This window comes from Pseudomonas onubensis (assembly GCF_965653655.1).
GTDB lineage: Bacteria > Pseudomonadota > Gammaproteobacteria > Pseudomonadales > Pseudomonadaceae > Aquipseudomonas.
This window is the reverse complement of record NZ_CBFHAZ010000007.1, coordinates 1-57671: the sequence shown is the minus strand read 5'-3', so window position 1 is coordinate 57671 and position 57671 is coordinate 1. Positions and strand designations below refer to the sequence as shown.

At 59.9% G+C, this 57671-nt stretch carries 42 protein-coding genes (1 of these 42 running past the window's edge); 24 read left to right on the top strand and 18 right to left on the bottom strand.

Going from position 1 to position 57671, the window contains the following annotated elements:
* From ACTD9P_RS04150 to ACTD9P_RS04140, 3 genes are all read left to right on the top strand, one after another.
* Positions 1–2795 carry the 3' portion of a putative bifunctional diguanylate cyclase/phosphodiesterase gene (locus tag ACTD9P_RS04150; protein WP_438866806.1) on the top strand. The gene continues 79 nt to the left of window position 1, outside the view, so the window shows 2795 of its 2874 coding nt (coding positions 80–2874); its start codon lies beyond the left edge, outside the window; it ends in the stop codon at positions 2793–2795.
* Between the two features lie 162 nt (positions 2796–2957).
* Positions 2958–3824 carry a transcriptional regulator HexR gene (hexR, locus tag ACTD9P_RS04145; protein ID WP_003177007.1) on the top strand — a complete coding sequence of 289 codons (867 nt, stop codon included), beginning with the start codon at positions 2958–2960 and terminating at the stop codon, positions 3822–3824.
* A gap of 208 nt (positions 3825–4032) precedes the next feature.
* Entirely contained in the window at positions 4033–4227 is a 195-nt protein-coding gene (locus tag ACTD9P_RS04140; RefSeq protein WP_017135775.1) for a PA3496 family putative envelope integrity protein, read from the top strand.
* Here the strand turns inward: ACTD9P_RS04140 and ACTD9P_RS04135 are convergent.
* On the bottom strand, positions 4157–5131 hold the full coding sequence (locus tag ACTD9P_RS04135; RefSeq protein ID WP_438866805.1) for a LysR family transcriptional regulator: 975 nt from the start codon (positions 5129–5131) through the stop codon (positions 4157–4159). The genes ACTD9P_RS04140 and ACTD9P_RS04135 overlap by 71 nt on opposite strands.
* 196 nt (positions 5132–5327) lie before the next feature.
* Here ACTD9P_RS04135 and ACTD9P_RS04130 point away from each other — a divergent pair, with 196 nt between their 5' ends.
* Together ACTD9P_RS04130 and oadA are read left to right on the top strand one after the other, a co-directional pair.
* Positions 5328–6743, top strand: coding sequence for an acetyl-CoA carboxylase biotin carboxylase subunit (locus ACTD9P_RS04130; RefSeq protein ID WP_003213442.1), 1416 nt, complete (start codon positions 5328–5330; stop codon positions 6741–6743).
* A gap of 101 nt (positions 6744–6844) precedes the next feature.
* Positions 6845–8653 carry a sodium-extruding oxaloacetate decarboxylase subunit alpha gene (oadA, locus tag ACTD9P_RS04125; RefSeq protein WP_438866804.1) on the top strand — a complete coding sequence of 603 codons (1809 nt, stop codon included), beginning with the start codon at positions 6845–6847 and terminating at the stop codon, positions 8651–8653.
* A gap of 83 nt (positions 8654–8736) precedes the next feature.
* Here the strand turns inward: oadA and ACTD9P_RS04120 are convergent, their stop codons facing one another.
* Positions 8737–10008 carry an autotransporter outer membrane beta-barrel domain-containing protein gene (locus ACTD9P_RS04120; protein ID WP_438866803.1) on the bottom strand — a complete coding sequence of 424 codons (1272 nt, stop codon included), beginning with the start codon at positions 10006–10008 and terminating at the stop codon, positions 8737–8739.
* A 109-nt stretch (positions 10009–10117) separates the two neighbouring features.
* Positions 10118–13087 carry an autotransporter outer membrane beta-barrel domain-containing protein gene (locus tag ACTD9P_RS04115; RefSeq protein ID WP_438866802.1) on the bottom strand — a complete coding sequence of 990 codons (2970 nt, stop codon included), beginning with the start codon at positions 13085–13087 and terminating at the stop codon, positions 10118–10120.
* A gap of 223 nt (positions 13088–13310) precedes the next feature.
* Here ACTD9P_RS04115 and ACTD9P_RS04110 point away from each other — a divergent pair, with 223 nt between their 5' ends.
* Positions 13311–14651, top strand: coding sequence for a type II toxin-antitoxin system HipA family toxin (locus ACTD9P_RS04110; RefSeq protein WP_438866801.1), 1341 nt, complete (start codon positions 13311–13313; stop codon positions 14649–14651).
* Positions 14648–14923, top strand: a complete 276-nt coding sequence (locus ACTD9P_RS04105; RefSeq protein ID WP_438866800.1) for a helix-turn-helix domain-containing protein — start codon at positions 14648–14650, stop codon at positions 14921–14923. Before ACTD9P_RS04110 ends, ACTD9P_RS04105 begins: the two co-directional genes overlap by 4 nt.
* Before the next feature lie 136 nt (positions 14924–15059).
* Here the strand turns inward: ACTD9P_RS04105 and ACTD9P_RS04100 are convergent, their stop codons facing one another.
* From ACTD9P_RS04100 to ACTD9P_RS04090, 3 genes are read right to left on the bottom strand one after another with little or no spacing between them, the layout of a single operon-like run.
* Positions 15060–15731 (bottom strand): GNAT family N-acetyltransferase, encoded by a 672-nt coding sequence (locus tag ACTD9P_RS04100; RefSeq protein ID WP_438866799.1) that lies wholly within the window; start codon positions 15729–15731, stop codon positions 15060–15062.
* A gap of 10 nt (positions 15732–15741) precedes the next feature.
* Positions 15742–16188 (bottom strand): GNAT family N-acetyltransferase, encoded by a 447-nt coding sequence (locus ACTD9P_RS04095; RefSeq protein ID WP_438866798.1) that lies wholly within the window; start codon positions 16186–16188, stop codon positions 15742–15744.
* Positions 16185–16823 carry an FMN-binding negative transcriptional regulator gene (locus tag ACTD9P_RS04090; RefSeq protein WP_438866797.1) on the bottom strand — a complete coding sequence of 213 codons (639 nt, stop codon included), beginning with the start codon at positions 16821–16823 and terminating at the stop codon, positions 16185–16187. Before ACTD9P_RS04090 ends, ACTD9P_RS04095 begins: the two co-directional genes overlap by 4 nt.
* An 87-nt stretch (positions 16824–16910) precedes the next feature.
* Between ACTD9P_RS04090 and pdxR the strand changes: the two genes are divergently transcribed.
* Positions 16911–18449 (top strand): MocR-like pyridoxine biosynthesis transcription factor PdxR, encoded by a 1539-nt coding sequence (gene pdxR / locus ACTD9P_RS04085; RefSeq protein ID WP_438866796.1) that lies wholly within the window; start codon positions 16911–16913, stop codon positions 18447–18449.
* Between the two features lie 7 nt (positions 18450–18456).
* On the opposite strand, the gene ACTD9P_RS04080 is transcribed toward pdxR, so the two are convergent.
* From ACTD9P_RS04080 to aspA, 8 genes are all read right to left on the bottom strand, one after another.
* Positions 18457–23067: a dermonecrotic toxin domain-containing protein gene (locus ACTD9P_RS04080; RefSeq protein ID WP_438866795.1), complete on the bottom strand. Its 4611-nt coding sequence runs from the start codon at positions 23065–23067 to the stop codon at positions 18457–18459.
* Between the two features lie 144 nt (positions 23068–23211).
* On the bottom strand, positions 23212–27813 hold the full coding sequence (locus tag ACTD9P_RS04075; RefSeq protein ID WP_438866794.1) for a dermonecrotic toxin domain-containing protein: 4602 nt from the start codon (positions 27811–27813) through the stop codon (positions 23212–23214).
* 126 nt (positions 27814–27939) lie between these two features.
* Positions 27940–29031 (bottom strand): polyamine ABC transporter substrate-binding protein, encoded by a 1092-nt coding sequence (locus ACTD9P_RS04070; protein ID WP_438866793.1) that lies wholly within the window; start codon positions 29029–29031, stop codon positions 27940–27942.
* Positions 29028–30062, bottom strand: a complete 1035-nt coding sequence (locus ACTD9P_RS04065) for a histone deacetylase family protein (protein ID WP_200431059.1) — start codon at positions 30060–30062, stop codon at positions 29028–29030. The genes ACTD9P_RS04070 and ACTD9P_RS04065 overlap by 4 nt, the downstream gene beginning before the upstream one ends.
* A gap of 132 nt (positions 30063–30194) precedes the next feature.
* Complete coding sequence (locus tag ACTD9P_RS04060; RefSeq protein WP_438866792.1) at positions 30195–31181, bottom strand: AraC family transcriptional regulator; 987 nt, start codon at positions 31179–31181, stop codon at positions 30195–30197.
* A 50-nt stretch (positions 31182–31231) separates the two neighbouring features.
* Complete coding sequence (locus ACTD9P_RS04055; RefSeq protein ID WP_438866791.1) at positions 31232–32209, bottom strand: asparaginase; 978 nt, start codon at positions 32207–32209, stop codon at positions 31232–31234.
* A 76-nt stretch (positions 32210–32285) separates the two neighbouring features.
* Entirely contained in the window at positions 32286–33731 is a 1446-nt protein-coding gene (locus tag ACTD9P_RS04050; RefSeq protein ID WP_438866790.1) for an alanine/glycine:cation symporter family protein, read from the bottom strand.
* A 391-nt stretch (positions 33732–34122) separates the two neighbouring features.
* Positions 34123–35547, bottom strand: a complete 1425-nt coding sequence (aspA, locus tag ACTD9P_RS04045) for an aspartate ammonia-lyase (RefSeq protein WP_438866789.1) — start codon at positions 35545–35547, stop codon at positions 34123–34125.
* Between the two features lie 182 nt (positions 35548–35729).
* Here aspA and ACTD9P_RS04040 point away from each other — a divergent pair, with 182 nt between their 5' ends.
* Positions 35730–36638, top strand: coding sequence for a LysR substrate-binding domain-containing protein (locus tag ACTD9P_RS04040; RefSeq protein ID WP_438866788.1), 909 nt, complete (start codon positions 35730–35732; stop codon positions 36636–36638).
* A gap of 60 nt (positions 36639–36698) precedes the next feature.
* Here the strand turns inward: ACTD9P_RS04040 and ACTD9P_RS04035 are convergent, their stop codons facing one another.
* Complete coding sequence (locus tag ACTD9P_RS04035) at positions 36699–38555, bottom strand: zinc metalloprotease (protein ID WP_438866787.1); 1857 nt, start codon at positions 38553–38555, stop codon at positions 36699–36701.
* 384 nt (positions 38556–38939) lie between these two features.
* On the opposite strand from ACTD9P_RS04035, the gene purE reads away from it, so the two are divergent.
* From purE to ACTD9P_RS04015, 4 genes are all read left to right on the top strand, one after another.
* A complete protein-coding gene (gene purE, locus ACTD9P_RS04030) occupies positions 38940–39431 on the top strand; it encodes a 5-(carboxyamino)imidazole ribonucleotide mutase (RefSeq protein WP_003195648.1) in 492 nt (163 codons plus the stop codon).
* Positions 39432–39443: 12 nt separating this feature from the next.
* On the top strand, positions 39444–40529 hold the full coding sequence (locus tag ACTD9P_RS04025) for a 5-(carboxyamino)imidazole ribonucleotide synthase (RefSeq protein ID WP_438866786.1): 1086 nt from the start codon (positions 39444–39446) through the stop codon (positions 40527–40529).
* A 105-nt stretch (positions 40530–40634) separates the two neighbouring features.
* On the top strand, positions 40635–40880 hold the full coding sequence (locus ACTD9P_RS04020) for a GlsB/YeaQ/YmgE family stress response membrane protein (protein WP_058424295.1): 246 nt from the start codon (positions 40635–40637) through the stop codon (positions 40878–40880).
* Positions 40881–40957: 77 nt separating this feature from the next.
* Positions 40958–41494 (top strand): DUF3299 domain-containing protein, encoded by a 537-nt coding sequence (locus ACTD9P_RS04015; RefSeq protein ID WP_200431080.1) that lies wholly within the window; start codon positions 40958–40960, stop codon positions 41492–41494.
* 121 nt (positions 41495–41615) lie between these two features.
* Here the strand turns inward: ACTD9P_RS04015 and ACTD9P_RS04010 are convergent, their stop codons facing one another.
* Together ACTD9P_RS04010 and ACTD9P_RS04005 are read right to left on the bottom strand one after the other, a co-directional pair.
* A complete protein-coding gene (locus ACTD9P_RS04010; protein WP_438866785.1) occupies positions 41616–42515 on the bottom strand; it encodes a D-hexose-6-phosphate mutarotase in 900 nt (299 codons plus the stop codon).
* A 58-nt stretch (positions 42516–42573) separates the two neighbouring features.
* Entirely contained in the window at positions 42574–42978 is a 405-nt protein-coding gene (locus ACTD9P_RS04005) for an acyl-CoA thioesterase (protein ID WP_003176975.1), read from the bottom strand.
* Between the two features lie 384 nt (positions 42979–43362).
* On the opposite strand from ACTD9P_RS04005, the gene ACTD9P_RS04000 reads away from it, so the two are divergent.
* The 11 genes from ACTD9P_RS04000 to ACTD9P_RS03950 all read left to right on the top strand — a co-directional run bounded on the left by ACTD9P_RS04000 (position 43363) and on the right by ACTD9P_RS03950 (position 56100).
* Entirely contained in the window at positions 43363–44652 is a 1290-nt protein-coding gene (locus ACTD9P_RS04000; protein WP_438866784.1) for an MFS transporter, read from the top strand.
* 102 nt (positions 44653–44754) lie between these two features.
* Entirely contained in the window at positions 44755–46044 is a 1290-nt protein-coding gene (locus ACTD9P_RS03995) for an MFS transporter (RefSeq protein WP_017135797.1), read from the top strand.
* Between the two features lie 321 nt (positions 46045–46365).
* A complete protein-coding gene (locus ACTD9P_RS03990) occupies positions 46366–47355 on the top strand; it encodes a phosphate ABC transporter substrate-binding protein PstS (protein WP_003213401.1) in 990 nt (329 codons plus the stop codon).
* 522 nt (positions 47356–47877) lie between these two features.
* Positions 47878–49911, top strand: a complete 2034-nt coding sequence (locus ACTD9P_RS03985; RefSeq protein ID WP_438866834.1) for an ABC transporter permease subunit — start codon at positions 47878–47880, stop codon at positions 49909–49911.
* 15 nt (positions 49912–49926) lie between these two features.
* On the top strand, positions 49927–51597 hold the full coding sequence (gene pstA, locus ACTD9P_RS03980) for a phosphate ABC transporter permease PstA (RefSeq protein ID WP_017135800.1): 1671 nt from the start codon (positions 49927–49929) through the stop codon (positions 51595–51597).
* Positions 51598–51788: 191 nt separating this feature from the next.
* The gene (gene pstB, locus ACTD9P_RS03975; RefSeq protein WP_134659483.1) at positions 51789–52622 is read left to right on the top strand and encodes a phosphate ABC transporter ATP-binding protein PstB; all 834 of its coding nucleotides are present in this window, start codon (positions 51789–51791) and stop codon (positions 52620–52622) included.
* Between the two features lie 111 nt (positions 52623–52733).
* On the top strand, positions 52734–53495 hold the full coding sequence (gene phoU, locus ACTD9P_RS03970) for a phosphate signaling complex protein PhoU (RefSeq protein WP_053258703.1): 762 nt from the start codon (positions 52734–52736) through the stop codon (positions 53493–53495).
* Positions 53496–53663: 168 nt separating this feature from the next.
* Positions 53664–54560, top strand: coding sequence for a response regulator (locus tag ACTD9P_RS03965; RefSeq protein WP_438866783.1), 897 nt, complete (start codon positions 53664–53666; stop codon positions 54558–54560).
* Between the two features lie 187 nt (positions 54561–54747).
* Positions 54748–55071, top strand: coding sequence for a type II toxin-antitoxin system RelE/ParE family toxin (locus ACTD9P_RS03960; RefSeq protein WP_200431084.1), 324 nt, complete (start codon positions 54748–54750; stop codon positions 55069–55071).
* A 4-nt stretch (positions 55072–55075) separates the two neighbouring features.
* Positions 55076–55375 (top strand): helix-turn-helix domain-containing protein, encoded by a 300-nt coding sequence (locus ACTD9P_RS03955; RefSeq protein WP_438866782.1) that lies wholly within the window; start codon positions 55076–55078, stop codon positions 55373–55375.
* A 53-nt stretch (positions 55376–55428) separates the two neighbouring features.
* Complete coding sequence (locus tag ACTD9P_RS03950; protein WP_438866781.1) at positions 55429–56100, top strand: M23 family metallopeptidase; 672 nt, start codon at positions 55429–55431, stop codon at positions 56098–56100.
* A gap of 4 nt (positions 56101–56104) precedes the next feature.
* Here ACTD9P_RS03950 and ACTD9P_RS03945 read toward each other — a convergent pair whose 3' ends face one another.
* Positions 56105–57445: a hemolysin family protein gene (locus ACTD9P_RS03945; RefSeq protein WP_017135804.1), complete on the bottom strand. Its 1341-nt coding sequence runs from the start codon at positions 57443–57445 to the stop codon at positions 56105–56107.
* Positions 57446–57671: the final 226 nt, after the last annotated feature.

Sequence of the window (57671 nt, the reverse complement as noted above, 5' to 3'; positions counted from 1 at the left end):
CGGTCGAGCGCACTCGCCTGTTGTATCAAGGCTCCTTGCTGCCGACGTTATTGATGCTGGTCAACGGCCTGGTCTGCGCCTGGTTGCTGTGGAACCCCAAGCAATACCTGTTGGACAGCATCTGGCTGGTCTGGCTGCTCGCCCTGGTGGCCCTGCGCGTGATCCAGGTGGCGGCGTTCGATTCGGCGATGCCCAGCCGCCAGGCCCTACCGATCTGGCGGCGCATGTTCATGCTCGGCTCGGCGGTCAGTGGCTTGACCCTGGCCACCGCCGCCATCGCCCTGGTGCCGGCGGACAGCTTTATGCAGCAGGCCTGGGTGTTTGGCCTGATCGGCGCCGCGACGCTATCGGCCAGCGTGGCCTATGCCGTGAGTTTGCCGGCGTTCCTGTCCTTTGCCGTGCCGTGTCTGGTGCCGGCGATTGTCTATCTGTTCTGGAACGGCACTGCGCAGCAACAAGGTTGGGGCGTGCTTGGCCTGATCCTGCTGGCCTCATTGAGCCTGGTGGCCTGGCAGGTCAACCGCCTGATCCAGCGCGGTTTGTTGCGGCGCTTTCAGAACCAGGCGCTGATCGAGCATCTTCAGCAGGCGCAGCAACGCAGCGAGCAGTTGAATCAGGAACTGGTGCGCGAAGTCGGCCAACGTCGCCAGGTCGAACAGGAATTACGCGACGCCCAAATCGGCCTGCAAGACCGCGTGACGCAACGCAGCCAGGAACTGGACGCCGCCAGCCTGGCCCTGAATAAAAGTGAAGCGCGCCTGGCCATGGCCCTGCAAGCCAGTGAGTTGGGCCTATGGGACTGGAACCTGCAAACCGACGAGGTGCATCACACCCAGCTCAAAGAGTTGTTTGGCCTGGAGCCCGAGTACGTCACGGCGATGCTCAGCCACCTCAAGCCACGCCTGCACCCCGAAGACTTGCCGCTGCTCAAGCGTGCGCTGGTGGAGCACCTCAAAGGGCGCAGCGAGGATTACCAAGTGGAATACCGCGTGCGCCATGGCGACGGCCATTGGGTGTGGATCGAAGACCGTGGTCGTGCCGTGGAGCGCACGCCCAGCGGTCGCGTCACGCGCATGCTCGGCACCCGCCGTGACATCAGCGCCGACAAGGCCCTGGAGGAACAGCAACGCCTGGCCTCGACGGTGTTCGAAGCGGCCAGCGAAGGCATCGTGATTCTGGACCCTGAGTACGTGCTGATCGCCGTCAACCAGGCCTTCAGCCGCGTCACCGGCTTTGAAATCGACGACATGATCGGCCGCAATGTTGTCGAGCTGCCCAGCAGTCGCGACGCCCGCCGGCACTTCCCGGTGATCCGCCAGGCACTGCTCAGCCATGGCACCTGGCAGGGCGAGTTGGTCGAAACGCGCAAGAACGGCGAGCTGTACCCGCAATGGCTGCAATTGAATGTGGTGCGCGATGCTCGGGGAAAAGTCAGCCATATTGTGGGCTTCTTCGCCGATCTATCCGCGCGGCGTGAATCCGAGGAGCGCATGCGCTACCTCACTCACTACGACGAGCTGACCGGCCTGGCCAACCGTTCGCTGTTTCGCGAACGCCTGCGTGAGGCGCACGCGCGGGTGCGCCAAGGCGGGCGCAGCCTGGCGCTGCTGCATATCAACCTGGACCGCTTCAAGCTGCTCAACGACAGCCTCGGCCATGAAGTCGCCGACCAACTGTTGCAGAAAATGGCCCGTCGTCTGATCAATGCCTTGCCCGAAGCCGACACCATCGCACGCCTGTCCGGTGATGAGTTTGCGGTGCTGTTCGATGCCTACGGCAGCCTGTCGAGCCTGGCACGGGTGGCCACGCGGCTGCTTGCCAAATTGCGGGTGCCGGTGACGGTGGAGGGGCATGAGCTGGTGGTCAGCGCCTCCATGGGTGTCAGCTTGCTGCCGGATAATGCGCGGGAAATTTCTGCGCTGGTCAGCCAATCGAACATGGCCATGCAGCATGCCAAGCATTTGGGCGGCAATAATTTCCAGTTCTACACCGACAGCCTGCAAGCCAGCACGCTGGAGCGTTTGCAGCTGGAAAACCATCTGCGCAAGGCCATCGACGAGCGCCAACTCACGGTGTTCTATCAACCGAAACTGTGCCTGGCCACGGGCAAACTGAACGCCGCCGAGGCGTTGGTGCGTTGGGAGCATCCGCAGTGGGGCATGGTGCCGCCGGGGGACTTTATCGGCTTGGCCGAAGAGACCGGCCTGATCGTGCCGCTGGGCGAATTCGTGCTGCGCCAGGCTTGCTGGCAAGCGTGCGAATGGCAGCGCCAGGGGCTGGCGCCGATCCGGGTGTCGGTGAACCTTTCCGTGCATCAGCTGCGCCAGGGCAAGTTGGTCAGCCTGGTGCGCCAAGTGCTCGAAGAAACCGGCCTGGACCCGCAATACCTGGAGTTGGAGCTGACCGAAAGCCAACTGCTCGACAGCGTTGAGCACATCATCGCCACCTTCCAGCAACTGCGCGATCTGGGCGTGAAGCTGGCCATTGATGACTTCGGCACCGGGTATTCATCCCTGAGCTACCTCAAGCGCATCCCGGTGGATTACGTGAAGATCGACCAGACGTTTATCCGCGGGCTTGGCCAGGGCCGGGAAGATGCGGCCATCACTCGCGCAATCATCGCCATGGCCCACGGGTTGGCGCTCAAGGTGGTGGCCGAGGGTGTGGAAGACCAGCAGCAGCTGGATTTCCTGCGCGGCGAACGCTGCGATGAAGTACAGGGTTACTTGATCAGCCGGCCTATGGCCGCTGAAGGGCTGGCAGATTTATTACGAAAAAATACCGACTTTCCATAAAGACCGCCGCGCCGCCCCTGTGGCTACAAGGCGGCTGCCCGCTGATTCAAAGGGCATCAGGGCGATTTAGTGATGCATCGCGCGGGCAAAACGACAATTCTTGTAGTATAACTACAAGCTTGCTACATCCCTGGCGTCTGCCAATAACAAGAGTCCTGCCCTTTGAACCTGTTGCAACATATCGCCCAGTCGCGCCACCTGTTACGCAAATCGGAACTCAAGGTTGCCGATCACGTGCTGCTTGACCCTGCGGCCGTGATGCACAGTTCCATGGCCGACCTGGCCCACAGCGTGGGCATCAGTGAGCCGACCATCGTGCGCTTTTGCCGTGCCATCGGTTGCTCCGGGTTCCAGGATTTGAAACTCAAGCTGGCGCAGAGCCTGGCGGCCGGTGCGAGCTTCGGGCAGTTTGCTATCCATGAAGACGACTCCGTCGCCGACTACAGCCTGAAAATCTTCGACACCACCTTGCACACGCTGATGGAAGTGCGCGAGAAGCTTGACCCGGTGGAGTTGCAGAAGGCCGTGACCGCCATGTCCCAGGCCCAGCGCGTGGAGTTCTATGGTTTCGGTGCGTCCGGCGCGGTAGCGGCCGATGCCCAGCACAAATTCTTCCGCCTGCTGCTTACCGCAGCGGCCTACAGCGACCCGCACATGCAGGCGATGTCGGCGGTGACCTTGAAGCCGACCGACGTGGCCATCTGCATTTCCCAGTCGGGGCGCTCCAAAGACCTGCTGATCACCGCCAACTTGGTGCGTGAAAGCGGCGCTTCGTTGATCACCCTGTGCCCGAGCCAGACGCCGTTGGCGGAGCTGTCGACGGTCAACCTGGCGATCGACGTGCACGAAGACACCGAGATCTACACGCCGCTGACCTCGCGTATTGCGCATCTGGTGGTGATCGACGTGTTGGCGATGGGCGTGGCCATGGCGCGCGGGCCGAGCCTGGTCAACCACCTCAAGAGCGTGAAGCGCAGCTTGCGCAGCCTGCGGTTGTCGCCCAAGTCGGTCAAAGCCCTCGACGATTAGTGGGGTTTTGATCGCTCCCACGCTCTGCGTGGGAGTGTCTCTTGCGACGCTCTGCGTCGCGGGACGCGGAGCGTCCAAGGCTGCATTCCCACGCAGAGCGTGGGAACGATCAGTTCAGAAGATTCATCGTCCTGTAACCCTCGCGCCGCCAAACCGTCATCCCTTGCGCCCATTCTGTACTCCCCGTACTCGCATTGGGAGACTCGAAATGGCCCGGCACTACGAAGACAGCAGCACCGTCAAAACTCGTCGTCAGCAAGAAGACCAGCGCCGCATGGCGTTCCGTCGCGCAATCGAAGACCGCTGCGAGGAGCGCCAACTGCTCCAGAGCATCAGTGACTACCCGGAACTCCACTGGCAGGCACCCGCGGCTGCCCAGCGAAACGCTCAGCCAGCGCGCTGATCTGTACGCGTTCGCTGCGGATAAAGCCCAGGAACGCATGGGCCACCGGTGACAGGCGCTTGGCCTTGGCTTGCACCAGGCACCAACTGCGGTACAGCGGCAGTTCTTCTACCGGCAGCTCCTTGAGCCCGCCGGTGGCCAGCTCCAGGTTGACTGCGTGGCGCGTCAGCAACGCCACGCCCAACCCTGCATTCACGCACTCGCGCTGCGCCTCGGCCGAGGCCACTTCCACCGTCTGGGTGAAGTGCACGCGTTTTTCCTTGAAGTACTCCTCGCAGGCCAGTCGCGTGCCGGAACCTGGTTCGCGGATGAGCAGCGTATAGGGTTCCAGGTCTTGAAGGCGCAGTGGCCCTTGCAGGCTCAGCGGGTGGTCGAGCGGCGCGACGGCAACAATCGGGTTATTCAGAAACGGCAGGAATTCCAGGCCCATGTCTTGGGGCACCATGGACATGATCACCAAGTCATCGCGGTTGTCCGACAGCCTGCGAATCACTTGGGCGCGGTTGACCACCGTAAGGTGCAACTGCACCTCCGGGTGCTGGCGTTTAAAGGCCGCGAACAGGTGCGGCACGAAGTACTTGGCGCTGGATTCGATCGCCAGCTTCAGCTGGCCTTGCAGCGAGCCCTGCATGTCCGACAGCTGCATATCGAGGTTTTCCAGGCGCCCGAAAATATCCCGGCTGGCCCGCTGCAAGGCTTCTGCCGCTTCAGTCATGTAGAGCTTTTTGCCGACGTAATCGAACAGCGGCTGGCCGATCAGCTCTTCAAGCTGGCGAATTTGCAGGCTGACGGCCGGTTGCGTGAGAGACATTTCCTCGGCTGCGCGGCTGTAGGAGCGTAAATCACACACTTCATTGAAGATCTGAAGTTGACGCAATGTCATACGCATCAATGACTTACGCATTATTTTATTCCTCTCGCCCAAGGCCGTCCGGCCAACTATAAGTCTTTACTTATACACAGCCCAATAATTATTGATTTTTGTTAATCCTCCTGTGCGCATAGTGTGTGTCTCGCGACTGTCATGAAACATTTGGTCACGCGCCGACCCGGATCCAATGGGTCGTAGAACGCAGCAATCGGCTCAAGGGAATTTCCAAGTGATAAAAAAGATCCTGATCGCCAACCGTGGTGAAATTGCCGTACGTATCGTGCGTGCCTGCGCCGAGATGGGCATTCGCTCGGTCGCGGTTTACTCGGACGCCGACCGCCACGCGTTGCACGTTAAACGTGCTGACGAAGCCCACAGCATTGGTGCCGAGCCGCTGGCCGGTTACCTGAACCCGCGCAAGCTGGTGAACCTGGCCGTGGAAACCGGTTGTGACGCCTTGCACCCAGGCTACGGCTTTCTCTCGGAAAACGCTGAACTGGCGGATATTTGCGCCGAACGCGGGATCAAGTTCATCGGTCCGTCCGCCGAAGTGATCCGCCGCATGGGCGACAAGACCGAAGCGCGCCGCAGCATGATCAAGGCTGGCGTACCGGTGACCCCGGGCACCGAAGGCAACGTCGCCGATATCGCCGAAGCCCTCACCGAAGGCGACCGCATTGGTTACCCGGTGATGCTCAAGGCCACCTCCGGTGGTGGCGGTCGCGGTATCCGTCGCTGCAACAGCCGCGAAGAACTTGAACAAGCCTTCCCCCGTGTCATTTCCGAGGCCACCAAGGCGTTCGGTTCGGCGGAAGTGTTCCTGGAAAAATGCATCGTCAATCCCAAGCACATCGAGGCGCAGATCCTCGGTGACAGCTTTGGCAACGTGGTGCACCTGTTCGAGCGCGATTGCTCGATCCAGCGTCGTAACCAGAAGCTCATCGAAATCGCTCCAAGCCCGCAATTGACGCCTGAACAGCGCGCCTATATCGGTGATCTGTCGGTGCGCGCGGCCAAGGCCGTGGGTTACGAGAACGCCGGCACCGTGGAGTTCCTGCTCGCCGAGGGCGAGGTGTACTTCATGGAAATGAACACACGGGTGCAGGTGGAACACACCATCACCGAAGAAATCACCGGCATCGATATCGTGCGTGAACAGATCCGCATCGCCTCGGGCCTGCCGCTGTCGGTGAAACAGGAAGACATTCAGCACCGTGGTTTCGCGTTGCAGTTCCGTATCAACGCCGAAGACCCAAAGAACAACTTCCTGCCAAGTTTCGGCAAGATCACCCGTTACTACGCGCCCGGCGGCCCCGGCGTGCGCACCGACACGGCGATCTACACCGGCTACACCATCCCGCCGTTCTACGACTCCATGTGCCTGAAACTGGTGGTGTGGGCGTTGACCTGGGAAGAAGCCATGGACCGCGGCCTGCGTGCCCTGGATGACATGCGCCTGCAAGGCGTGAAGACCACCGCCGCCTACTACCAGGAAATCCTGCGCAACCCGGAATTCCGCAGCGGCCAGTTCAACACCAGCTTTGTGGAAAGCCACCCTGAGCTGACCAACTACTCGATCAAGCGCAAACCCGAAGAGCTGGCCCTGGCCATCGCCGCCGCCATCGCCGCCCACGCAGGCCTATGAATGAAACAGCTGCGAGCTTTTAGCTACAAGCGGCAAGTAAAAGCAGATTGGCTTTTTCTTGCAGCTTATAGCTTGAGACTTGCCGCTATGAGGAGATACCAATGACTAAGAAGATCTTCGTTACAGACACCATCCTGCGCGACGCCCACCAATCGCTGCTGGCGACCCGCATGCGCACCGACGACATGCTGCCGATCTGCGACAAGCTCGACAAAGTCGGCTACTGGTCCCTGGAAGTCTGGGGCGGCGCGACCTTTGACGCCTGCGTGCGCTTCCTCAAGGAAGACCCGTGGGAGCGCCTGCGCAAACTGCGCGCCGCGTTGCCGAACACACGCCTGCAAATGCTGCTGCGTGGCCAGAACCTGCTGGGCTACCGCCACTACAGCGACGACGTGGTTAAAGCCTTCGTCGCCAAGGCTGCTGTGAATGGCATCGATGTGTTCCGCATCTTCGACGCCATGAATGACGTGCGTAACCTGCGCGTGGCCATCGAAGCGGTCAAGGCCGCCGGCAAACACGCCCAAGGCACCATCGCCTACACCACCAGCCCGGTGCACACCATCGAGGCATTTGTGGCCCAGGCCAAGCAAATGGAAGCCATGGGTTGCGACTCGGTGGCGATCAAGGACATGGCTGGCCTGCTGACGCCGTATGCCACCGGCGAGCTGGTCAAGGCGCTGAAGGCTGAGCAAAGCCTGCCGATCTTCATCCACTCCCACGACACCGCCGGCCTGGCTGCGATGTGCCAACTCAAGGCGATCGAAAACGGTGCCGACCATATCGACACCGCCATTTCCAGCTTCGCCTGGGGCACCAGCCACCCAGGCACCGAGTCGATGGTCGCCGCCCTCAAAGGCAGCGAATTCGACACCGGCCTCAGTCTGGAACTGCTGCAGGAGATTGGCCTGTACTTCTACGCCGTGCGCAAGAAGTACCACCAGTTCGAAAGCGAATTCACTGCCGTCGACACCCGCGTGCAAGTCAACCAGGTGCCTGGCGGGATGATTTCCAACCTGGCCAACCAATTGAAAGAGCAGGGCGCACTCAACCGCATGAGCGAAGTGCTGGCCGAAATCCCGCGTGTGCGTGAAGACCTCGGCTTCCCGCCGCTGGTCACGCCGACCTCGCAGATCGTCGGCACCCAGGCGTTCTTCAACGTGCTGGCCGGCGAGCGCTACAAAACCATCACCAACGAAGTGAAGCTCTACCTGCAAGGCGGCTACGGCAAGGCGCCGGGCACCGTGAACGAGAAGCTGCGTCGCCAGGCCATTGGCAGCGAAGAGGTGATCGACCATCGCCCTGCCGACCTGCTCAAGCCGGAGATGACCAAGCTGCGCGGCGAAATCGGCGCATTGGCCAAGTCCGAAGAAGACGTGCTGACCTACGCCATGTTCCCGGACATCGGGCGCAAGTTCCTCGAAGAGCGCGACGCCGGCACCCTGGCGCCTGAAGTGCTGTTGCCGATCCCTGAAGCCGGCGGCGTGGCACGTGCCGGTGGTGAAGGCGTGCCGACCGAGTTTGTCATCGACGTACACGGCGAAAGCTACCGCGTGGACATCACCGGTGTCGGCGTCAAGGCCGAAGGCAAGCGGCACTTCTACCTGTCCATCGACGGCATGCCCGAAGAAGTGGTGTTCGAACCGCTCAACGAGTTTGTCAGCAGCGGCGGCAGCAAGCGCAAGCATGCAACCGAGCCGGGCCATGTCAGCACGGCGATGCCGGGCAACATCGTCGACGTATTGGTCAAGGAAGGCGATGTGGTCAAAGCTGGCCAGGCCGTGCTGATTACCGAAGCCATGAAGATGGAAACCGAAGTGCAGGCAGCGATTGCCGGCAAGGTCAGCGCCGTTCATGTGGCCAAGGGCGACCGGGTCAACCCTGGCGAAATCCTGATTGAAATCGAAGGCTGATCCAGCCTTCGACACTACCGCTTAATCCTCGGGGGGGCAGGTGCCCTCCTTTTTTTTGCCTGAAATTTACCGATCAGCGCGGTTTAAAAATTCATCTTCCATTCGCCCATAAGGCCATGGTTTCGGCTGTTGGTACCGGCTTGGGCGCTGTAGGTCAGGCCGACACTGTGTTCGGTGGACAAGGCGAGGTCCAGGCCGGCTTGCATGTCGAGGCTATTGCGGTCCAGCGAAGTGCCGGTGATGGTAAAGCTGTCGATGATCCCCGGTGCGGCGCGCGAGGATTGACGCACTTGGCTGTCGACTTCGCCATAGAGGTGCTTCCAGCCGGTACTCAGGTGGGGTGTGATGCTCATCCGATTGTCGAGCCGGTACACCGTGGCCAGCCGCAGGCCAAAGGTGCTGCTCAGGTTTTGCTGGGTCTGTGAGCCGACGTTGAGCGCGGTGAAACCGCCCTTTTCTTTTAAGCTGTCACGGTGGTAGCGCTGATAGCCCAGGCCTGCGAAAGGCTCTACGTGTATGTCAGCATTGCCCAGTTGGTAACCCAGCTCGGAAAACACCGTTTGGCTTTGGGCGTCGTATTTGCCCTGGAGTTGCTCCTTGAAACCGAGCAGGTTGACGTCACGTTTGTTCTTGCCCGCGTGATTGCTGTAGAACGCGCCCAGGCGCAGGGCCAACGGGCCGTCCTGGCGCACGGCATAGCCGCCCAGGTGCAAGCTGTCGAGTTCGCCTTTGAAACGTTGAGCTTGAAGCTCGCTGGTGGACTTGGCGCCCATTACACCGACTCGCCATGCATGGTCCACGGCCCAGTCGGCGCCCAGCATCAGGCCTTTAGTGCTGTGCTTGAGGCCGTCGCTGCCGCCTTGTTTATCGAGCTTGCCGCCGTTGCCCAGGCCTTGCATCCAAAAGTGACCGTTGCCATCGTTGGGCAGCGTGCGCAGGGTTGAGAGCAATGAGTTGCTGATGTGTGCGGTGGTGTTCTGGGTCGCGCCAGCCAAGTTGGCATTCTGGCTGCCTGCCAACTGTTCGAACGCCGCACCCAGGCCGCCCGGTTGTTGGGACAGTGCGTCACCGGCTTTTTGCAGGCCTTTGATTTCTTCCGAGGTCAGGTCGCCGGCTTGCAGTGCACGTTGCAAAGCAGGTTTAAGCACCGCAGCCAGTTGCTGGCCGTTGTGAGTCGTCGCCTGGTTGAAGTAGCTGTCGATGGGTACGATTGGGGCCGGTGGCTGGTAAGCCAGGGTGTCGTTGGAAAAGTCCAGTTCGTACTGAAAAGGTGTGCCTGCCAGGGCAAACGGGGTACTGGCTACGCCAACAGCCAGGCTGATAGCGCGTGCAAGGTTTAGGACGGAGAAGGGCATGAAGTCATAGCCTCTGGTGATTGAGGCCGGGAATTTAGCGAGATGGCGGGGCGATAACTGTCAGGCTATCGACCCCTGATTCGCGGGAGTTTTCTCTACTGCGGTGCGATTAAAATCGCATTTGCCATTGGCCCGTCAGCGCGTGGTTGTGGCTGTTGTTGCCCAGCTCGCCGGTATACCCAAGGCCCAGGCTGTGGCGGGCCGACAAGCCCACGTCCAGGCCTGCTTCCAGCAACAGGCTGTCGCGGTCCAGAGCGCTGCCCTCAACATTGAACGCCGTGCCGCCGGCCACGAAAGCCTGGCGCGTGTTGCTGTCGACATCGCCGTAGGTGTGCTTCCAGCCTGCGCTGACGCGCGGCGTGAGGCTGATGCCATTGTCCAGTTGGCTCAGGTGCGCCAGGCGCAGGCCGAAGGTGCTGCTGAAATTGTCCTGGGTCTGGCCGTCCACATGCAGCGCGGCAGCCCCGCCTTTTTCGCTGTAGCTGTCACGCTGGTAGCGCTGGTAGCCAAGGTTGGCGAACGGCTCGGCACTCAGGCGCCCATTGCCCAGGGCGTAGCCGAGTTCGGCAAAGGCCTGCTGGCTGTTGGCGTCATAGTCGCCCTTGGGGCGGTCGCTGAAGCCGTTGAAGGCCACCGTGCGTTTGCTGTCGCCTTGGTGCCCGCTGTACGCAGCGCCCAGGCGCAGGGCCAATGGGCCGCTTTGGCGCAGGGCATAGACGCCTGCGTGCCAGCTGTCGACGCTGCCGTCGACGCCGGTGGTGTCCAGGTCGGTCTTCGAATAGCCGCCCAGCACGCCCACGCGCCAGTCGCTGTCGAGCGCCCAGTCGGCGCCCAGCAGCGTGCCCTTGGTGCGTTGAGTCAGGCCGTTGCTGCCGTGCTCGCTGTCGAGCTTGCCGTAGCTGCCGATACCTTGCAGCCACAGGCGGCCGCGTGCGTTCGGGTCGTTGAGGTTGCGTGCATCGCTGGGCACGCCCGTGGCGGCGAGCGCAGGTGTGTCTTTTTGATCCAGCCCAAGCAGCAGTCCGGCACCACCGCCCATTTGCTGCATGGCGGCCAGCATGCTGTTGCCCACTTGGGCGCTGGCGCCCAGGGTGGCGCTGGTGAGATTGGCGGTGCTGCTGCCTGCCAATTGCTCAATCGCCCCACCTGCCGTGGCATTGGTGGTGTTAAGCAAGGCGGTATACAGCGGGCTGTTCTTGCCCAGGCCCGCCAGGCTGTTGGCCGCGTTGGCGCCGTTGCGGGTCGTGGCGAACTGGTTGAAGGCGATGTCATTGCGGCTGTACGTCAGGCCAACCTGGGTGGGGCTGTAATCCAGGGTCGGGGTCAAGAAGGCGTAGTCGCTGGTGACGTTGCCAAAGGTGCCGTTGATGCTGCCGGCTTGCAACACGGTGTAGTGGCTTTGCCACGGGTACGTACCTTCGCCGGGGTTGACCGCCAGGGTCGCGCCATTGAGATAAGCCGTGCCGCCGACTTTGATCGGCGCACTGCTGCCATCGGCGTTCACGCCGTAGGCCAGGTTAGAACCGCTGCCCATGTTCAAGTCGCGGGTGATGGTCGCGTTGCCCAGAGCCGTGTTGGTCTGCAAGGTGCCGTTGACCACCAGGCTGCCCACCGAACCGCCACCGGCATAAATACCGCCGGCGTCGACCGTCACGTTACCGGCAATACCGCCTTGGTTGATCAGCTTGGCGCCGCTGAAAATCTCACCACCATCGCTGAAGTCGCCATTGCTGGTGAGCGTCCAAATGCCTTGTTTGACGTCCAGCCACTCGAAGTTACGGCTGTTGCCGAAACTGCCGCCCGCCGCATCGTCCATGCTCACACGGTCGTAACCAGCACCACCGTCCACCAGGCCGACAAAGCGGCTGCCACCGAGCAGCACCAACTTGTCGTCGCCGCCGCCCAGGTCGAGGGCCAGGCCGTTACTGGCGCTGATCGTGCCGCCGTTGATCACGGTGTCGGCGAAGTTGCCGACGAACTTCACCCCAAAACCCTCCAGGCCTTGAATAACGCCGTGGTTCTCCAGGGTGGTTGCAGCCACGCCCGGGCCGTCGCTGCCATCGTCCACCAGCACCGCATTGTTGGCGCCGCTGACCAGCGCGCCCTTGGCGTTGTACACATAGCCGCCGCCCAGGGCGATGCCTTCACTGCCGTTGGCAAAGCCGTTCTTGTCGACACCCCCGGCGCCGACGCCCTGGATGATCCCGTAGTTTTCGATATGGGCGATTTTGTCGATGTCCACGCCATCGCCGTCGCCATCCGGTTGCAGCCCGGAGAACGCGCCGGTGATGGTGCCGTGGTTGATCACCGTGCCGTCGCCATCGGAGCCAAAACCCGAACCGTTGCGACCGATCACCGTGCCGTAGTTGGTCAGCGTGGCGCCCAGATCAGTGGTGATGCCGTGACGGCCACCGGAAATCAGCCCGTAGTTGGTCACGGTCACGCCGGTGGCGGAGTCGATGTCCACGCCGTCGAACTTCTCATCGCGGTTATGGGTGTCGCCGCTGGAGATCTCGCCGTAGTTGGTGATGCTGGCGTTGGCGCCGGTCTTCATGCCGTCGTTGGCATCGCCACGAATCAAGCCCCCGGCGCGGTTGATGATAGTGGTGGTGACGTTGGCGCTGCGCAGTGCATCCAGGTTCAAACCCCGGCCGGTGGCGGAACGCAGGGTACCGCTGTTATCAATCAACACGCTGCCACTGGCGAAGTTGCTGTTGATGCGCAAGGCATCGTTGCTGCCCTGGATCACACCACCGGTGCGGTTATAAAGGCTGTAGTAGCGTGTGGTGTTGGCGTCCCCCGTGACGTCGATGGCCCGGCCGCCTGTGGACAGGATCTTGCCCGCGTTATCCACCACCACGCCTGCGCCGCTGGTGCCATCCTTGAGACCGACCGCCACCCCGGAGGTGGTGATGCTGCCTGGCGCCGAAACCTTCAACGAATCACTGCCACCCAGGGTCTGCCCGGTGGTGGTGGGAGTGTCGATTTGCAGGTTCTTGGTAGGGGCAGGCGCAGCTTCTGCGAGGCCGCTGGCCAATAAGGCAATGGCAAGAGCGAGGCGATGGGGCGACGGTGGCATGGCGGACGACCTTGTTATGGAAAACGAGGCGACCTGTATAGCGGAGGGGGATTGCAGGAATGTGTCAGAGCGGTGACGGCTTACTCGTTTGCATTAAATTGCGTTCTTTGAGCGGTCTAACCCCGATATATGCATTATAGTGCATAAAAAGAACCGCTCGGCTCAGCCAAAATGCACTATATTGCAAGAGTCACTCGCGTAACTGCTTAACAGGTGCACTAAAATGCAGATGGAAGCCCCCTACTCTTTGATGTTGCAGATTTTCGCCGATGGGCAATGGCGTGATGCTATGCGGCTGGAGTTTGCTGAGCCTCAGAAGGGCTTCAATGGGGCTTGCAGGTTCCATTACCGTCAGGATTATCTCGTCGATAACCTAGAGGACATCCAGCGACCTTTTTCTAACGCTGTCAGTGCGCGGTTCCCTCTAGAGTGGGATGTTGTCTTGCTTAAGTCGGCGCCTGCCTTCTTGCACGATATTGCGCCCGCTGGTGCGGCCAAGCGGTTTTTGATGAAGCGTATTGGGCGTGAGAAACCGCAGGACGTCGATGCTGATTTGTTTTTATTGGCGCGCAGTACCCCGGCACCCATTGGGAATATGCGCATCAGGGAATCCGTGCAAGCCCTTGAGGGGGAAGCACCGATTGGTTTCCCACGACAGGATGTAATCAGTCGCGATAACCGCTTTCTGGAGTATGCCTACGAGCAAGGTGCCGCAATAGGAGGGGCTACTGGCGCGGGCGGCGAGGCGCCTAAGCTGTTGATGACACAGAGTACCGACGGCTTGTTGTATCCAGACGCCGTCCTGAATGACGAGGACGTTGCTCAGCACTGGTTCATCAAGTTCGCCCGCAACCAGGCCACGCAGAATGATCAAGACATTCTGAGAAGCGAGTACCACTACTACAGAGCACTTCAGACGCTTGGAATCGACACAGTCGCCACCGAAGGGTTGGCTTTGGAGGAGGCCACAAAGCCGAGTCTGTGGATGCACCGTTTTGATCGCAGGCTCAGTGAAAGCGGTGTTGAAAGGTTGGCAGTCGAGTCGATCTACTCGTTAGCGGGTGTGACGAACCCTGGTAGTTACATGGATCATTCAGAGGTCGTGAGACTGTTGGTGGAGCAATGGCGAGCGGTGGGGCAAGAGACGCAAGTTGTTGATCTGGTCGCTGAGTACTTGCGCCGGGATTTGCTGAATAAGGTGTTGGGCAACTCAGATAACCACGGGCGCAATACATCGATCATCCGAGAGCGTGATGCTTTGCGGCTGGCCCCTGTTTATGACCTGGCCCCCATGGTCATGGACGCTGAAGCTGTGACTCGAACCACCAAGTGGCCAAAAGCACTGGAGATTGCGGGTGATATCAATTGGAGAGCGGTATGCGAGGCGATAGCCGATATTGTCGACCCCGAACAAAGCTTTGAACGGTTACGACAAGACGCAGAGCACCTGCGTGCGTTGCCGGATCTTCTAGTTACCAGTGGTTTGCCCGCTGTGACCTTGAATCATCCCAGCATTCCTTTGGGGAAACTGGACTTGCGCCTGAAGCAATGGGGGCTGAGATGACTATCACTTTGGACGCCCGTGCCCTGCTGATCGAGAGCGTCGAACAAGGTTTGGCCGACGGCTCGCTGGAGATAGGCGATGCTGTTCGTCGCCTGCGCACCGAAGTTACCGGTCTGCATCAAGGTCAGTTCGCCAAGATGTGCAAAATTTCCGTACGTACCTTGGTGCATATCGAGCATGGTGAAGGGAATCAGACGCTGAAGTCGTTGAATGCGGTGTTCAGGCCGTTTGGGTTGAAGATGGGTGTGGTGAAAGTTCGCAGGAGCGCATAACTGGAAAACGCTGAAGATCCCATGTGGAAGCGGGCTTGCTCGCGAATGCGGTGTGCCAGTCACAGCATTTGGTGACTGATCTAGCGCTATCGCGGGCAAGCCCGCTCCCACATTTATTTTGTGTTGTACCTGAGATTCAGGCCCGGCACTCGGCCAGTGTTTTCACTTGGCCATCACCGCGCTGGTTGGCTTCTGACAACCACGCTTCAAAGCCTGCGCCCACGGTTGGCCATTCCGAATCCAGGATCGAATACCACGCCGTATCGCGGTTCTGCCCCTTCACCACCATATGCTGGCGGAACACGCCTTCAAAGCTGAAACCCAAGCGCTCGGCGGCGTATTTTGAGCGGGCGTTGCCGTTGTTGCACTTCCACTCCAGCCGACGGTAGCCCTGCTCGAACGCGTATTTGGCCAACAAGTACACCGCCTCGGTGCTTTTCGGCGAGCGTTGCATCGGCGCGCCGAAGGTGACGTGGCCGATTTCGATACGGCCCTGCGCCGGCACGATGGACATCAAGCTGAGGATGCCCTGCACGTCGCCGGTGGCGCGATCGATCACGCTGAAGAAGTACGGGTCGCTATTGGCGGCGTGATTATTCAGCCAGGTATCAAAGGCGCCGCGCTCGGGGAAGGGGCCGTAAGGTAAATAGTCCCAGAGTTTCGGGTCGGCACCGGGGCCTTCAAGGGCGCCGAAAAGGCCGTCGGCATGCCGCGCCGGGTCGAGTTTTTCCAGGCGGATAAACCGCCCCTCCAGCAGTTGAACGGTGGGCGCCGGGACGCCTTTCCAGTCGGCGGGTGAGATAGGCATGCTGCGCTCCTTAAAGACCTTTGCGAAATTGAATAAAACCTGGGCGTTCGGCAATGCGTTCGTACAGCTGGATCGCAGTGGCGTTGGTTTCGTGGGTCAGCCAGTGCACCTTCGCACAGTTATCGACCTTGGCGGTGGCGTAGACAAACTCGATCAACTTGCGGCCCACGCCGGTGCCGCGCTGGGACGGGTCCACCAGCAGGTCCTGAAGGTAGCAGGAATTCTCGATGCTCCAGTTGGAGCGATGGTAGATAAAGTTGACCATGCCCACCGCCTTGCCGTCCTGCCAGGCAAGCGCTGAATGGGTCGGCTCGTTGGCATCGATCAGGCGTTGCCAGGTGTTTTGGCTGACGGCGTCCGGCAGTTCGGTTTCGTAGAACTTCAAATACGCCTGCCACAGCGGTAGCCACGCGGCGTGGTCGACGGCAGTCACCTGGCGGATGTCGATCTGACTCATTCTGAAACTCCTTGGGGAATAAAGCGCGCGAGGGTCTGGTCGCGCACATCAATACTGGCAGCCAGGCCTTCGCGCACGCCGGCGATATCGGCAGCGCTGCGGTTCTGGCTGAGTTTGCGTTTGCCGATCAGGCGCTCGACGGGCAGGGCGAAGCCGACGATGGCCTTGAGCATGCCGTCAATGTAGTCGGCCGGCGCGTCGCTGACTTTCCATGGCTGGGCGCGGTTGCCTTCATGGCGATCGGTAAGTGCCGTGACCACTGCGAGCAGACGCTCGGCATCGGTAAATACCTCAGCCTTGCCGTAGGCATGCACGGCGAGGTAATTCCAGGTCGGCACCACTTTGCCGTGCTCGGCCTTCGCCGGGTAAAATGCCGGGCTGACATAAGCGTCGGCACCGGCAAAGATCACCAATGTTTCGCTGCCATTTTGCAGGTCACGCCACTGCGGGTTGGCCTTGGCCAGGTGCCCGTACAGCGTGCCATTGGGGCCTTCATCGGGGTTGAGCAGCAGCGGCAAGTGGCTGGCCTGCAGGCCTTGCTCGCCAAAGGTTACCAACTGCGCCAGGCGGGTGTGCTGGATCAGTTGCTGCAGTTCAGGCAAATCATCGAGGGCAAAGGCGCGCGGTGTGTACATGGAAATTTTCCTTGGCGAATGCCTGCATCCTAGGCAGGCTAATGGTTCGTTGTAAGAGCCATCTGGCACCAATTTCATAGGTCCAATATGTCGCCCATCACGCCGCCGCTGTCGTTCAACCCCGCAGGTATCGAACTGGATCGCCGCCTGGGCCTGACGCGCCAGCTGTATGAAGCCTTGCGCCAGCGGGTGCTGGACGGGCGGTTGGTCAGTGGCACGCGGTTGCCCGCCACGCGTGATTTGGCGGCGGCGCTGGCGATTTCGCGCAACAGCGTGGTGCGCGCCTACGATCAGTTGTATGCAGAAGGGTTTATCGAAAGCCGGGTGGGTGATGGCACCTACGTCGCCCAACTGCCCACGGTCAAAAAACTATCCACAAAAGTATCCACAGGGTTTTCAACAGGGTTATCCCCAGCCTTATCCACAAAATGGGCGGATTTGCCGCAAGATCTGGACAGTGAAGTTATCCACAGCGCGGGACTGACGCGGGTCAAAAACAACCACCTGGCCCACCCTCCAGTGGGGCCGCCTCGGGCATTTCGCGTGGGTGTGCCAGCCTTTGATCTGTTTCCGTTTGAGATATGGGCCAAGCTGAATGGGGCGTTCTGGCGTAAGCCGAACCTGGAACTGCTGTGCTACGGCGACCCGGCAGGTGACGATCGCCTACGCGGTTTGATCGCCGCGTATTTGCGCAGTTCGCGTGGCATGCAGTGCACGGCTGAACAAATTGTGATCACCAGTGGCGCACAGCAGGCAATCAGCCTTTGTGCACAGTTGCTGGTAGAGCCCGGGGACGATGTGGCGGTGGAAAACCCGGGCTACCGCGCGGCTGGTCATGCATTTGCCCTGGCTGGTGGGCGATTGCATGGCGTGCCGGTCGACAGCGAGGGCATGGATTGCCAAGCGCTCAACAGCCTTGAGGGTTGCCGTGTGGCCTATGTCACGCCTTCCCACCAATACCCGCTGGGTGTGGTGATGAGCCTGGCGCGGCGTCTGGAGTTGCTGGCCTGGGCCGAGCGTAGCGGCGGGTGGATCATTGAGGATGATTATGACGGCGAGTATCGCTACAGCGGCGCGCCCCTGTCGCCCTTGGCGGCGCTGGATCGCAGTGGTCGCGTACTGTACGTCGGCACCTTCGGCAAGGTGGCATTCCCGGCGTTGCGCCTGGGTTACCTGGTACTGCCACCGGACCTGGTGCAAGCCTTCACCCGGCGCCGCGCCGTGGACATGCGTCATTCCGAGGTCAGTACCCAGGCGGTGATGGCGGAATTCATGGCGGCGGGGCATTTCCAGCGGCACATTCGCCGGATGCGTCGCGCTGCACTGAGTCGCCGCAATGCCTTCTTGGCGGGTTGGCCCGACGGGTTGCCTGGCGTCGGTGCACTACCCAGCGTTGCAGCTGGGCTGCACCTGACAGTACGGGTGGACAGCCTGGCACGCGAGCAGGCGCTGCTCGCTCAGGCCCATGCTGTGGATGTCGAGATCAACGGTTTAAGTAGCTATTGGCTGGCTGGCTCACGCCCACCACTGGACCAGCACGCTGGCCTGGTGATGGGGTTTGCCGCTGTGCCCGAGGCGGCCATCGCACAGGCGCTGGCACGCTTGCGTCAGGCATGGCTGTCATAAAGCGCGATCAGCTTTCAAAGAACAGTGATTGGGCCAGTTGAGCACCGATTGTGCGACGGTGAATTTCAATCATGTCCCAGTCACTGGGCCCGGTGCGTTGGTGGGAACCACCGAGCCGTTGTTGCTCGCGGGTCTTGAGATGGTCCTTGGTGAAGTTCTCCCGTGCGGCATCCTTCGTCGCATAGTGAAAGTGCGCGTACCACAGCACAGTGCCGCTCTCTTTATCGCGAATCTCGTACTCGTCCAGATAGTCCTTTCTGGGCCCTTTGAGGGGGCGGCGGGTGATGGTCTTGACGATGGTGATCAGCCCTTGGCTGTGCAGCCATTCCACCCGTTCAGCGGTGGGCGCTTGTTGCTTGATCATCTCGATATAGGTTTTCTTTCCCTGCCGATGGAAGCGTTGTGCTGCGTCGCTGAGGTTGCGGTTGGTCAAGGCGGCGGAAGCATGGTCGCTTTCTGTGAGGTTGCGTTGGGTCAGGGCTTCTTCGATGTTGCTCGATGCGTTTTCGAGGACCCTTGCATAGCCATCGAACATGTCTTGAATGTCTTGGGGGGCATGCCACGCTTTCCTGGAAAACCCCTGATATTTGCGGATTTCAGCCTGTTCGCCATCCAGCAACGTTTGCCCGGTATTGATGCAAGTGTCCAAATCCAAGGCGACAGGTGCGGGAAGCTGCGACGGAGTTTTCTGCCGTTTGACCCAGACTCCCGGCGCCTTTTCATGGAACGTGGCGATCACTTTGCCGGTCAGGCCTGCCTTGACGTCGACCAGGGTATTGTCGGTTTCACGCGGTTCACCCATCACCATGCCGTGTTGACGTGTCTTGATCACTTTGTGCCGTGGCGTCGGCTCTGCCTTTGAACTGCCGGGCTTGGGCTCCAGCGCTTTTTTCTCGCGCAACAGGGAGGCCAGGTCGCGTATGGCCCGCTGGCTGAACTCGCTGATCTGCTGGCGAAAACTCTCCAAGGGGGCCTTCAGCAAGTGCTGCGAGTACTCGGCGTGCAGGTCCAGCAGGCGTTGATCGGCGCTGGAAAACTGGTCCACCAGGCTGTTGAGCACATTAATACGGTCATCCAGCGCCGCGCCGTTGCTCCGTTCCACAATCTCCCTGAAGCTCTCGATGTTGAGTTCGGCGGCATCGACGATCTGGCCCATTCGCTCACGCAGCGTGGCCGGGATCTGGCTCTGCGTTTCATCGATACACAGGTATCGGGCCAAGATGATCTCCAAAGATTTTAGTTCCAGGAGGCTGAACTGCGGCAATTCCTCCATGGCTTTGCGAATGACTTTTGCGCCGTCATCCCCCAGCGCCTTGAGATCGCTGAAGCGGTCCTTGATGAACGCCATGCGCTGGATGATCCCCTGGTTCAGAGTCGACAGGGTTTGTGCGCTTTGTGCCTGGTTTTTGTAGTCGACGTCTACCTCTGCGTCGAGGACGGGTAACGATGACTTCAACGCCTCCTTATAGGCCAGGATTTGTTGTTGCAGGGCGAGCTGTGTCAGTTGCACTTGTTGTTGCAGGTAACCGCTCATGTTGCTCTGGTAAGTCGGCACGGTGTCGATGATGCTCAAGGACTTAAGCTGGCTGATTGCTTCGTCGTACTGTGCCAGCCGACTATCGACCTTACCGACGAACGCTGTACGTCGCAGGTCGGTAGACGGGCCGGGCGTTGCGTCCTGCGCAGGCTTTGACTCAAGCACGTCCAGTTGTTTGCTGGCGGCGACTGCGTCGAAGGCATTGAGCTGGGTCTTCAATGCCGCGATACGCGCAGGTTGATCAACCTTGACTGCCCGCCTGCGATTTCGAAGACCACCGCCGCGCAGTCGCAAACGGTTATCGACAAACCATTGGCCGTCCAGGTTGCCGATCAGCGGTGGGCCGGTACGCAAGGGGGCCTTCGGATCAATGATGATGACGCTGTCGTTGTCATCCACCATCACCTCGAACCAACGCTTACCGACCGGCGCATACCACTTGTCTGCCAGCGGGTAGAGATTGAGGTGGCGACCGGGGGTTTTGTTTTGTACGCCCAGCTCATCGGGCTTGGCGACATTGAAACTGTCGAGTGCTTTGGCCAGGCCCAGTCGGCTATGACTCAGCGCTCCGCGGGTGTGTACGGCGCCTTGATGCGAAGCAAGCAATTGGCTGTCGGAAATATTAGCGTGTTGCATTGCAGTGTATTTTTTCTCGGCCACTGGCGGTTTATCCACTGTTTTAATCGCCGTTGGCTCTAATCCAGTCTCGATCCTGGGGGCGTCGAACGGCTTCAGCGGGCGGGGGTGGCGTAGCGCGATATGGAGGGTCAGTGCCATGCCAAGATTGAGGAATACATCCACCAACGCTGTCCAGGAAGCGGGCTGGTCACCCCTGTTCACTGCCTCCTCGGCAGATTGCAGATCGTCCATGATTTGCCAGATCCAGGCGGCGATCCCAACGGTCCTGCCCATGAAGGGCAGCGCGGCATTGAATATTTGCCAGCCGGCATGTCGCAACGTCGCCCAACGCTTCTGCACGTTGGACACCGACTGGCGTGTAGCCAGTTCGACCATTGCGTTGGCGTTGGCCTTGAATAGCGTCGCCAAGGTGTCATTCCCCACTTCTTCATCGCTCAGCGTTATCGGGCCGCTCATGTACAGTACGGTCAGCGGTTCGACCAGCGCACGCACCACGGTCCAAGGCGAGGGCAGGGTGTCGGGAAAAACGTATTGGGCATAGTTGAACCGCTGCGCTTCGGGCAGCCAAGCCAACACCGACTCGCGCAATGAGCGCTCATGTTTGATGGCGTACAGCAGGTTTTGTCGAGACGCAAATTGCATCAGGGCGGGTTCCATCAGGGGCCTATAAAGTACGCATGGGCCAGCCTCGGAACGCCTCGGGCCGATCACGAACATATTGGTGACCACATCTTGCTCATGGCCGGGGCGCAAGGTAGGCACCAAGGCCAGAGTGCGGAAAACGATGGGCTGTCCATCGACTTTGCGTTCATGTTCATCGGCATGCACCGCTGCGGCGACGTAGCGGTAACCGAGCTCATCAATGCCGTTCTGGTTGCGGATTTTCATCTGCAGGGCCAGCAGCGGCAGTTGCATCTGCAGGTGGCTGGTGTAGAGCAGCTGTCGGTGGCTGGATTGCGGCGGGTCGTCGAGTAGTTTCTGTTTGACCAGGGCGGGGTAGAACTGGCCTATATCGATGTCTTCGATCACGTCTTTCAAATAGCCGTAGGTCAGCCAGCCGGGAACGCCATTGTCCTTGCCGTTGTAATGCACCGTCGTGTTGCCGGTGGGCAGGCCGGTGAGGTTTTCCAAGGCCAGGTCGATCAGGCTGCGACGGGTTATGTCCATGGCCCCCGGAACGATAAACGTGCCCCAAAGAACCGGGCTCTGGATCACGATTTCGATTTTGTCCATGTTCAGGCTCACGCCCCTGTCGGGAGAGCGGACACGGCTTTGCAACTGTGTGCGGGCGTAGTCACGGATGGAGGGGATGCCGTCCTGAAACGTTTCGCCGTTGTGATGGGTGTGCAGTTGGGCCAGGTCGATCATGTAACGGCTGTAGGCAGCAATATCGGAGTCTGTCGCCGAAGCCAGCCAGTCCGGGAGTCGTTGATGAATGTCGCGGATATTCGACAGTTGGTGATCGCTCATCTCTTCGATGCTGGGCACGATGCGGGCGACGGCAGGCGCGCGCGGCTGTTCACGCACACCGGGTCCGCCGAAACTGCCGATCATTTGGATTTGCAGCGCGATCAAGGTGCAGGCCTGCGCATCGAAGAAGTTGCCGTCGGGCTCATACAAGCGCCATTGCAAGGTGGTGTCCTGTTTCGGCGCGCTCATTCGCGAAGGCAGCGAGGCGCCGAGCCGGGCCAGTGACTCGAACGTCTCGTACCCGTTGACCAGTGAGTGTGTCAGGACGATCTGGCGGTTATCGTACTCACCCACCAATACGGTCATGTCCAGGAAGCTGACATGGGTGGGCTCGCCGTCCTTTAGGACATCCACGTCAACCAAGTAGGCATGGCTCTTGTAAGGATCTTTGAGCGAACGCCTGGCCAGGTCGGGTTCCTGGAAAACCGTGCGAGCCATGGCGCATTCCTGTTCACTCAAGCCTTGCTCTTCGGTGATGTTCCAGACCTTCCTCAGAGAGTTGGAAAAGGTCTGCCAACGCGGACCGATGCTGGCGTTGGAGGCGTTCCAGTAGTCCAGCTCCTGTTCCTGGAAGGCGGTGAACAGCAGGTCGGATAATTCGTTGATCAGCCGTGCGATGGCATCAATTTTCACCGCAAGGTGTACAGGAACCGCAGCGTAAGGTTGCAGGGTGAGGAAGTGCAGTCCGTCGATGTAGGTCACTTTATCGCTGGACAGTGCCTGGCGAGCCAGCACCGAGGTAAGCGATTCGATAATGTCCTGCGCACGCTTGACGGTATTGCCGGCCACCTCCCATTGAGGGCTGACTACCACAGCCAGGTCGGGGTCGATATTCAGCGTGGGGTACAGCTCTGTGAGTGCTGATCGCAGTGTAGTGGCGGCGACTTCCCGGGTGGTGGGCCCGGTGGTCAATTGGGTGAGCAGTTCATAGGGCGTGGGTGGGCGGTGGTTATTCGCGACGTTATTGGGCATGTGCAGCTCCTTCGCATTCAATGGCCTGGATGGGCGTCAGGAATGGGCAAGGTAGCGGGCACTGTGGCGGCGGGGGCGGTGGATACGTCTAGGCCCCGCACTTTGTTTAAACAGAACGGGGCTGCTGCGTAGACCAGCGAGTGATCATTTCACGTTGAAAAACAACCGTCGTGCCTGCTCCAGATTGATTTCGCTGAGATAGACCGTGGTTTTTTGCTTCTCGCTAAGACCGTTGAGGGTATCGGACTGAGTGCCCCTGGCATGCTCTTGCGGGGTTTTCAAGCGCGCCCGTAGAAACGTCTTGGCGCGTACCCAGTTGGTTGAGTAATGAAAATGCGCATACCACAGCACGCTATTGTCGTTGCGATTACTGATGGTGTACTCGTCCAGATAATCGTTATCAGGGCCTTTGAGTCGGCGCCGCTTGACGGTTTTTTTGATGACGATTTCGTTGTTCTGCATCAACCACTCCACACCCGCCATCGTGGGTGGGCGTTTTCTGATCAAAAGTGATTTGTAGTGCCGCGCCTCTGCGTAGAGTACTTGCGTCGCGTCGCTGAGCTGTTTGTCGACGACGGCCGCCGAGGCCAGGTGGCTGTCGGTGACATTGCTTACGGTCAAGGCCTCTTCGATATTGGCAGAAGCCTGTTCCAGTTTCTGCGCGTGCTGGTGATACAGCCATTCGATGCCAATGGCACTACGCTCCGGCTTGGCGGCTTGTTCGGTAGCCCGTTGCTTGAAGGCCTCCAGCCCGTCGAGCAAATCCTGGGCCTGGTTGATACACATGTCGATATGGACGGCGACGGGGGGAGGCGTTTCGATAGGGCTTACGTGCTGTACCCAGACGCCTGGGAGTTTTTCATGGAATGTCGCCATGACCTGCTGGTTGAGTGGCGAGCGAATATCCACGAACCCGGTTTCATCGCCGGTGGCGGACAGGCGTGGCTCACCGATCAGCACACCGTTGTAACGCGTGTAAATGACTTTTTTCTTGGTCTTCGGAGGTGTCGGCGGCGGTGTGGGTCGGTTTCGCAGGGCTTCCCGATCATTGTGCAGCAGTTCCAGGTGGCCGACGGTTTCGTTGTAAAACCCGCGGATTTTTTCACGCAGGCGAGAAAGTGGGCCGGCGAGCGCGACGTCGGTAAACTCCTGGGGGAAATCCTGCAGGCGCTCATCGAGGATATTGAACTGTTCCACCAGGCTGCCGAGAGTCTCGATGCGTTCGTCCAGCTGCGACTCGCCGCGCTCAAGCAGGGTTTCGCGCAAGGTCTGGATCGACAGGTCGGCGCTGTCGACAATACCGTCGATGGCATTCCAGGCATTCGGTGCAGTGGTGATACTGCTGTCGTCCACGCACAGGTTGCGCGCCATCGTCACCTGCAGGGCCCTGAGGTCTCGGGCGGTGTAGATCGGCAAGCGCTTGCGGTGTTCGCGGATGATCTTGAAGCCGGTTTCGCCCATCGTCCTGAGTTGAGCGAAGCGCGATTCAACGTAGTTGAGGCGCTCGATCATGTCCTGGCTCATGTCGGTCATTGTCTGGGCATCGTCGATGTGACGGTCCCGGGGGTGGCTGATCTGGTGCTCGATCTGGTCCAGCACAGTCTTGAGCCTGGGCGTGAAGGGGACCTGGGCTTCACGTATCCCGGTTTCGGTCAGGTCCAGTTGGGCGCCTACGTAGCGCACGGCTTGCTCCTGATAATTGGCGGTGGGGGCGAAGACATTCAATACCTTGAGCTGTTGCAGCGCCGTTTCGTAACTTTTGCTCTGGGTCTCGAGTGTTTGCAGATAACGTTCACGGCGCGCCTGTGCCGAGGTGCTGGCCTGGGGGGCATCCATCGCGACCCGTGCCTGTTGCACCTCCAATTGCAGGGCGCTCTTGTCGTGCTCGAATTGCGACAGACGCCGCTGGGCTTCATCAGCCTTGGCGTCCGCCTCGGATTTGGACCTTGCCTGCTGCCTCTTGGGGCCGCCGCCGCGCAAGCGCAGGCGGGTGTCGATAAACCATTGGCCACGGGCGTTGTGAATCAATGCCGGGCCTGTGCGTTCGGGCTCCTTGGGGTCGATGATGACCACCGTTTCATCTTCATCGGCGCTGACTTCGAACCAGCGGTCTCCTACGGGGGCATAGTATTTCTGAGCCTGATGGTAAAGGTGCTGGTACTGGCCTTGCGCGGTTTCAGCGGTGCCCAGATCCTTGGGTTTACTGACCTTGAAGCTGTCGAGCAGGGTGCTGAGTTCGCCTGGGGCGCGCTTGATTGCGCCACTGAGGTGCAAGTGCGGTGAATGTATGGACGGCAGTACTTGGATCAGGGTCGGCTGTTGTTTGACCGTGACCTCTTTGGCCGTTGTCGCCTTCGCCAGCGTGGGCCGGGATTTGCGTGGGTAGCCGGGACGGTGGCTACGACTGGCGACATGCAAGGTGATCGCTATGCCCAGGTTGAGCAGGACATCGGTGAACGCTGACCACTCGGCTTGTTTATCGCCGTGTTCCTGCGCCTCGATAAAATTTTGCAGTTGATCGACCACCTGCCAAATCCACGCCGCCGTGCCGACGCCACGGCCGAGAAAGGGCAGCACCAGGTTGAATATCAGCCAACCGGCATGCTTGAAGGTGGCCCAGCGATTTTCAGCGTTAGAGACCGATTGCCGATCAGCCAGTTCGATCAGGGCATCGGCGTTGGCTTGAAACAGCGTGGCGAACCGATCACCGCTGAGCACTTGTTCACTTAGCGCCATTGGTCCGCTCATGGTCCACAGCTTGTCAGGCTCCACCAGGTAATCGGCCACCTGCCAGGGTGAAGGCAGTGCGCCGGGAAATACATGGTTGGCGTAGTCGTTGCGCACAGCGTCTGGTAGCCAGGCCAGCACCGACTCGCGCAGGCTGCTTGACTGTGAGATTGCATAGATCAGATTGGCCGGCGACGGGAACTGCATCAGCGCTGGCGTGAACATGGGCCGATACAGCAGGCATGGGCCGGCTGCCGGGTCATCCGGGCCGATCACATACATGTTGGCGACGGTATCGAGCGACGCATCCGCGCGCCGCAGCGGCCGGAAAGCCAATGGACTGAGCACAATGGTTTGCCCGTCCACCCGGCGGTCAGTGGCTTCGTCCAGCAGCACCGCAGTCACGTAACGGTAGCCACGCTCGTCGATACCCTCTTGCTGGCGGATCTTGGCTTGCAGCGCCTGCATCGGCAGCTGGATACGCAGGTGTTGGCTGTAGAGGGTTTGGCGGCGCGAGGATTCCTGCGGGTCGTCCAGCAGTTTTTCTTTGATCAACGCCGGATAGGTGCGGCCGATATCGGCGGCGGTGACCAACGATACAAAATAGTCTGCGTCCAGCCACTCAGGCAGGTTGAAGCCATTTTGAGTCTTGAGGGAGCGGTTGCCGGTCGGCAGTGCAATGAGGTTTTGCAGGGCCAGTTCAGCCACGCTGAAGGTGATGGTGTTGAACTGGCCCGGTACGACGAAGGAGCCCCAGATCGTGAGGCTCTTGACCTCCAAGCAGATTTTATCCAAAGGCAGGTTGGCGCTGTCAGGGTGGTCCTTGAGCATTTGCGCCTTGGTCATCTTCAATGCGTACGCTTCGATGGATGGGATGTCGTCCAGATAGGAGCGGCCGGCATTCTGGTTATGCAGCGCGGCGAGGTCCTTCAGGTGGCGGGCGAAGAAATTCTGATCGGTGTTTGACGCATTCATCAACCAGTCGGGCAACCGGTTCTGATACCACTCAAGGTTTGGGCCTTTATCCGTGGCAAGGGGAACGACGGCAGGCGGCGTACCCAGGGCGACATCAGCCGTATCGGTGTGGCGCAGCTCTGAAAAGTCGATGTCACCCACGGCTTCCACCAGCAGCGACACGATGGCGCAGGCCTGCTGATCAAAAAAGTCACCCTCGGGTTCGTAAAGGCGCCAATGGATTTCCTGCTTTGAAGTAGACCCCGGTACGTGCGCAAACAGCGAATGGCCCAGTTGCTCAAACGAGGGGAATTTTTCATAACCCTTAAGCAACGAATGCACGAGGATCGATGTTTGCCCTTCATGCATGCCGAGCAGCACCGCGATTACCGCTTCATTCTGGTGGGTCACTTGCTCTGCGTCGATGCGGGCTATTTCTACCAGGCAGGCCTTGAGGTCGTATGGATCTTTGCCCTTGCGATCGGCCTTGTCGGGGTGGGTGAACAGGATGCGCGCCATGGCGCACTCGGTGGCGCTCCAGTCATCGGCGGCCTCGACGTTCCAGACTGCCCGAAACCGGTTCGACAACTCATGCCAATGGGGGCCGCCGCCGTTGGTCTGGTTCCAATAGGCGACCAACTGTTGCTGAAAGGCCCGCAGCATGACGGGCGCCAGCAGGTTGAGGGTCTTGGCCAACTCACAGATGCGCACGGGCAAGTGCAGTGCGGGCTCGGCGATCGGTTGCTGGGTGAGAAAGTGCTCGCCCTCGATGTAGAGCGCAGGCTCCGCCAGGACGGCCTGTATGGCGAGGGTGTCACTGAGCGACTGATAGTGGGTGGGGCCGGCCACAATGTCATCGCCGATCAATTGCCAGGTGGGCGTACCGACCATGGCGGTGTCAGGGTCGATATCCAGCGTCGGGTATTGTTCGCGCAGCGACTCGCGCAACAAGTGAGCTGCGGTCTCCCTGAACGAGGGGCCGACGTAGAGTTGGGTGAACAGCGCGTCGCGTTCATCGAGGCGCTTGGCGTTCGTTTCGGTATTGTTTGCAGCGGGTGAGGTCATGGTGAGGCTCCCTGTCTGGCCGGTAGATGGAAACGGCCCGAGGTACGGGCTCGCAATTTCCATGCTAGGGCTCGGCCGGCCAGGGAGGCGGTGCTTACGTAGGCCTACCGTAAAATCTACAGGGCGTTACCTCCCGGATTTGATCTTGGTCCAGGCCCGTGTTCTGGCCCGTTCGGCCTTGCTGTCCAGTGGCTTGAGGGTGTAGAGCGTGACCATGGCCGCATCGGTCGGGTACAGGTTGGGGTTATGGCGAATAGCCGGGTCGACCAACTCGGTGGCGTCCTTGTTCGGGTTGGGGTAGCCGACAAAGTCGCTGACCGGCGCGATGACATTGGGTTGCAGCAGGTAGTTGATGAAGGTGTAGGCGTCGTCCGGGTTTTTGGCGCCCTTGGGGATGGCGAGCATGTCGAACCAGATCGGCGCGCCTTCCTTGGGTAGGCGCATGTCCACGGTCACGCCGTTTTTGGCCTCTTTGGCGCGATTGGCGGCCTGGGAGAAGCTGCCGGAATAGCCCACGGCCACGCAGATATCACCGTTGGCGATGTCGGCCATGTATTTGGAGGAGTGAAAGTAGGTGATGTAGGGGCGGATCTTCATCAGCAGCGCTTCGGCCTTGTCGTAGTCCTTGGGGTTGCTGCTGTTGGGGTCCAGGCCCAGGTGCTGCAAGGCCAGGGGCAGGATCTCGGAGGGCGAGTCCAGCAGCGCCACCCCGCATTGCTTGAGCTTGCTGATGTTTTCTTCCTTGAAGATCAGGTCCCAGCTGTCTACCGGTGCATTGTCGCCCAAGGCAGCCTTGACCTTTGCCGGGTTGAAACCGATGAGGATGGTGCCGTACATGTAAGGCACGGCATGCTGGTTACCCGGGTCGTTAGCCTCAATCAACTTCATCAGCTTGGGATCGAGGTGGTTCCAGTTTGGCAGCTTGCTGCGGTCCAGCGGCTGGAACACCCCGGCTTCGATCTGCTTGGCCAAAAACACGTTGGACGGTACCACCACGTCATAGCCGGAGTTGCCGGTGAGCAGCTTGGCTTCGAGGGCCTCGTTGGTGTCGAAGATGTCGTACACCAGCTTGATCGACGGGTGCTGGGCCTTGAAGTCTTCCAGCGCCTTAGGCGTGATGTAGTCGAACCAGTTGTAGACCTTGAGGGTTTTCTCTTCAGCATGGGCTGCACCACCGATGAGGGCGGCGCAGAGGACGAGCGACTTGAGCCTGTTCATTGGGCTGCTCCTTCAAAACCTTCGAGAACATTGACGGCGTTGATACCGATTTCTTCCACGGCGTAGCCGCCTTCCATCACAAACAGCGTGGGCTTGCCCAACCGGGCAATGCGCGCGCCCATGGCCAGGTAGTCCGGGCTGTCGAGCTTGAACTGCGAGATAGGGTCGTCCTTGAACGTGTCCACGCCCAGGGACACGACGATGATGTCGGCGCCGTAGCGCTCGATTTCCGCGCAGGCTTCTTCCAGTGCGGCACTCCAGGCTGCCCAACCGGAACCGGCCGGCAGTGGGTAGTTGAAGTTGAAGCCTTCGCCGTCACCTTCGCCCAGCTCGTCGGCATAGCCGAGGAAAAACGGAAACTCCGCTTCCGGATGGCCATGAATCGAGGTGAACAACACGTCGCTGCGGGCGTAAAAAATCGACTGGGTGCCGTTGCCGTGGTGGTAATCCACATCCAGGATCGCGACGCGTTTGTGGCCCTGGTCGAGGAACGCTTGAGCCGCGATCGCCGCGTTGTTGAGGTAGCAATAACCGCCCATCAAGTCGCCAGCGGCGTGGTGCCCAGGTGGGCGGCACAGGGCGAAGGCACTGTGGGCGCCGTTCTGGATGGCCTGCTGTGCCGTGAGGGCCACTTGCGCCGCGCTGTAAGCCGCTTGCCAGGTGCCGGCGGTAATCGGCGCGCCGCCGTCGAAACTGTAATAGCCCAGCTGGCCATGCAGGCTTGTGGGGATCACCCGGCGCAGCGTGCGCGCGGGCCAGGTGTAGGGCAGCAAGTCGCCCTCCTGGCCGTACTCGGTCCAGCGCTGCCAGGCGCCCTGGAAGAAGTCGAGGTAGTCGTGGCTGTGGATACGCTGCAGCGGTGCAAGGCCGAAATCCTGCGGCGCGTGTACCTGGCCCAGTTCGCGGTCTTTGACCCGTTGCAGCACGTGGTCGGCGCGCGAGGGCATTTCAAAGCAGGGCATCAGCTGCCCGTCCATCAATTCACAGCGGCCATGGTGCAGGTGGTGATCGTCCGAGTAGATCGTCAACATTTGTTGTTCTCCGCAGGCTTTATCGGTGGGTCCAGTCTTGCGGCGGCTACGCTTTAAGAGAACGGCAGGAGCGGCCAAAAGGGGATGAATATGGCCAAAGTGTCTGTCCGAAATTCGCCCCTTGATGGAGCATTACGCTCGAAATTGGCTCGGCGCCACGCCGCTCCAACGCACAAAGGCATGCCTGAAACTTGCCGTTTCGCTGAAACCCAGTGCCTCGGCAATCCGGTAGATCGGCCACTGGTCCTCGGCCAGCAGTTGCTTGGCGCGCTCGAAACGCAGCTCGTCCAGCAGCTCCTGGTAGCTGCAGCCCAGGTCATGCAGATGCCGGCGCAGGGTGCGCGCCGAACAGTTCATCTGCTCGGCCAAACCCTCAAGGCCAGGCGCGGCATTGAGCTGTGCGGTGAGCAGTTGGCGAATCCGGCCGAGCCAGGCCTGGCGCCCGGTGAACTCCAGGTTTTGTTTGCGGCAACGCTCGGCCATGGCCTGGTGGGTAATAGCGTCGGCCAGGGGCAGAGGCTGGTTCAACCAGTGTTTGTCGAAGGCAAAGGCATTGGCGGTGGCCTGAAATTGCAGCGCGCAGGGGAAACGTTCGGCGTAGCGCGAGCGGTAGTCGGGGGCGTCATGTTCAAAGCGCGCAGCCAGTAAGGGCAGAGGCTGGCCGAGCAGGTCGTCACAGATCACTTTGAGCGATGCCAGGCACAGCTCGACGTTGAACATTTCCAGGCTCGGGTTTTCCCGGTAGTCGCCGGCGGTGAACCAGATGCGCTCACCGTCTTCTTCAAGGCTCAGCTCGAACAGTGTTCCCAACAGCGCCGGATACCGCAGCGCCAAGCGTAACGCGTCACCAAAGGTGGCACTGGTGAGCAGGGCGTAACCGAGCATGCCGTAGGCCGACACGTGCATTTGTGCGCCCAGCTCCAGGCCGACATCGCGGCGCAGGGCCACGGCATTGGCGCACACGCGCATTTCCTGATTGGTGGTGATGCGCGTGTCGGCCCGGTTCAAGTCCGCCGCACAGATGCCGCTGCCCGCCAGCAGCGTCTCATGGGGCAAGCCTTTGAAGGTGTTGAGCACCAGCGACACAGCATTGAGGGTGGTGAGGTGGGAATGCAGCATGGAAACTTCCAGCCAGGGGATGGCTGGAAGTGGAGCAAGTTACATGCCGGTCAGCTCAGTTCGCCGCACAGGTCCAGTTCCACCAGACGGCGCACTTCGCTGGCCTCAAGCCCGGCGCCGAGCAGGGCATTGAGCTTGCCGAACGCCGCTTCGCGGGTCATGCCGCCACCGGACAGCACGCCCACGCCACGCAAGCGGCTGCCGGCTTCGTACACGTCCAGCTCCACGCCGCCTTCATGGCATTGGGTGATCGCCACGACGACTACGCCCTGATCCTGCGCACGCTTAAGGCTGGCGAGAAACTCAGGGTTATCGCTCGGCCCGGTACCGCTGCCGAAGCATTCCAGCACCAGCGCCTGTATGCCGCTGTCGATCAACGCGTTCAGTTGCGCGGCGGCGATGCCCGGCACCAGCGGCAACACGCCGACATTGGCCAAGGCTTTGGGCTGGCGGTAATGCAGGGCGGCCGGGATCATGTCGGCCTGGGCGACGCCGCCATTGCGCTGCAGGGCCGCAAACGGGTGGCGGCCGAAGCTGCGGATTTTTGCGCAACGGGTCGGTGCCATCAGCGCGCCGTGGAAGTACAGCTGCACGCCCGGCGCCAGGCCTTCGCCCAAGGCCGTCAACGCGCCGCTGACGTTTTCCCAGGCATCGCTGTCGGGCACGCCGGCCGGCAGCATGGAGCCGGTGAAGACTACCGGCGCCGGCAGGCCCAGCAGTTGAAAGCTCATGGCTGCAGCGCTGTAGGCCAGGGTGTCGGTGCCGTGCAGGATCAGCACCGCATCGCAGCCTGCGTCCACGGCCTCGACCACGGCGCTGCGCAGATGCTGCCAGTAAGTGGGCGTCATGTTGGCGCTGTCGATCAATGGCGACATCTCTTGAAAACACCAGGCCGGTAGCGCGGCATCGACAAGCTGTTCGCGCATGCGTGCTTCAAAACCCGACGCAGGCGCCAGGCCGTTGGCGCTGGCCTGCATGCCAATGGTGCCGCCGGTGTAGAGCACCATCACGTTGTTAGCTGGTTGCATGAAAAATCTCCTGAACGAAAAACGCCGCCGGGCCCAGAGCATGCCCAAGGCCGGGCGGCGTGTCATCTAGCGGTGATTAACGTTGCGCTTGAGCGCTCAGTTCAGCCGAGGCGACTGCTTCCGGCTTTGCCGGGTTAGCTGGCCAGGCCTTGCGGTCCAGGTCCAGGTCGGGGAACTGGCTGGAGTCGAACACCGGCGTCTTGATGCCCGCTGCGCGCTGGTTGTCGTAGTCATTGAGGATGCGCATGGCAATCTTGAACAGGAACGCCAGGGCGAACAGGTTGACGAACGCCAGCATCGTCATGGTGATGTCGGCGAAGGCGAACACGGTGCTCAGGTTCTCGATGGAACCCCAGAAAATCAGCACCAGCACCAGCGCACGGTAGCCCATCAACACCTTGCGGTTGTTGCCGACCAGGAAGCGCAGGTTGCTCTCGCCCAAGTAGTAGTTGTACATGATCGAGGTGAACACGAACAACGCCAGGGCCACCGAGATGAACATGCGGCCCCAGTCACCGACTACCGCCGCCAGGGAGTTCTGGGTCAGGGCAATGCCGTCGCCTTCAAAGCCTGGGGTGTAGAAGCCGGAGAGCAGGATCAGCAACGCGGTACAGGTGCAGATCACAAACGTGTCGAGGAACACGCTGAACGCTTGCACCACGCCTTGGGCGATCGGGTGTTCTACCGAGGCCACCGCTGCCACGTTGGGCGCACTGCCTAAACCTGCTTCGTTGGCGAACACGCCGCGTTTCACACCCATGATGATCGCGCTGCCCACCAGGCCACCGAAGGCTTGGTCGAGGCCGAAAGCGCTCTTGACGATGGTCGCGAGCATGGCCGGCACGTGGTCGAATTGCAGCACGATCACGTACAGGGTCACGGCGATGTAGACCAGGGTCTTGACCGGCACCAGCAGATCGGCGATCGACGCAATGCGCTTGATCCCGCCGATGAACACCAGGCCCAGCAATACCGCCAGCGCCAGGCCGGTGTAGGTGGTGTCCAGGCCGAAGGCGCTATTCAGCGAGTGGGTGACGGCGTGGGCTTGCAGGCCGTTGAAGGCGAACCCGAAGGTCACCAGCAACAGGAACGCGATGACCATACCCAGCCAGCGTTTTTGCAGACCGTGCTGGATGTAGTAAGCCGGGCCACCACGGTAGGTGCCGTCAGCGTCAGTACGCTTGTACAACTGGCCGAGGGAGCACTCGATAAAGCTCGAAGACATGCCCACCAGCGCGGTGACCCACATCCAGAACACGGCACCCGGGCCACCCAGGGTCACGGCAATGCCGACACCGGCGATGTTACCGGCACCCACGCGGCCGGCCAGGCTGAGCATCAGTGCCTGGAAGGAACTGAGCTGGCCGGAGCTGCTCTTCAGGCTGTCTTTAAACACCGAGAACATGTGGAAAAAGTGACGCAACTGCACGAAACGCGAGCGGATCGTGAAATAACCGCCGAGCCCGACAATGAGCACGATCAGTACTTTCCCTGAGAGGAAGTCGTTGATGACTTCGAGCATGGAGTGTTCCTCGCTGATTTTTCTAATGGCAAACGCAGGACGGTGCGAGCCCTCGCATAGCACCAGGCAGTGCGCGACGGTTCGACCCCAATCCTTTTGCGGGTGTTGTTATTCATGCGGTTTCGCGTTGTTTTCGGGCCTCGTTACCGACGGCCGCGCACGCGAGAGGGGCGGCACTATACCTAGGCGAGCGTGATCCGTCTGCACGGGGCGATTAAAGGTTTCAGCCAGGCGGTGGCAGGCAAGGAGGGTTTGCAGGGCGATATTGGAGTTTTTATGGGCTTCATTTCACAACCTTGAGGCAAAAAAAAGGGCCTGAAGAACGAGCCTTCAGGCCCTCAAAAGGTGAGAGGTGTCTAGTCCCTCAACCTGGTGAGCGGTGCAACAAACGTTAGGCCTTCAGCGGGACCAAACGTGGAGCAATCATGTTTTCGGGGCGCAGGATGTCGTCGAGCATGGCGTCGTCGAGCAAGCCTTCTTCGCGCACCAGTTCCAGCACGCCGCGGCCGCTTTCGAGGGCGATACGCGCAATGCGGGTGGCGTTTTCATAGCCGATGTACGGGTTAAGCGCGGTGACCAGGCCGATGGAGTGCTCCACCAGTTCGCGGCAGCGGGCTTCGTTGGCGGTAATGCCGACGATGCAGTGTTCGCGCAGCATGTCCATGGCGCGTTGCAGCAGTCGGATCGAGTCGAAGATCTTGAAAGCGATCAGCGGCTCCATCACGTTCAACTGCAGCTGGCCGCCTTCGGCTGCCATGGTCAGCGCCAGGTCGTTACCGATAACCTGGAACGCAACCTGGTTCACGGCTTCCGGGATTACCGGGTTGACCTTGCCGGGCATGATCGAGCTGCCTGGCTGGCGAGCCGGCAGGTTGATCTCGTTGATGCCGGTGCGTGGGCCGCTGGACAGCAGGCGCAGGTCGTTGCAGATCTTCGACAGCTTCACGGCGGTACGCTTGAGCATGCCGGAGAACAGTACGAAGGCGCCCATGTCGGAGGTGGCTTCGATCAGGTCGGCAGCCGGAACCAGCGGCTGGCCGCTGATCAGCGCCAGGCGTTGTACGGCCAGGGCTTGGTAGCGCGGGTCGGCGTTAATGCCGGTGCCGATGGCGGTGCCGCCCAGGTTCACTTCGGTCAGCAGCTCTGGCGCCAGGGTTTTCAGGCGGGCCAGGTCTTCACCAAGGGTGGTGGCGAAGGCGCGGAATTCCTGGCCAAGGGTCATCGGCACGGCGTCTTGCAATTGGGTGCGGCCCATTTTCAGCACGTGGCTGAATTCGACGCCTTTGGCGGCGAACGCCTGGATCAGGCTGTCGAGGCTGGCCAGCAGCGCGTCATGCCCCAGCAGCAGACCCAAACGGATCGCGGTGGGGTAGGCGTCGTTGGTCGACTGCGCCATGTTCACGTCGTTGTTGGGGTGCAGGTACTGGTACTCGCCCTTGTTGTGGCCCATGGCCTCCAACGCGATGTTGGCGATGACTTCGTTGGCATTCATGTTGGTTGAAGTGCCGGCGCCGCCTTGAATCATGTCCACCACGAACTCTTCGTGGAAATCGCCGCGGATCAGACGGGCACAGGCTTCGCTGATGGCAGCGTGCTTGGCTTCGCTGAGCTGGCCCAACTCGCGGTTGGCGTCAGCGGCTGCTTGCTTGACCATTGCCAGGCCGACCACCAACTTCGGGTAATGCGAAATCGGAACGCCTGAGAGGCGGAAGTTATTCACCGCTCGCAGGGTCTGGATGCCGTAATACGCTTGAGTCGGTACTTCGAGTACGCCAAGCAGGTCTTTTTCTGTGCGGAATGATGCAGCGGAGGACATGACGGAAATCATCTCGATATGGACCCGGAACAGGCCGGAACGCTGCGAATGCTAGGCTTGTAGAAGTTTTTGGGCCAATGCTGTTAAGCACTGGCCTATGCACAAACGGCATAATGTAGGTGTGACCCGGTTATCATGGCGGGCGTGTGTGCCAAAATGGTGCATACCCGTGGGAGGAAGTGATGAACCTTGAGAGCAAATGGCTGGAAGACTTCAGCGCCCTGGCGGCCACCCGCAGCTTTTCCCAGGCAGCGGAGCGGCGCTTTGTGACCCAGCCGGCGTTCAGCCGGCGTATCCGCAGCCTGGAAGCCGCGTTGGGACTGACGTTGGTCAACCGTTCGCGCACGCCCGTCGAGCTGACGGCGGCGGGGCAGTTGTTCCTGGTCACCGCGCGCACGGTGGTCGAACAGCTCGGTGAAGTGCTGCGCCATTTGCATCATCTGGAAGGCGGGCAGGGCGAAGTCATGCAAGTGGCAGCCGCGCACTCCCTGGCATTGGGCTTCTTCCCGCGCTGGATCGCGCAACTGCGCAACGAAGGCTTGAACATCGCTACGCGCTTGGTTGCTACCAACGTTGGCGATGCGGTGCACGCCCTGCGCGAAGGCGGCTGTGACCTGATGCTGGCGTTCTACGACCCGGATGCGGCCATGCAGATGGACGCGGAAATCTTCCCGTCGCTGCATTTGGGCAACACCGAGATGCTCCCGGTGTGCGCCGCCGATGCCGATGGCAAGCCGTTGTTTGACCTCGAAGGCGAGGGCAGTGTGCCGCTGCTCGCCTACAGTGCCGGCGCCTTTCTCGGTCGCTCGGTAAATTTGCTGTTGCGACAGCGCGCCCTGCGTTTCACCACCATTTACGAAACTGCCATGGCAGACAGTCTCAAGAGCATGGCCCTGGAAGGCCTGGGCATTGCCTGGGTACCGCAGCTGAGCGTACGTGCCGAACTGGCTCGCGGCGAACTGGTGGTGTGCGGCGGCCCGCAATGGCATGTGCCGCTGGAGATTCGCCTGTATCGCTGCGCGTTGGTGCGCAAGGCGAACGTACGGTTGCTGTGGCGCAAGCTGGAAGGTGGGGCGGCGAGTCCAGTTTGAAAAGGTTGAAGACCATTGGGTTGGGCCTTCACCTTTATTCAGATGGGCAATTGCGATTAATCAATCGAACTGGCTGAGGTAAGTTTTGATGGCTTCTCTGTTACTGTCACTGAAGCGATAGGCATTGAGGCGAAAACCTGAGAATTCGTCTGGTGTACTCATGGTTGTCTCGTTCCACCAGCCATTGTAGATAATCTCTGCTGCGTCATGGTCCGCACCCAGCATGTGCCCTATTTCATGTGCGGCTACTTTGTAGTCTCGGAGTGTTGCGATTGCAAATTGACCTCCGATTTTATTGGCGAACCCCTGTGCCACACTTGGGACCGGGATATGGCGAGTGAGCAGGATGAACTTGTCGAGGGGGGACGTAGTTTGCGATGTTTTATTTAAATATTCAGTCACCGCATTCACCCATCGGGTGCTGGAGTCGAGAGTGGTGTCCGAGTGGTATTTGAATTTATACAGTTCGGGTGCGGACTCCTTTTTTATTTCTATGAGTTCAACAGTGCGACCTGATGATTGTTCAATTTCATCAATCACCCAAGAAAAATAATCTTTTTTTATTGAGGCAAAGGTATATATTTTGAATGACTGTTTAAAATAAAGGTCCGATAAAAATTCCCAGGTGTTAAATTCGAGATCCTGGTGAAGAATGATGTGTAGTTTTATCGGTCGTAACGGCTTTTTCTCGTTTTCTGCGATTGCGGTGGGAGGCGTCTCCGGTACGTTAGCGGGTTGATTATTCTCTGGTACTCCTGCGGTTATATGGGCCTCCAGTGCAGTCAGCACATGGTTCTTCAGAGCGTCGCCGAAAAAATCGAAGTCTTGGTGATCTATCCAATAACGAGGCAGGGTGTTCTGCAAGTGTTCGGGCGGGATGGGCGGGTGATCCACCACTGACCACATATGGATGAGATTTTGTTTTTGTTGGTCGATCAGCCCCTGGATGTAGTCACTGAAGAATAATTGATCCGTTGAAAAGCTGGCCAGGCGGATGTTCTGCTCATCCAATTTCCCTTGAGTGATCAGGCGATAAGTGGCAGCGCGCTGACTAAAGGCGATGCACGGAAACAGTGGGTTTTTTTCTATCTGTGGATTGATAAGGTAAATAGCCAGATAATTCTTGACCATGGCAACAGAATCAAACTGCTGAATTTTAATTCGGGGCATATACAGTACGCAGGGATTCTTATCACCGATGTGGTTTTCAGGTTTCAGTGTGATCAAAAAGGCGCCGGTGAGCGGAATGTCAGGCTGGGATTCTGACGCTGGTAGTGTAAGCGATATCTTATAGAAGCACCCCGCGGGTAGGATGTTTAAATCGGCAAGGCGTAAAAGTAAAGAAGCACTTTCCAGGTTAAGAGAGCTATCCGCTGCTCTCACGCTTCTGGCGCATTGTAATTGCACGGCCATGGCGTTGGCGACATAGTCTTTGTTGGTGAGTGGCAATGCTTTGTGAGGGGCGGTCCAGAAGTTGTCGACCAGATCCAGGTAGTAGTTGATACCCTTGAGTTTAAACAGGACTGCGTGGATGACAGTTTGATAGTCGATTGATAGCAGATGTGGCCTGGGGCCTCCTGTGCTGAGAAAAACACAGTCACTGTTGTAGCTTGTCGGTGCCGAATCGAAGAATAGTATTGAATGGATAATAGCGATCAGTTTATTTTCGCTCGGTATTGGCGCGTTGTCTGAGTGCGCTTGCGAGGTGAGGAAGACAATCTCATCGAGCGTGGCCTCATTTAAGAAAGGTTCGAGGGCTTGGTTCAGTAATACGAATGCACCCGTTATGAAGTCGGGGAAATCAGTCAGTGTATGTCTTACGTTTTCGTTCAGCCTGCGCAATATAAATGCCGGCAGGGGCATTTCCATCGTTGTGATGCTTTCAGCCGATGGCAGGGAGGGGCTAGGGAGCGTCATACTTGTTATCCTTAACATTCTATTTAAAGGGTTTTATAAAACCGTTAATAGAATAAAGTTCTCGTTATAAGGTGTCTTGGCGATTAAGCATCAGAGGTTGTCGTAACCGTCTGCCGTTTACCGAATAAAAATCAGAAAGGAGGCGAAGATGTTTTGCTTGTAGAGAGGGCTCGGTTTGTTGACCCGCAAGACAAGATGGTGTGTTTTAACCGTGTAAGACAGATGGTCATTCCAGGGGCTGTTTATCTGGATTATTACGGTATACTGCGCGGCCTTCGGCCGGTCCAACCGGCCTTAATTCGTACACCAAGCCACGCCGGATTTCCCGCGTGGCTTGTTGTTTTTTGACGCGCCTGCGGGCGCCCAGAGAGAAGAGGCACGACGATGAGTGCATTGGTTGGCGTGATCATGGGCTCCAAGTCCGATTGGTCCACCCTTAGCCACACCGCCGATATGCTGGAAAAACTCGGCATTCCGTATGAAGTGAAAGTGGTCTCTGCCCACCGCACCCCGGATTTGCTGTTCCAGTATGCCGATGAAGCAGAATCCCGTGGCATCGAGGTCATCATCGCCGGTGCCGGCGGTGCGGCGCACCTGCCAGGCATGTGCGCGGCCAAGACCCACCTGCCGGTGCTCGGTGTACCGGTGCAGTCGTCGATGCTCTCGGGCGTGGATTCGCTGTTGTCCATCGTGCAGATGCCGGCCGGTATCCCGGTGGCCACCCTGGCGATCGGCAAGGCCGGCGCGATCAACGCCGCGTTGCTGTCCGCCAGCATCCTGGGCGCCAAGCACCCGCAGTTTCACGCGGTGCTGAAAAAATTCCGTGCTGAGCAGACAGACAGCGTGCTGGACAATCCAGACCCACGTATCGCCTGAAGGTATTGATTGATGAAAATCGGTGTAATCGGTGGCGGCCAACTGGGTCGCATGCTGGCCTTGGCGGGCACCCCGCTGGGGATGAACTTCGCTTTCCTGGACCCGGCGCCCGACGCCTGCGCGGCGGCCCTGGGTGAACACCTGCGCGCTGACTACAGCGACCCCGACCACCTGCGCCAACTGGCCGATGAAGTCGACCTGGTGACCTTCGAATTCGAAAGCGTCCCGGCCGAAACCGTGGCCTTCCTGTCGCAGTTCGTGCCGGTGTACCCGAGCGCCGAAGCCTTGCGCATCGCTCGCGACCGCTGGTTCGAGAAGAGCATGTTCAAGGACCTGGGCATTCCGACCCCGGCCTTCGCCGATATCCAGTCCCAAGCGGACCTGGACGCCGCCGTTGCCAATATCGGCCTGCCGGCCGTGCTTAAAACCCGCACCCTGGGTTACGACGGCAAGGGCCAGAAAGTCCTGCGCACCGCTGCTGACGTGGTCGGCACTTTTGCCGAACTGGGCGGCGTTGCCTGCCTGCTGGAAGGCTTTGTGCCGTTCACCGGTGAAGTGTCGCTGATCGCCGTGCGCGCCCGTGATGGCGAGACCCGCTTCTACCCGTTGGTGCACAACACTCACGACAGCGGCATCCTCAAGCTGTCCGTGGCCAGCACCGACCACCCGTTGCAGGCCCTGGCCGAAGACTATTCCAGCCGCGTACTCAAGCAGCTGGATTATGTCGGCGTGATGGCGTTCGAGTTCTTTGAAGTCGACGGCGGCCTCAAGGCCAACGAAATCGCCCCGCGCGTGCACAACTCCGGGCACTGGACCACCGAAGGCGCCGAGTGCAGCCAGTTCGAAAACCACCTGCGGGCGGTGGCGGGCTTGCCGTTGGGCTCCACGGCCAAGGTCGGCGAGAGCGCCATGCTCAACTTTATCGGTGCAGTGCCACCGGTAGAAAAAGTCATCGCCATTGATGACTGCCACCTGCATCACTACGGCAAGGCGTTCAAGGTCGGGCGTAAAGTTGGCCACGCCAACCTGCGCTGCAAGGACCGTGCGACCCTTGAGGCGCAGATCCTCAAGGTCGAAGCACTGATCGCCGAGCAATAACCTTGAGGGCGGCGGGAACCATTGGTTACCGCTGCCTCTCTGATTGCAGGACGCTAAAGTCTGACTAGGCTTTGGTGTAGTTCACTTCATTCAGAGGGAAATGCCATGGGTATCATCGGAACCATCTTTATCGGCTTGATCGTCGGCCTGCTGGCGCGTTTCCTCAAGCCTGGCGACGACAGCATGGGCTGGATCATGACCATCCTGCTGGGTATCGCAGGTTCCCTGGTCGCCACCTACGGTGGTCAGGCCCTGGGCATCTACCAGGCGGGCCAAGGCGCGGGCTTCCTCGGCGCGCTGATCGGCGCCATCGTGCTGCTGGTGATCTACGGCCTGCTGAAAAAGAAATGATCTAAGCGACAAAGCCCTCTGCGCTGCGCAGGCGCAGAGGGCTAGAATGCTCGGCATCTGAACTTGCCGAGCTTTTTATGCGCCGCCTTCTATTCACACTCCTCCTGTTGGGCTCTGGCCTGGCGCACGCCGGCGAACTGCCGGAAACAGACTGGCTCGACCTGATGCCGCTTTCAGACCAGAAAGCCCTCGAAGCCATGCCCGAGATCGACCACAACTCCCCCGAAGCCCAAGGCACGTTCACCGACAAAGGTGGCTTGAAACAAAGCAAAGGCTTGCCGGCGGTGATGTACTCGACCAAGACCGTGGCCGCCATGAACGGCAAGAACATTCGCATCGGCGGCTACCCGGTGCCGCTGGAAACCGACGCCAAGGGCCGCAGCACTTTGTTCTTCCTGGTGCCGTACCCAGGCGCGTGCATCCACGTGCCGCCACCGCCGCCTAACCAGTTGGTGCTGGTGCGTTATCCCAAGGGGCTGAAGCTGGATGATATCTACACGCCGCTGTGGGTGACGGGCACGTTGAAGGTCGAGAAGGTTAACAATGACCTGGCAGATGCGGCGTATGCGCTGGATGCGGGGAAGGTCAGGGCCGTAAAAGAATCCGATCTCTAGATCATGACGCAGAACCCAATGTGGGAGCGGGCTTGCTCGCGAAGGCGTAGTGTCAGTCAATATAACTTTGACTGGTCCACCGCATTCGCGAGCAAGCCCGCTCCCACATTTTTGATTGGGTTTATAGGCCGATACCGGTAATGCTCACGCCCAAAGTATGGCTTTCGCCCGGCGCCAAGCTCACCACATCATCCAGCACATTCGCCGTCTCGATGCACAGCATGCTCTGCCAGCCATCATCGGCCATGTCGTCAAACGCTTTGGCGCGTTCGGTCCAGGGGTTCCAGATCACCGTCGAGTTCGAACCCTGGCTAGTGAGCTGGATACGACGCTGCCAGTCTTTATCAACAATATTCAATCGCGCCGGTGTATCCAGGTAGATACGGTCAGTCTCGGCGCTGAAGTGCAGCAGGCCGGATTGCTTCTTCTCGGCCCAGCCATCGGCAGTGTCGATATACGCGAGGCCATCCAACCCTTCGACCTGCACTTTGCGCACGTCACTCACGGCGAAGTAAGTGTGCAGCGCCTGGCTGAGTGTCACGGTATCGGTGCCGCGGTTGTGGCTGGTGAGGCGGATGTGCAGTTGATCGTCCAACAGCAGGCTCAGTGTCAGGTCGACCTGATGCGGCCAGCCGGGGAAGCCGCCCTCGGGAACTGGCAGCACCAGATCCACCCGCAGCGCTTGGCCTTCGAGTTCGCTCGTCGCCAATGCCCACAGTGCCGTGCGCACAAAACCATGGGCACCGGCCGGTTGCTCGCTCTGGCGCATCGCCTTGACGCTTTGAGGGTTGCGGTCGAACACGCCAAACCACGGCCAGCACACCGGTACGCCGGTGCGGATGCCTTTGCCCTGCTTGAACTGCGCGTCAGGGTTCGGCCAGATCAGCGGCTGTTCACCCTGGCGCTGGTAACTGAAAATGTGCGCGCCCTGTTGGGCCACCATCAATTCAGCGCCGTTGTGGCGAATGCGCCAGCAGTCCAGCTCGTCGATTTGCACGGTTTCTACGTGGGGCACAGGCATACAAAGCACTCTTCAATGGCAGGCAATGGGGCAATTGACCGTCAAAACCCGACGAGGTTTAACGCGCGCGTGACGGCACCGAACGCGTGCGGCCGCTGCCATCGATGGCGACGAACACGAACACCGCCTCGGTAACTTTGCGCCATTCACTGGACAGCGGGTCGTCGCTCCACACTTCGACCATCATCTGGATCGAACTGCGGCCGATTTCCAGGGCCTGGGTATAGAAAGATAGCTGCGCGCCAACCGCCACGGGCACCAGGAACGCCATGCGATCAATCGCTACGGTAGCCACGCGGCCACCGGCGACCTTGCTGGCCATGGCCGTGCCCGCGAGGTCCATCTGCGCGACCAGCCAGCCGCCGAAGATATCGCCAAAACCATTGGTTTCACGCGGCAGCGCGGTGATTTGCAGGGCGAGATCGCCTTGCGGGATTGGATCTTCTTGTTCGAGTTCGATCATGCCGAGGGTGCCTCTGACCCGTGACGCTTCATGGGTGTTTCAAGTGGATAGCCGTCTTCTGGAAAAACGTTTCAGCACCAACCTACACCGCTCGATACGTTTCTCGTAAGGCGCACTAAAGGGAAACTCTGCCAAAACGGCTGGTACACACCCTTAAGGTCATCCAACAACGTTTTGGCACAGCAGCCCCTCAAGACAGCGGGTTTGGCGCTTGCACGGGCCGAGTATATCGAGACCCTGTGGCGGCGACGACCTCTGCAAGCTCATTTGGTCGGCAAATCTGCTCTGTATCGCGGCTTTTTGCAGAAACTGTGCTTATCGCCGGGAATATTTGCGGCATCTGGGCTGTTATCCGGGTCAGCACCTTTAGAAGAGAAGCCCGATATGCCCACCTTTCCCGCGAGCGCCGTGCAAGCTGCCCGTCCGTTGACGCGCACTGACTACAAAACCTTGGCGCTGTCCGCCTTGGGCAGCGCCCTGGAGTTTTACGACTTCATCATCTTCGTATTTTTTGCTGCGGTGGTGGGCAAGCTGTTTTTCCCGCCGGACATGCCCGAGTGGATGCGCCTGGTGCAAACCTTCGGCATTTTTGCCGCCGGCTACCTGATTCGCCCGTTGGGCGGCATCGTCATGGCGCATTTCGGCGACCTGCTGGGGCGCAAAAAGATGTTCAGCTTGAGCATCTTCTTGATGGCGCTGCCGACCCTGGCCATCGGCCTGTTGCCGACTTATGCCCAAGTCGGCCTGTTGGCGCCGGTACTTTTGCTGTTGATGCGCATGATCCAGGGCGCGGCGATTGGTGGTGAGGTGCCGGGCGCGTGGATCTTTGTGGCTGAGCACGTGCCGGCCAAACGCATCGGTTATGCGGTGGGCGTGTTGTCGGTGGGCCTGAACCTGGGGATTTTGCTCGGCTCGCTGGTCGCCACAGGCATTAACAGCACGTATAGCCCGGAGCAGGTGGCGGATTACGCGTGGCGCCTACCGTTCCTGCTGGGTGGCGTGTTCGGGCTGTTGTCGGTGTACTTGCGCCGCTGGCTGCATGAAACGCCGGTATTCGCCGAGTTGCAGCAGCGCAAGGCATTGTCGCGGGAGGTGCCGTTGCGCACGGTGCTGCGCGAGAGCCGTGAGTCGATCGTGCTGTCGATGTTGATGACCTGGTTTCTGTCGGCTGGCGTCGTGGTGGTGATCCTGATGACGCCCGCGCTGCTGCAAGGCGTTTACCACTTCGCGGCCAAAACCGCGCTGCAGGCCAATAGCCTGGCGATTGTCAGCATGGCGCTGGGCCTGGTGATTGCCGGCAAGCTCTGCGATCGCATTGGTGCGGGCCGGGTGTTGGTGTTTGGCTGCTTCGGCTTGATGGTGATGTGCTGGGCGCTGTATGCCAGCCTGGCGATTCACCCAGAGTGGCTATTCCCGCTCTATACGCTGACCGGCCTGTTCGTGGGCACGGTGACGGCGGCGCCGTTTGTGATGGTCACCGGCTTTGCACCCGCAGTGCGTTTCAGTGGCCTGTCGTTTTCCTACAACCTGGCCTATGCGGTATTGGGCGGCCTGAGCCCGGTATTCGTGTCACTGCTGCTCAAAGAGAGCCCGATGGGCCCGGCTTACTATGTGGCGCTGGTGTGCGTGATGGGCATGGCTGTCGGTGCCTACCTGTGGAAACGCGGGCGTTAAGCAACGCTGTGCTTTTGCGGGCGATTTGTTATCGTGCCGAACCGACCCCGGCGCTTGCCGGGGTCTCGCGTTCGCCGTTCTGACAATAAGAGAAGCCTTGCCATGTCCTCCGTGCCTGCAAGCAGTGCGCAACCTTCGCGCCCGCTGACCCGCAACGACTACAAAACCCTGTCGCTGTCTGCCTTGGGCGGGGCGCTGGAATTCTACGACTTCATCATCTTCGTGTTTTTCGCCACGGTGGTCGGGAAGCTGTTCTTCCCCGTCGACATGCCCGAATGGCTGCGCATGATGCAGACCTTCGGCATCTTCGCTGCCGGCTACCTGGCACGCCCGCTGGGCGGCATCATCATGGCGCACTTCGGTGACCTGCTGGGCCGCAAGAAAATGTTCACCCTGAGCATCTTCATGATGGCCGTGCCGACCCTGATCATGGGCCTGCTGCCGACCTACGCACAGATCGGCCTGTGGGCGCCGCTGCTGTTGCTGCTGATGCGCGTTATCCAGGGCGCCGCCATTGGCGGCGAAGTACCGGGCGCCTGGGTGTTTGTTTCCGAACACGTGCCGCCGCGCCACATTGGCTATGCCTGCGGCACCCTGACCAGCGGCCTCACCGCCGGTATTTTGCTGGGTTCGCTGGTGGCGACCGCCATCAACACCCTCTATACCCCGGAGCAGGTCTCGGATTACGCGTGGCGTATCCCGTTCCTGCTGGGCGGTGTGTTCGGCCTGCTGTCGGTGTACTTGCGCCGCTGGCTGCATGAAACACCGATCTTCGCTGAGATGCAGCAGCGCAAAACCCTGGCTGCCGAGCTGCCATTGCGCGCGGTACTGCGTGACCACCGCGGCGCTATTGTGCTGTCGATGCTGCTGACATGGTTGCTGTCGGCGGGTGTGGTTGTGGTCATCCTGATGACCCCGACCGTGCTGCAAACCGTCTACCACTTCAGCCCGACCGTGGCGTTGCAAGCCAATAGCCTGGCGATCGTTACGCTGAGCCTGGGCTGTATCGCTTCCGGCGCGCTGGCTGACCGTTTTGGTGCCGGTCGCGTTTTGGTCACCGGTTGCGCGTTGTTGCTGGCCACCTCCTGGACGCTGTATCACAGCCTGATGGCCCACCCGGACTGGCTGTTCCCGTTGTACGCATTGACCGGCCTGTTCGTGGGCACCATCGGTGTAGTGCCTTACGTGATGGTGAAAGCATTCCCGCCTGTGGTGCGCTTCAGTGGATTGTCGTTTTCCTACAACGTTGCCTACGCCGTATTTGGTGGTCTGACGCCGCTGGCGGTGTCGCTTCTCATGAAGGAAAGCCCGATGGGGCCTGCTTACTACGTGGCTGTCCTGTGTGTGATGGGGATGGCGGTGGGCGGTTACCTGTGGAAGCGCGGGCGCTGATGTAACCCTGTGGCGAGGGAGCTTGCTCCCGCTGGGTCGCGTAGCGGCCCCAAAAATGGGACTGCTGCGCAGTCCAGCGGGAGCAAGCTCCCTCGCCACAGGGTTTTGGTTCTGCCAACGATTACAGAGTGTTTCTGAAACATCGCTCCAAGCGCCTAAACCTCCTCGCAAGCCCCGGATTTATTGCACTTTCCCCTTCCTGTCAGGTTTTTCATAAATACTGGCCTTTCATCTAATTGTCATATTCCAGACATAGAGTGTTCACACGGCCTACCGATACTTGGCCCCGATCCAACTATCCCTATCTGCTAGGAGCAAGGCATGAAACTGAAACGTTTGATGGCGGCAATGACTTTTGTCGCTGCTGGCGTTGCGACCGCCAACGCGGTGGCCGCTGGTGTTGATCCGGCAATCCCGGCTTACGTTAAGACCACTGGTGTGTCGGGCAACTTGTCCAGCGTCGGTTCCGATACCCTGGCTAACCTGATGACCCTGTGGGCCGAGGGTTACAAAAAGGAATACCCGAACGTCAACATCCAGATTCAGGCCGCCGGCTCCGCCACTGCACCTCCTGCGCTGACTGAAGGCACCTCTAACCTGGGCCCGATGAGCCGCAAGATGAAGGACACCGAACTGGCTGCCTTCGAGCAGAAGTACGGCTACAAGCCAACCGCTATCCCGGTTGCCGTGGATGCCCTGGCTGTGTTCGTGCACAAGGACAACCCGATCCAGCACCTGACCATGGAACAAGTCGACGCGATCTTCTCCTCGACGCGTCTGTGCGGTGCTAAAGCCGACGTTAAAACCTGGGGTGACCTGGGTGTGACCGGCGACCTGGCCAACAAGCCAGTTCAACTGTTCGGTCGTAACTCGGTATCCGGCACCTACGGCTACTTCAAAGAAGAAGCCCTGTGCAAAGGCGACTACAAGCCAAACGTCAACGAACAACCAGGCTCGGCTTCGGTCGTGCAGTCGATCAGCTCCTCGCTGAACGGCATCGGTTACTCGGGTATCGGCTACAAAACCGCTAGCGTGAAGACCGTGGCTCTGGCCAAAAAAGGCAGCACTGACTTCATCGAAGACAGCGAAGAAAACGCCCTGAACGGCAAATACCCGCTGTCGCGTTTCCTCTACGTGTACGTCAACAAAGCCCCGAACAAGCCTCTGGCCCCGCTGGAAGCTGAGTTCGTGAAACTGGTGCTGTCGAAGCAGGGCCAGGAAGTAGTAGTGAAAGACGGTTACATCCCACTGCCAGCCAAAGTTGCCGCCAAGGCACTGGCTGACCTGGGCTTGAAAGAAGGCGGTAAGTAAGCCTGCAATACCTGATGTAGCAGCGGGCCCTGTGGGAGCGGGCTTGCTGTGGCGAGGGAGCTTGCTCCCGTTCGACTGCGTAGCAGTCGCAAGCCTTGGGGGCGCTTCGCCCCCCAGCGCAAGCAAGCTTGCTCGCCACAGTAATCCCTTACTCTTCAAGCCCGTCTACACCTCTAATTCTTTAATCCGCTGCCAGCTCTGCTACGCGGCGGTTTTGTTGCGTCACTGCATTGTCATCTTTCTGTCATACAGGATCGCTAGGGTGTGCGCATGAATGATCTGGCCAATTCCACCATGACGACGACTTCTCCCCCCAAGCGTATTGATTTCAATACGCCTGAGCTGCAACGCAAGCGCCGCATTCGCGCGCTCAAAGATCGCCTGACCCGTTGGTACGTGTTGATCGGCGGCCTCGCCGTGCTCGGCGCAATTACCCTGATCTTCTTCTTCCTGGCCTATGTAGTCGCGCCACTGTTCCAAGGTGCTTCGCTGACCAAGGAAGACGCGCTGACACCCGCCTGGATGCAGGATGCCGGCAAGCCGTTGATGATCTCCCTCGAAGAACAGAACCAAGTCGCCATGCGGGTTTCCGACAAGGGCCAGGCGCTGTTCTTTGACGTGAGCACCGGTGCCGAGCTGAAACGTGTCGACCTGCCATTGCCTGCGGGCGCCACTGTGGCCTCGATCGGCAAAGACCAGCCAGGCAGCCCGTTGGTGATCCTCGGTTTGTCCAATGGCCAGTCCCTGGTGTTCCGCCACACCTATAAAGTGTCGTACCCGGACGGCAAAAAGACCATTACGCCGGCCATTGAATACCCTTACGGCGAAACGCCTATCGTCCTTGACGAGCAGGGCCGCCCGCTGGAGCACGTCGCGCTCAACGCCACCGATTCGTCGCTGGTAGTTGCAGGCTCTGCTGGTTCGTTTTTGAACGTACTGAGCCTGAGCCGCGAAGAAAACATGATGACCGGTGAAGTCACCAGCGAGCAGAAGCGCATCGAGCTGCCGCAAATGACTGAGCCGGTGAAGGCGATTTTCGTCGACCCACGCCAGCAGTGGCTGTATGTGATCAACGGCCGCGCCCTCGCCGACGTCTTCAGCCTGCGCGACAACAGCCTCAACGGTCGCTACAAACTGCTGGAAGACGGCGCCGCCGAAATCACCGCCAGCACTCAGTTGGTGGGCGGTATCTCGCTGATCGTCGGTAACTCCAAGGGTGGCCTGGCCCAGTGGTTCATGGCTCGTGACCCGGACGGCGAGCAACGCCTGAAGCAGATCCGCACCTTCCAGATGGGCACCGCGCCTATCGTCGAAATCACCGCCGAGGAGCGTCGCAAAGGCTTCACCGCCCTGGACGCGTCCGGCAAGTTCGGCGTGTTCCACAGCACTGCGCATCGCACCCTGCTGGTCGATCCGGTGGTGGATGGCCAAGGCCTGTTCGGCATGTCGCCACGCGCCAACCGCGTGATCGTCGAAGCCGGCGGCAAGCTGCAACCGCTGCTGCTCGACAACCCGCACCCGGAAGTGTCTTGGAGCGCGCTGTGGAGCAAGGTCTGGTACGAAAACTACGACGAGCCTAAGTACGTCTGGCAATCGACCGCCGCCAACACCGACTTCGAACCCAAAATGAGTTTGGCCCCGCTGACCTTCGGCACCTTGAAGGCCGCGTTCTACGCCATGTTGCTGGCGGCGCCACTGGCGGTTGCCGCTGCAATCTACACCGCTTACTTCATGGCCCCGAGCCTGCGCCGCAAGGTCAAGCCGGTGATCGAGCTGATGGAAGCAATGCCGACGGTGATCCTCGGCTTCTTCGCCGGCCTGTTCCTGGCGCCGTATGTAGAAGGGCACTTACCGGGGATTTTCAGCCTGCTGATGTTGCTGCCGATTGGCATCCTGGTCGCCGGTTTTGTCTTCAGCCGTTTGCCTGAGTCGATCCGCCTGCGGGTTCCAGATGGCTGGGAAAGCGCGATCCTGATCCCGGTGATCCTGTTTGTGGGCTGGCTCTCGCTGTACATGAGCCCGTACCTGGAGACCTGGTTCTTCGGCGGCGACATGCGCATGTGGATCTCCCACGACTTGGGCATCACCTACGACCAGCGCAACGCCCTGGTAGTCGGCCTGGCCATGGGCTTTGCGGTGATCCCGAACATTTACTCCATCGCCGAAGACGCCGTGTTCAGCGTGCCGCGCGGCCTCACCCTGGGCTCGTTGGCCCTGGGCGCCACGCCATGGCAGACCATGACCCGCGTGGTGATCCTGACCGCCAGCCCAGGCATCTTCTCCGCACTGATGATCGGCATGGGCCGCGCAGTGGGTGAAACCATGATCGTGCTGATGGCCACCGGTAACACGCCGGTGATGGAGATGAACCTGTTCGAAGGCCTGCGCACATTGGCGGCCAACGTTGCGGTGGAGATGCCTGAGTCGGAAGTCGGTGGCAGTCACTACCGCGTGCTGTTCCTCTCGGCGCTGGTGCTGCTGCTGTTCACCTTCATCATGAACACCCTCGCCGAGCTGATCCGTCAGCGTCTGCGCAAGAAATACTCGTCGCTTTAAGAAAGGTAGAAGTCTGTGAAACAGAACTCCCTGAATGGATGGTTCAAGAGCGGCGCCCCTGGCGTCTGGATCAGCGGTGGCGCGGTGTCCATCGCGGTCATCATGACCATTGGTTTGCTGGCCGTGATTGCCGTGCGTGGTCTGGGCCACTTCTGGCCGGCCGACCTGATCCAGGCCAACTACAGCGTGCCTGGCCAGGAAAACCATATCGTCATCGGCGAAGTGGTGCAGAAAGAAGAAGTGCCGCGCGAGCGCCTGAAAAGTGCGGGCCTGCCGGTGCCGGACCAAGGCCCGGAATTCATGACCCGCGAGCTGATCAAGGTCGGTAACCGCGACTTGAATGGCAACGACTTCACCTGGATCGTCGGCGAGTGGTTGAAAGACCAGACTACACCGAAGAACCTGATGGCCATTGAGCGTCGCGAGTGGGGCAACTTCTACGGCACCCTGGTCAACGTCAAGCAAGATGGCAAGGTGATCGCCGAAGGCGAAGCCGCATGGCCGGAGCTGCAAGCCCGCGTCGACCGTGTGAACAAGTTGGCGGCCCAGCTCAAGAGCCTGGAAAAAACCGACATCGGCGCGATCAACGCAGGCCTGGAGCGTATCCGCCTGCACGGCCGCAAGCTGGAGCTGGAAGGCAAGCTAGACGCTGCCGCCCAGGCTGATATGGACTCCGGCCGCGCCGAGTTGAATGCTCGTTACCAGGACATCGAAGCGCGCCTGGCCGACCTGCACACCCAGTTCAACCGTGACAGCCTCACGGCCCGCGACGGTAACGGCAAAGAAATCGAAATCGGCATCGGCAAAGTGGTGCACGCCTACCAGCCGAACGCCATGGGCACCCTGACCAAGGTGGGTTTCTACTTCAGCAAGGTCTGGGAGTTCTTGAGCGACGACCCACGGGAAGCCAACACTGAAGGCGGGATCTTCCCGGCTATTTTCGGCACCGTGATGATGACCCTGATCATGGCGATGATCGTGACCCCGTTCGGCGTGCTGGCGGCGGTGTACCTGCGTGAATACGCCAAGCAGAACACGCTGACCCGCATTATCCGTATCGCGGTGAACAACCTGGCTGGCGTACCGGCCATCGTTTACGGCGTGTTTGGCCTGGGCTTCTTCGTATATGTACTGGGTGGCTCGGTTGACCGCCTGTTCTTCGCCGAAGCCCTGCCGGCACCGACCTTCGGTACACCGGGCCTGTTGTGGGCCTCGCTGACCCTGGCGCTGCTGGCCGTACCGGTGGTGATTGTGGCCACCGAAGAAGGTTTGGCGCGGATTCCTCGTACCGTGCGTGAAGGTTCCCTGGCACTGGGCGCGACCAAGGCGGAAACGCTGTGGAAGATCGTGCTGCCGATGGCCAGCCCGGCGATGATGACCGGCATGATCCTCGCCGTGGCCCGCGCCGCTGGCGAAGTGGCGCCGCTGATGCTGGTGGGTGTGGTCAAGCTGGCACCGTCGCTGCCGCTGGATGGCAACTACCCGTACCTGCACCTGGACCAGAAGATCATGCACCTGGGCTTCCATATTTATGACGTCGGCTTCCAGAGCCCCAACGTCGAAGCGGCACGCCCGCTGGTGTACGCCACCGCGCTGTTGCTGGTGCTGGTGATTGCGACGCTGAACTTGTCGGCGGTGTGGATTCGTAACCACCTGCGCGAAAAATACAAAGCACTGGACAGTTAATTGAAGTGAGCGCGGACTAAATGTGGGAGCGGGCTTGCTCGCGAATGCGGTGTATCAGAAACCTGTTTGCTGGCTGAACCTCCGCTTTCGCGAGCAAGCCCGCTCCCACACTCGACCGCGTAACACGCAGATTTTTGAGTAAACCGCCCCGGCGGTTCAACCAAACGAATTGGTAGCACAGGGAGCATCCCATGCAACATGAAACCCATACCCACGGCATCAACATGTCAGCCCTGGGTCGCGACAAGCAGAGCCTGAGCCTGGCCCAGGAAACCGTGGCCATCGAAGTGCCGGGTCTGAGCCTGTACTACGGCGAAAAGCAGGCGCTGTTCGATGTCAGCATGAACATCCCCAAGCAGCGCGTGACCGCCTTTATCGGCCCGTCCGGCTGCGGCAAGTCCACGCTGCTGCGCACCTTCAACCGCATGAACGACCTGGTTGACGGTTGCCGCGTAGAAGGCGCGATCAACCTGTACGGCAGCAACATCTACCGCAAGGGCGAGGACGTGGCCGAGCTGCGTCGCCGCGTGGGCATGGTGTTCCAGAAGCCGAACCCGTTCCCCAAGACCATCTACGAAAACGTGGTGTATGGCCTGCGCATCCAGGGCATCAACAAAAAGCGCATCCTCGACGAAGCCGTTGAGTGGGCCTTGAAAGGCGCGGCGCTGTGGGACGAGGTCAAAGACCGCCTGCACGACTCGGCACTCGGCCTGTCCGGCGGCCAGCAGCAGCGTCTGGTGATCGCCCGTACCATCGCCGTGGAGCCGGAAGTGTTGCTGCTCGACGAACCCTGCTCGGCACTCGACCCGATCTCGACACTTAAAGTCGAAGAGCTGATCTACGAACTCAAGTCCAAGTTCACCATCGTCATCGTGACCCACAACATGCAACAGGCGGCGCGGGTTTCCGACTACACCGCGTTCATGTACATGGGCAAGCTGGTGGAATTCGGCGACACCGACACCTTGTTCACCAACCCGGCGAAGAAGCAGACCGAAGACTACATCACCGGTCGTTACGGCTAGCCCCAGCTGCAAGCCGCAAGTTTCAAGCGGCAAGTGGAAGCAGTTTGATCAACGACACACATCAGCTTGCAGCTTGTAGCTTGCGGCTTACAGCTTTTGCGGAGCAAACCCATGATTAGCAAAGAAGGCCTTACCCACCACATCTCCGCGCAGTTCAACGCCGAGCTTGAGGAAGTGCGCAGCCACCTCCTGGCGATGGGCGGGCTGGTGGAGAAGCAAGTCAACGATGCGGTCACCGCGCTGATCGAGGCCGACTCGGGCCTGGCCCAGCAAGTGCGCGAGATCGATGACCAGATCAACCAGATGGAACGCAACATCGACGAAGAATGCCTGCGCATTCTGGCCCGTCGCCAGCCGGCGGCCTCCGACCTGCGTTTGATCATCAGCATCTCCAAGTCGGTAATCGATTTGGAGCGTATCGGCGACGAAGCCACCAAAATCGCCCGCCGCGCTATCCAGCTGTGCGAAGAAGGCGAAGCGCCACGCGGTTATGTGGAAGTGCGTCACATCGGCGACCAGGTGCGCAATATGGTGCGCGATGCGCTGGACGCGTTCGCCCGCTTCGACGCCGAACTGGCACTGTCGGTGGCGCAATACGACAAGACCATCGACCGCGAATACAAGACCGCACTGCGCGAGCTGGCCACCTACATGATGGAAGACCCGCGCTCTATCTCGCGGGTCTTGAACATCATCTGGGTGCTGCGTTCCCTGGAACGTATCGGCGACCACGCCCGTAATATCTCGGAACTGGTGATTTACCTGGTGCGCGGTACCGACGTGCGGCACATGGGCCTCAAGCGCATGAAAGCCGAAGTTGAAGGCACGGCCGATCAAATCCCTAATGTTCCGGGCGAATCTGACGATAAGTAAGGTTGCCCGAGACATTAACGCCCGGCCTTTGGTCGGGCGTTTTCGTTTGCGGCATCTGAATTTTTTGCACAGCAGGCGCAATAAAGTCCTTCTGTGACCAGCGGGTTTTGGCAAAATGCCATCAGTCAGGCGTTTTGCATGCCGGCGTTTTAATAGGATGAAGGGTCGATGAGTAAAGTCAGTGTATTGGTGGTGGACGACGCCTCGTTTATCCGCGATTTGGTGAAGAAGTGCCTGCGCAACTACTTCCCGGGCATCAAGATTGAAGACGCGGTGAACGGCAAAAAGGCGCAATCCATCCTGATGCGCGAGACCTTCGACCTGGTGCTGTGCGACTGGGAAATGCCTGAGATGTCCGGCCTTGAACTGTTGACCTGGTGCCGTGAGCAAGCCCATCTGAAGGCCATGCCGTTTGTGATGGTGACCAGCCGTGGCGACAAGGAAAACGTGGTGCAGGCGATTCAGGCCGGGGTTTCCGGTTACGTCAGCAAGCCGTTCACCAACGAGCAACTGTTGAACAAGGTCAAGCAGGCGTTGCACAAGATCGGCCGCCTCGACGCCCTGATCGCCAGCGCGCCGACCAAGATGAACTCGGCCTTCGGCAACGACTCTCTGAGCGCCCTGACCGGCGGCAAGCCCGAAGCGGTCAAAGCGGCGCCGGTTGCTGCACCGAGCAAAGGTCTGCTCAACAGCCCGCCTGTTGCAGCCCCTGCCGCGTCACCCGCCGGTGGTCGTGGCCAAGGCCAGTTGCGACTGTCCAGCGGCAACCAGCAATGCGTTATCAAGGCGCTGAGCATCAAGGAGGCGCTGCTGGTGGTGCGTCGCGGCGAAGTGCTGCCCCAGGTACTGGAAAGCGCCGTACTCGACCTTGAACAAGGCGAAAGCGCCGAAGTCGCGCGCCTTAACGGCTACCTGCACGCTGTCGTCGCCTACGAGCCACGGCCTGACAGCGACTGGCTGCAACTGACTTTCCGGTTTATCGACCAGGATGCGCAAAAGCTCGACTACATCTCCCGCCTGATCGCGCGCGGTACGGCGCAGAAGCACTTTGTGCCGGGTGCCTAATCGCCTGAGGTAAGGGAATCGACCGACCGTCTGATTCCCGCTGGGCCGCTTGATTTATATCTGTTTCGATATAGTCTCTCGATAACGCGTCAGTGTTATCGAGCCTTTGCTATGCCTTGAAACACACCCGTAACGCCTCTGGCTGAATCGTCGATTAGGCTTCTTCTTTCCAGGAAAGGAGAAGCCAATGCCAAGGCACAAGGATGTGGTGTTTCTAGGAAGCTCGCTCAAGGATCTCAAAGAATTCCCTCTCGACGCCCGAAGGGCTGCCGGCTTTCAGTTGGATCTATTGCAACAGGGTGAACAGCCTTTTGATTGCAAGCCGATGAAGACTATCGGGAGGGGCGTCAGCGAAATTCGGATCACTGAGGAATCGGGAGCGTTTCGAGTGTTCTACGTGGTCAATCGGCCGGAAGCCGTCTATGTGCTGCACGCGCTGCGCAAGACCACACAGAAAACCGAAGGGCGGGATATCGAACTGGCTCGTGCCAGATTGCAGGAGATAGGTTAAGCCCATGACAGACTCAAAAATTCACATCGAAAGTTTCAGCAGCGTCTGGGATGCTCTGGAAGACACGCCCCAACAAGCCGCCAATATGCGCCTGCGCTCAAAATTACTGTTGGAGTTGTGCAACGCCATCCGCAGTTGGGAGCTTTCTCAGAAAGACGCGGCCCAAAGGCTCGGTATCAGTCAGCCGCGCTTGAACGACATGCTCAACGGTAAGATCGACAAGTTTTCCCTCGATGCGCTGGTCAACCTGTCGGCCGCCGCCCGGATGAATGTGGATATCTGCTTTACCGCATTGCCCGCTTAGAGCTGTCATCAACCCTTGCTAGCCTGCCGTTCAGTCATCCCGGCAGGTACGCCATGTTCATTCGCCTAGTCCTGTTCTGCGGGCTGGCCTCGGTTTGCACTTCGACCCTGGCCATGACCCTCTACAAATCCACCGATGCCAATGGCGTGGTGTCTTTCAGCGACCGGCAAACCCCTGGCGCCCAGGCGTTTGTGATGCAGGAGCGCAGGCTGGAACGGGCCAAACGCCCGGTGCCGGATATGCCCCAATCAAGTTATCCACAGCAAGCCTATCGCTACCCTTTCCCCTGGCGCGGCGGACCATTCCGCTTGACCCAAGGCCCTAACGGCAGTTTCAGCCACACCGACGCAAAGAGCCGCTACGCCATGGACATCGCCATGCCGGAAGGCACGCCGATCATTGCGGCGCGTAGCGGGGTGGTGGTGAAGACGGAAAACCAGCAGGCGGGGCGTGGGGGTGATGCCTCAGGAAATTTCGTGCGCATACGCCACGATGACGGCACCGAGGGCGTGTACCTGCACCTCAAGCAAGGTTCGGTCAGCGTAAGGGCAGGGCAGCGTGTGGCGGTGGGAAGCGCGCTGGCGTTGTCGGGCAATACCGGCAACAGCAGTGGGCCGCACCTGCACTTTGTGGTGCAGAAGGCTTCCGAGGCGGGGCTGGTTTCGATTCCGTATGAGTTCAACCAGGCGCTTGGCAAATTGCCCAACTTTGCGTTGGGCAATTAAGGCGTCAATCCAGCAACAACACCTTGGCCAGTACGATCTTCGGCCCTTTCATCTTCTTGATGATGATGCGCAAGCCTTCAACTTCCAGCACTTCTTCCTCTTCCGGCACGCGTTTGAGCGTGTCGTAGATCAAGCCCGCCAGGGTTTCGGCTTCGATGTGGTCCAGGTCCACGCCCAGCAGGCGCTCGACCTTGAACAGCGGCGTGTCGCCACGCACCAGCAGTTTGCCTGGCTGATAGGCGAGGATGCCGCGCTCGGCCTTGCGGTGTTCGTCCTGGATATCGCCGACCAGCACTTCCAGCACGTCTTCCATGGTCAGGTAGCCGATGACTTTGCCGTCGGCTTCTTCCACCAGGGCAAAGTGCGCGCCGCCTTTGCGGAACTGCTCCAGCAGCTGCGACAGCGGCATGTGCCGTGATACGCGCTCCAGCGGGCGGGTCAGCTCGGCCAGGTTAAACGACTCGGGAATGTGGTCCAGGGCCGCCAGTTCCAGCAGCAGGTCCTTGATGTGCAGCAGGCCGACAAACTCGTTGCGATCAGCGTCATACACCGGGTAACGGCTGAATTTGTGGCGGCGGAACAGCGCAAGGATTTCCTTGAGCGGGGCGTTGAAGTCCAGGGTTACCAGGTCTTCGCGGGAGTTGGCCCAGTCCACCACTTCCAGCTCGCCCATTTCCACGGCCGAAGCCAGTACGCGCATGCCTTGGTCGCTTGGGTCCTGGCCACGGCTGGAGTGCAGGATCAGCTTGAGTTCTTCGCGGCTGTAATGGTGCTCATGGTGCGGGCCAGGCTCGCCTTGGCCGGCGATACGCAAGATGGCGTTGGCGCTGGCGTTGAGCAGGTAGATCGCCGGGTACATGGCCCAGTAGAACAAGTACAGCGGCACCGCCGTCCACAGCGACAGCAGCTCGGGTTTGCGAATGGCCCAGGACTTGGGGGCCAATTCACCGACCACGATGTGCAGGTAGGAAATCACGAAGAAGGCGGCAAAGAACGACACGCCCTTGATCACTTCAGGCGATTGCACGCCGATGGCGCCCAGCAATGGCTCGAGGATGTGCGCAAAGGCCGGTTCACCGACCCAGCCCAGGCCCAGGGAGGCGAGGGTAATACCCAATTGGCAGGCCGACAGGTAGGCGTCGAGCTGGCTGTGCACGGTGCGCAGGATCTGCCCGCGCCAGCCGTTCTTGTGGGCGATGGCCTCGACCCGGGTGGCGCGCAGCTTGACCATGGCAAATTCCGCCGCAACGAAGAAACCGTTGAGCAGTACCAGGATCAGTGCAAAAAGAATCATGCCGAAGTCGGCGAAGAGTGTCGCGAGGGTGATACCAGGGGAAGGGTCCATGATGGGGTTTTGCAGGTTCCGTGTGTTCAATAAGGGGTGACAGGTTGGCCTGAAAGGCAGGCGCAAGTCGGCCAATGTAGCGGCTGACGGAGCGCTTGCCTAGTGCCCGCTGCCGGGCGGGGCCTGGAAAGCATTCGTCAACACGCTGCATGACCAATGTGGGAGCGGGCTTGCTCGCGAAAGCGGTGGGTCAGTCAACACATTCATAGCTGACCCACCGCCTTCG

What these genes read in the sequence shown, in the direction of transcription:
- ACTD9P_RS04140 (WP_017135775.1), top strand. Translation starts at nt 4,033, where the DNA reads ATGGCCCGGCACTACGAAGACAGCAGCACCGTCAAAACTCGTCGTCAG.
- ACTD9P_RS04135 (WP_438866805.1), bottom strand. Translation starts at nt 5,131, where the DNA reads ATGCGTAAGTCATTGATGCGTATGACATTGCGTCAACTTCAGATCTTC.
- oadA (WP_438866804.1), top strand. Translation starts at nt 6,845, where the DNA reads ATGACTAAGAAGATCTTCGTTACAGACACCATCCTGCGCGACGCCCAC.
- ACTD9P_RS04120 (WP_438866803.1), bottom strand. Translation starts at nt 10,008, where the DNA reads ATGCCCTTCTCCGTCCTAAACCTTGCACGCGCTATCAGCCTGGCTGTT.
- ACTD9P_RS04115 (WP_438866802.1), bottom strand. Translation starts at nt 13,087, where the DNA reads ATGCCACCGTCGCCCCATCGCCTCGCTCTTGCCATTGCCTTATTGGCC.
- ACTD9P_RS04110 (WP_438866801.1), top strand. Translation starts at nt 13,311, where the DNA reads ATGCAGATGGAAGCCCCCTACTCTTTGATGTTGCAGATTTTCGCCGAT.
- ACTD9P_RS04105 (WP_438866800.1), top strand. Translation starts at nt 14,648, where the DNA reads ATGACTATCACTTTGGACGCCCGTGCCCTGCTGATCGAGAGCGTCGAA.
- ACTD9P_RS04100 (WP_438866799.1), bottom strand. Translation starts at nt 15,731, where the DNA reads ATGCCTATCTCACCCGCCGACTGGAAAGGCGTCCCGGCGCCCACCGTT.
- ACTD9P_RS04095 (WP_438866798.1), bottom strand. Translation starts at nt 16,188, where the DNA reads ATGAGTCAGATCGACATCCGCCAGGTGACTGCCGTCGACCACGCCGCG.
- ACTD9P_RS04090 (WP_438866797.1), bottom strand. Translation starts at nt 16,823, where the DNA reads ATGTACACACCGCGCGCCTTTGCCCTCGATGATTTGCCTGAACTGCAG.
- pdxR (WP_438866796.1), top strand. Translation starts at nt 16,911, where the DNA reads ATGTCGCCCATCACGCCGCCGCTGTCGTTCAACCCCGCAGGTATCGAA.
- ACTD9P_RS04080 (WP_438866795.1), bottom strand. Translation starts at nt 23,067, where the DNA reads ATGCCCAATAACGTCGCGAATAACCACCGCCCACCCACGCCCTATGAA.
- ACTD9P_RS04075 (WP_438866794.1), bottom strand. Translation starts at nt 27,813, where the DNA reads ATGACCTCACCCGCTGCAAACAATACCGAAACGAACGCCAAGCGCCTC.
- ACTD9P_RS04070 (WP_438866793.1), bottom strand. Translation starts at nt 29,031, where the DNA reads ATGAACAGGCTCAAGTCGCTCGTCCTCTGCGCCGCCCTCATCGGTGGT.
- ACTD9P_RS04065 (WP_200431059.1), bottom strand. Translation starts at nt 30,062, where the DNA reads ATGTTGACGATCTACTCGGACGATCACCACCTGCACCATGGCCGCTGT.
- ACTD9P_RS04060 (WP_438866792.1), bottom strand. Translation starts at nt 31,181, where the DNA reads ATGCTGCATTCCCACCTCACCACCCTCAATGCTGTGTCGCTGGTGCTC.
- ACTD9P_RS04055 (WP_438866791.1), bottom strand. Translation starts at nt 32,209, where the DNA reads ATGCAACCAGCTAACAACGTGATGGTGCTCTACACCGGCGGCACCATT.
- ACTD9P_RS04050 (WP_438866790.1), bottom strand. Translation starts at nt 33,731, where the DNA reads ATGCTCGAAGTCATCAACGACTTCCTCTCAGGGAAAGTACTGATCGTG.
- aspA (WP_438866789.1), bottom strand. Translation starts at nt 35,547, where the DNA reads ATGTCCTCCGCTGCATCATTCCGCACAGAAAAAGACCTGCTTGGCGTA.
- ACTD9P_RS04040 (WP_438866788.1), top strand. Translation starts at nt 35,730, where the DNA reads ATGAACCTTGAGAGCAAATGGCTGGAAGACTTCAGCGCCCTGGCGGCC.
- ACTD9P_RS04035 (WP_438866787.1), bottom strand. Translation starts at nt 38,555, where the DNA reads ATGACGCTCCCTAGCCCCTCCCTGCCATCGGCTGAAAGCATCACAACG.
- purE (WP_003195648.1), top strand. Translation starts at nt 38,940, where the DNA reads ATGAGTGCATTGGTTGGCGTGATCATGGGCTCCAAGTCCGATTGGTCC.
- ACTD9P_RS04025 (WP_438866786.1), top strand. Translation starts at nt 39,444, where the DNA reads ATGAAAATCGGTGTAATCGGTGGCGGCCAACTGGGTCGCATGCTGGCC.
- ACTD9P_RS04020 (WP_058424295.1), top strand. Translation starts at nt 40,635, where the DNA reads ATGGGTATCATCGGAACCATCTTTATCGGCTTGATCGTCGGCCTGCTG.
- ACTD9P_RS04015 (WP_200431080.1), top strand. Translation starts at nt 40,958, where the DNA reads ATGCGCCGCCTTCTATTCACACTCCTCCTGTTGGGCTCTGGCCTGGCG.
- ACTD9P_RS04010 (WP_438866785.1), bottom strand. Translation starts at nt 42,515, where the DNA reads ATGCCTGTGCCCCACGTAGAAACCGTGCAAATCGACGAGCTGGACTGC.
- ACTD9P_RS04005 (WP_003176975.1), bottom strand. Translation starts at nt 42,978, where the DNA reads ATGATCGAACTCGAACAAGAAGATCCAATCCCGCAAGGCGATCTCGCC.
- ACTD9P_RS04000 (WP_438866784.1), top strand. Translation starts at nt 43,363, where the DNA reads ATGCCCACCTTTCCCGCGAGCGCCGTGCAAGCTGCCCGTCCGTTGACG.
- ACTD9P_RS03995 (WP_017135797.1), top strand. Translation starts at nt 44,755, where the DNA reads ATGTCCTCCGTGCCTGCAAGCAGTGCGCAACCTTCGCGCCCGCTGACC.
- ACTD9P_RS03990 (WP_003213401.1), top strand. Translation starts at nt 46,366, where the DNA reads ATGAAACTGAAACGTTTGATGGCGGCAATGACTTTTGTCGCTGCTGGC.
- ACTD9P_RS03985 (WP_438866834.1), top strand. Translation starts at nt 47,878, where the DNA reads ATGCAGGATGCCGGCAAGCCGTTGATGATCTCCCTCGAAGAACAGAAC.
- pstB (WP_134659483.1), top strand. Translation starts at nt 51,789, where the DNA reads ATGCAACATGAAACCCATACCCACGGCATCAACATGTCAGCCCTGGGT.
- phoU (WP_053258703.1), top strand. Translation starts at nt 52,734, where the DNA reads ATGATTAGCAAAGAAGGCCTTACCCACCACATCTCCGCGCAGTTCAAC.
- ACTD9P_RS03965 (WP_438866783.1), top strand. Translation starts at nt 53,664, where the DNA reads ATGAGTAAAGTCAGTGTATTGGTGGTGGACGACGCCTCGTTTATCCGC.
- ACTD9P_RS03960 (WP_200431084.1), top strand. Translation starts at nt 54,748, where the DNA reads ATGCCAAGGCACAAGGATGTGGTGTTTCTAGGAAGCTCGCTCAAGGAT.
- ACTD9P_RS03955 (WP_438866782.1), top strand. Translation starts at nt 55,076, where the DNA reads ATGACAGACTCAAAAATTCACATCGAAAGTTTCAGCAGCGTCTGGGAT.
- ACTD9P_RS03950 (WP_438866781.1), top strand. Translation starts at nt 55,429, where the DNA reads ATGTTCATTCGCCTAGTCCTGTTCTGCGGGCTGGCCTCGGTTTGCACT.
- ACTD9P_RS03945 (WP_017135804.1), bottom strand. Translation starts at nt 57,445, where the DNA reads ATGGACCCTTCCCCTGGTATCACCCTCGCGACACTCTTCGCCGACTTC.